Annotated in this window: 46 protein-coding genes, 1 tRNA gene and 1 pseudogene; 29 read left to right on the top strand and 19 right to left on the bottom strand. The window is 63.9% G+C overall.

Going from position 1 to position 42,800, the window contains the following annotated elements:
* The first annotated feature begins 728 nt into the window (after positions 1-728).
* From ACLHHB_RS10230 to ACLHHB_RS10220, 3 genes are read left to right on the top strand one after another with little or no spacing between them, the layout of a single operon-like run.
* Positions 729-1,853, top strand: a complete 1,125-nt coding sequence (locus ACLHHB_RS10230; protein ID WP_410218179.1) for an ABC transporter substrate-binding protein — start codon at positions 729-731, stop codon at positions 1,851-1,853.
* Positions 1,843-2,910 (top strand): FecCD family ABC transporter permease, encoded by a 1,068-nt coding sequence (locus ACLHHB_RS10225; RefSeq protein WP_410218178.1) that lies wholly within the window; start codon positions 1,843-1,845, stop codon positions 2,908-2,910. The genes ACLHHB_RS10230 and ACLHHB_RS10225 overlap by 11 nt, the downstream gene beginning before the upstream one ends.
* Positions 2,904-3,677, top strand: coding sequence for an ABC transporter ATP-binding protein (locus ACLHHB_RS10220; protein WP_410218177.1), 774 nt, complete (start codon positions 2,904-2,906; stop codon positions 3,675-3,677). The genes ACLHHB_RS10225 and ACLHHB_RS10220 overlap by 7 nt, the downstream gene beginning before the upstream one ends.
* A gap of 13 nt (positions 3,678-3,690) precedes the next feature.
* Here ACLHHB_RS10220 and ACLHHB_RS10215 read toward each other — a convergent pair whose 3' ends face one another.
* The 7 genes from ACLHHB_RS10215 to ACLHHB_RS10185 all read right to left on the bottom strand — a co-directional run bounded on the left by ACLHHB_RS10215 (position 3,691) and on the right by ACLHHB_RS10185 (position 11,237).
* Positions 3,691-4,653 carry an NAD-dependent epimerase/dehydratase family protein gene (locus ACLHHB_RS10215; RefSeq protein ID WP_410218176.1) on the bottom strand — a complete coding sequence of 321 codons (963 nt, stop codon included), beginning with the start codon at positions 4,651-4,653 and terminating at the stop codon, positions 3,691-3,693.
* Entirely contained in the window at positions 4,650-6,092 is a 1,443-nt protein-coding gene (locus tag ACLHHB_RS10210) for a hypothetical protein (protein ID WP_410218175.1), read from the bottom strand. Before ACLHHB_RS10210 ends, ACLHHB_RS10215 begins: the two co-directional genes overlap by 4 nt.
* A gap of 699 nt (positions 6,093-6,791) precedes the next feature.
* Positions 6,792-7,511: a sulfate/molybdate ABC transporter ATP-binding protein gene (locus ACLHHB_RS10205; protein ID WP_410218174.1), complete on the bottom strand. Its 720-nt coding sequence runs from the start codon at positions 7,509-7,511 to the stop codon at positions 6,792-6,794.
* Between the two features lie 12 nt (positions 7,512-7,523).
* Entirely contained in the window at positions 7,524-8,420 is an 897-nt protein-coding gene (gene cysW, locus ACLHHB_RS10200; RefSeq protein ID WP_410218173.1) for a sulfate ABC transporter permease subunit CysW, read from the bottom strand.
* Entirely contained in the window at positions 8,413-9,261 is an 849-nt protein-coding gene (gene cysT / locus ACLHHB_RS10195; RefSeq protein WP_410218172.1) for a sulfate ABC transporter permease subunit CysT, read from the bottom strand. Before cysT ends, cysW begins: the two co-directional genes overlap by 8 nt.
* An 8-nt stretch (positions 9,262-9,269) precedes the next feature.
* Positions 9,270-10,265 carry a sulfate ABC transporter substrate-binding protein gene (locus ACLHHB_RS10190; protein ID WP_410218171.1) on the bottom strand — a complete coding sequence of 332 codons (996 nt, stop codon included), beginning with the start codon at positions 10,263-10,265 and terminating at the stop codon, positions 9,270-9,272.
* Positions 10,266-10,784: 519 nt separating this feature from the next.
* Positions 10,785-11,237 (bottom strand): RrF2 family transcriptional regulator, encoded by a 453-nt coding sequence (locus ACLHHB_RS10185; protein WP_410218170.1) that lies wholly within the window; start codon positions 11,235-11,237, stop codon positions 10,785-10,787.
* Positions 11,238-11,428: 191 nt separating this feature from the next.
* On the opposite strand from ACLHHB_RS10185, the gene ACLHHB_RS10180 reads away from it, so the two are divergent.
* From ACLHHB_RS10180 to ACLHHB_RS10145, 8 genes and pseudogenes are all read left to right on the top strand, one after another.
* On the top strand, positions 11,429-11,914 hold the full coding sequence (locus tag ACLHHB_RS10180) for an Lrp/AsnC family transcriptional regulator (RefSeq protein ID WP_410218169.1): 486 nt from the start codon (positions 11,429-11,431) through the stop codon (positions 11,912-11,914).
* Positions 11,915-12,001: 87 nt separating this feature from the next.
* Positions 12,002-12,595 (top strand): RBBP9/YdeN family alpha/beta hydrolase, encoded by a 594-nt coding sequence (locus ACLHHB_RS10175; RefSeq protein WP_410218168.1) that lies wholly within the window; start codon positions 12,002-12,004, stop codon positions 12,593-12,595.
* A gap of 52 nt (positions 12,596-12,647) precedes the next feature.
* Positions 12,648-12,785, top strand: a complete 138-nt coding sequence (locus tag ACLHHB_RS10170; protein ID WP_410218167.1) for a hypothetical protein — start codon at positions 12,648-12,650, stop codon at positions 12,783-12,785.
* Between the two features lie 26 nt (positions 12,786-12,811).
* A pseudogene (locus ACLHHB_RS10165) lies at positions 12,812-13,807 on the top strand (terminase gpA endonuclease subunit).
* Positions 13,808-13,828: 21 nt separating this feature from the next.
* Positions 13,829-14,146 carry a phage portal protein gene (locus ACLHHB_RS10160; RefSeq protein WP_410218166.1) on the top strand — a complete coding sequence of 106 codons (318 nt, stop codon included), beginning with the start codon at positions 13,829-13,831 and terminating at the stop codon, positions 14,144-14,146.
* Positions 14,143-14,649 (top strand): phage portal protein, encoded by a 507-nt coding sequence (locus tag ACLHHB_RS10155; protein ID WP_410218165.1) that lies wholly within the window; start codon positions 14,143-14,145, stop codon positions 14,647-14,649. Before ACLHHB_RS10160 ends, ACLHHB_RS10155 begins: the two co-directional genes overlap by 4 nt.
* Positions 14,591-14,920 (top strand): phage portal protein, encoded by a 330-nt coding sequence (locus ACLHHB_RS10150; RefSeq protein ID WP_410218164.1) that lies wholly within the window; start codon positions 14,591-14,593, stop codon positions 14,918-14,920. The genes ACLHHB_RS10155 and ACLHHB_RS10150 overlap by 59 nt, the downstream gene beginning before the upstream one ends.
* A gap of 410 nt (positions 14,921-15,330) precedes the next feature.
* Positions 15,331-15,522 carry a hypothetical protein gene (locus ACLHHB_RS10145; protein WP_410218163.1) on the top strand — a complete coding sequence of 64 codons (192 nt, stop codon included), beginning with the start codon at positions 15,331-15,333 and terminating at the stop codon, positions 15,520-15,522.
* An 805-nt stretch (positions 15,523-16,327) separates the two neighbouring features.
* Here the strand turns inward: ACLHHB_RS10145 and ACLHHB_RS10140 are convergent.
* Positions 16,328-16,404, bottom strand: a tRNA-Arg gene (locus tag ACLHHB_RS10140).
* Between the two features lie 119 nt (positions 16,405-16,523).
* On the opposite strand from ACLHHB_RS10140, the gene ACLHHB_RS10135 reads away from it, so the two are divergent.
* The 12 genes from ACLHHB_RS10135 to ACLHHB_RS10080 all read left to right on the top strand — a co-directional run bounded on the left by ACLHHB_RS10135 (position 16,524) and on the right by ACLHHB_RS10080 (position 26,895).
* Entirely contained in the window at positions 16,524-17,567 is a 1,044-nt protein-coding gene (locus ACLHHB_RS10135; RefSeq protein WP_410218162.1) for a LacI family DNA-binding transcriptional regulator, read from the top strand.
* A gap of 29 nt (positions 17,568-17,596) precedes the next feature.
* Positions 17,597-18,403 carry a S49 family peptidase gene (locus tag ACLHHB_RS10130; protein WP_410218182.1) on the top strand — a complete coding sequence of 269 codons (807 nt, stop codon included), beginning with the start codon at positions 17,597-17,599 and terminating at the stop codon, positions 18,401-18,403.
* A gap of 105 nt (positions 18,404-18,508) precedes the next feature.
* Positions 18,509-19,432, top strand: a complete 924-nt coding sequence (locus ACLHHB_RS10125) for a calcium/sodium antiporter (RefSeq protein WP_410218161.1) — start codon at positions 18,509-18,511, stop codon at positions 19,430-19,432.
* A 44-nt stretch (positions 19,433-19,476) separates the two neighbouring features.
* A complete protein-coding gene (locus ACLHHB_RS10120; protein WP_410218181.1) occupies positions 19,477-20,211 on the top strand; it encodes an SDR family oxidoreductase in 735 nt (244 codons plus the stop codon).
* A 291-nt stretch (positions 20,212-20,502) separates the two neighbouring features.
* Entirely contained in the window at positions 20,503-22,353 is a 1,851-nt protein-coding gene (uvrC, locus tag ACLHHB_RS10115; protein WP_410218160.1) for an excinuclease ABC subunit UvrC, read from the top strand.
* Positions 22,354-22,612: 259 nt separating this feature from the next.
* Positions 22,613-22,972, top strand: coding sequence for a hypothetical protein (locus ACLHHB_RS10110; RefSeq protein WP_410218159.1), 360 nt, complete (start codon positions 22,613-22,615; stop codon positions 22,970-22,972).
* Between the two features lie 71 nt (positions 22,973-23,043).
* Positions 23,044-23,676 (top strand): CDP-diacylglycerol--glycerol-3-phosphate 3-phosphatidyltransferase, encoded by a 633-nt coding sequence (gene pgsA, locus ACLHHB_RS10105; RefSeq protein WP_410218158.1) that lies wholly within the window; start codon positions 23,044-23,046, stop codon positions 23,674-23,676.
* Positions 23,666-23,917: a MoaD/ThiS family protein gene (locus ACLHHB_RS10100; protein ID WP_410218157.1), complete on the top strand. Its 252-nt coding sequence runs from the start codon at positions 23,666-23,668 to the stop codon at positions 23,915-23,917. Before pgsA ends, ACLHHB_RS10100 begins: the two co-directional genes overlap by 11 nt.
* A 3-nt stretch (positions 23,918-23,920) precedes the next feature.
* Positions 23,921-24,355 carry a molybdenum cofactor biosynthesis protein MoaE gene (locus tag ACLHHB_RS10095; protein WP_410218156.1) on the top strand — a complete coding sequence of 145 codons (435 nt, stop codon included), beginning with the start codon at positions 23,921-23,923 and terminating at the stop codon, positions 24,353-24,355.
* A gap of 22 nt (positions 24,356-24,377) precedes the next feature.
* On the top strand, positions 24,378-24,884 hold the full coding sequence (locus ACLHHB_RS10090) for a hypothetical protein (protein ID WP_410218155.1): 507 nt from the start codon (positions 24,378-24,380) through the stop codon (positions 24,882-24,884).
* Positions 24,885-24,953: 69 nt separating this feature from the next.
* Complete coding sequence (locus tag ACLHHB_RS10085; RefSeq protein ID WP_410218154.1) at positions 24,954-26,324, top strand: glutamate--cysteine ligase; 1,371 nt, start codon at positions 24,954-24,956, stop codon at positions 26,322-26,324.
* Between the two features lie 175 nt (positions 26,325-26,499).
* Positions 26,500-26,895 carry a hypothetical protein gene (locus ACLHHB_RS10080; protein WP_410218153.1) on the top strand — a complete coding sequence of 132 codons (396 nt, stop codon included), beginning with the start codon at positions 26,500-26,502 and terminating at the stop codon, positions 26,893-26,895.
* Here the strand turns inward: ACLHHB_RS10080 and plsY are convergent.
* The 3 genes from plsY to ACLHHB_RS10065 are packed head-to-tail and all read right to left on the bottom strand — an operon-like array spanning position 26,892 to position 29,721.
* Positions 26,892-27,482, bottom strand: a complete 591-nt coding sequence (gene plsY / locus ACLHHB_RS10075) for a glycerol-3-phosphate 1-O-acyltransferase PlsY (protein WP_410218152.1) — start codon at positions 27,480-27,482, stop codon at positions 26,892-26,894. The genes ACLHHB_RS10080 and plsY overlap by 4 nt on opposite strands.
* Entirely contained in the window at positions 27,479-28,759 is a 1,281-nt protein-coding gene (pyrC, locus tag ACLHHB_RS10070; protein ID WP_410218180.1) for a dihydroorotase, read from the bottom strand. Before pyrC ends, plsY begins: the two co-directional genes overlap by 4 nt.
* Positions 28,760-28,761: 2 nt before the next feature.
* A complete protein-coding gene (locus tag ACLHHB_RS10065) occupies positions 28,762-29,721 on the bottom strand; it encodes an aspartate carbamoyltransferase catalytic subunit (protein ID WP_410218151.1) in 960 nt (319 codons plus the stop codon).
* 186 nt (positions 29,722-29,907) lie between these two features.
* Here ACLHHB_RS10065 and ACLHHB_RS10060 point away from each other — a divergent pair, with 186 nt between their 5' ends.
* Genes ACLHHB_RS10060 through ACLHHB_RS10050 form a run of 3 tightly spaced genes read left to right on the top strand, consistent with a single transcriptional unit; the run spans position 29,908 to position 32,690 of the window.
* Positions 29,908-31,284 (top strand): MATE family efflux transporter, encoded by a 1,377-nt coding sequence (locus ACLHHB_RS10060; protein ID WP_410218150.1) that lies wholly within the window; start codon positions 29,908-29,910, stop codon positions 31,282-31,284.
* Between the two features lie 26 nt (positions 31,285-31,310).
* A complete protein-coding gene (locus tag ACLHHB_RS10055; RefSeq protein WP_410218149.1) occupies positions 31,311-31,547 on the top strand; it encodes an Lrp/AsnC family transcriptional regulator in 237 nt (78 codons plus the stop codon).
* Between the two features lie 39 nt (positions 31,548-31,586).
* Entirely contained in the window at positions 31,587-32,690 is a 1,104-nt protein-coding gene (locus ACLHHB_RS10050; protein WP_410218148.1) for a pyridoxal phosphate-dependent aminotransferase, read from the top strand.
* On the opposite strand, the gene ACLHHB_RS10045 is transcribed toward ACLHHB_RS10050, so the two are convergent.
* The 6 genes from ACLHHB_RS10045 to ACLHHB_RS10020 form a co-directional block, all read right to left on the bottom strand.
* Positions 32,677-33,000 (bottom strand): DUF1992 domain-containing protein, encoded by a 324-nt coding sequence (locus ACLHHB_RS10045; protein WP_410218147.1) that lies wholly within the window; start codon positions 32,998-33,000, stop codon positions 32,677-32,679. The genes ACLHHB_RS10050 and ACLHHB_RS10045 overlap by 14 nt on opposite strands.
* A gap of 53 nt (positions 33,001-33,053) precedes the next feature.
* Entirely contained in the window at positions 33,054-36,089 is a 3,036-nt protein-coding gene (locus ACLHHB_RS10040) for a valine--tRNA ligase (RefSeq protein ID WP_410218146.1), read from the bottom strand.
* Positions 36,090-36,151: 62 nt separating this feature from the next.
* Positions 36,152-36,802 carry a glutathione S-transferase family protein gene (locus ACLHHB_RS10035; protein WP_410218145.1) on the bottom strand — a complete coding sequence of 217 codons (651 nt, stop codon included), beginning with the start codon at positions 36,800-36,802 and terminating at the stop codon, positions 36,152-36,154.
* Positions 36,799-37,143 carry a VOC family protein gene (locus tag ACLHHB_RS10030; protein WP_410218144.1) on the bottom strand — a complete coding sequence of 115 codons (345 nt, stop codon included), beginning with the start codon at positions 37,141-37,143 and terminating at the stop codon, positions 36,799-36,801. Before ACLHHB_RS10030 ends, ACLHHB_RS10035 begins: the two co-directional genes overlap by 4 nt.
* Before the next feature lie 36 nt (positions 37,144-37,179).
* Positions 37,180-37,578 carry a VOC family protein gene (locus tag ACLHHB_RS10025; RefSeq protein WP_410218143.1) on the bottom strand — a complete coding sequence of 133 codons (399 nt, stop codon included), beginning with the start codon at positions 37,576-37,578 and terminating at the stop codon, positions 37,180-37,182.
* A 9-nt stretch (positions 37,579-37,587) separates the two neighbouring features.
* Complete coding sequence (locus ACLHHB_RS10020) at positions 37,588-38,310, bottom strand: DUF1428 domain-containing protein (RefSeq protein ID WP_410218142.1); 723 nt, start codon at positions 38,308-38,310, stop codon at positions 37,588-37,590.
* 97 nt (positions 38,311-38,407) lie between these two features.
* Here ACLHHB_RS10020 and ACLHHB_RS10015 point away from each other — a divergent pair, with 97 nt between their 5' ends.
* The gene (locus ACLHHB_RS10015; RefSeq protein ID WP_410218141.1) at positions 38,408-39,037 is read left to right on the top strand and encodes a winged helix-turn-helix transcriptional regulator; all 630 of its coding nucleotides are present in this window, start codon (positions 38,408-38,410) and stop codon (positions 39,035-39,037) included.
* Here the strand turns inward: ACLHHB_RS10015 and ACLHHB_RS10010 are convergent.
* Positions 39,034-39,465 carry an Lrp/AsnC family transcriptional regulator gene (locus ACLHHB_RS10010; RefSeq protein ID WP_410218140.1) on the bottom strand — a complete coding sequence of 144 codons (432 nt, stop codon included), beginning with the start codon at positions 39,463-39,465 and terminating at the stop codon, positions 39,034-39,036. The genes ACLHHB_RS10015 and ACLHHB_RS10010 overlap by 4 nt on opposite strands.
* A 145-nt stretch (positions 39,466-39,610) precedes the next feature.
* Between ACLHHB_RS10010 and ACLHHB_RS10005 the strand changes: the two genes are divergently transcribed.
* Positions 39,611-40,762, top strand: a complete 1,152-nt coding sequence (locus ACLHHB_RS10005; protein WP_410218139.1) for a type III PLP-dependent enzyme — start codon at positions 39,611-39,613, stop codon at positions 40,760-40,762.
* Positions 40,763-40,780: 18 nt separating this feature from the next.
* Here ACLHHB_RS10005 and metF read toward each other — a convergent pair whose 3' ends face one another.
* Complete coding sequence (gene metF / locus ACLHHB_RS10000) at positions 40,781-41,671, bottom strand: methylenetetrahydrofolate reductase [NAD(P)H] (protein ID WP_410218138.1); 891 nt, start codon at positions 41,669-41,671, stop codon at positions 40,781-40,783.
* 91 nt (positions 41,672-41,762) lie between these two features.
* Between metF and ACLHHB_RS09995 the strand changes: the two genes are divergently transcribed.
* Positions 41,763-42,677: a LysR family transcriptional regulator gene (locus ACLHHB_RS09995; protein ID WP_410218137.1), complete on the top strand. Its 915-nt coding sequence runs from the start codon at positions 41,763-41,765 to the stop codon at positions 42,675-42,677.
* Positions 42,678-42,800: the final 123 nt, after the last annotated feature.

The following is a 42,800-nucleotide window of genomic DNA, read 5'->3' as shown; positions in this document are numbered from 1 at the left end:
GAACTGGCCCGCGAAATCCGGTCGTTCGAGATCGGCGGCCAGGCGACTGGCGGGGCGGGTTCTTCCTGTCCGCGCCCCGTGGCCATGGCCGAAACCGAGTTCACTCCGAAAAGGGCAGCCCAGGGACGCACCTCGGCCCGGCCGCAATTGATGGAATTCTGATCCCTCTTTAGCTTTGAGGCGTCCAAGGGCGGCCATTGGCCGCCCTTTGATCTGCCTGCCGCTCCGGTACCCTCCTGAAGTTCAATTTTCTGTATTGATGGAGTAGGTGCCACTCTCCGGAGCTTGAACGCCGTATGAATGGCTTGACCGATGAGCCTGCAACAAGTCGCCTGACCCGCAGATGATGCCAAGGCAGGTTCTCCCTGAACATGCACACTCTGGCGTCATCGCTATGCCTTGATGATTGGCCATTCGGACAGGATCTGCGCTTTGGCAAGGGACGCCCAGCCGACACTCGGCAAGATCATGCCGGTGCGGCACTCAGCCAGCATAACCGTATCTTTCCACCGTGGGCCGACCGAGGTTTTCGGTTGCTGTATCCTGTTGGTTTCCAGGCTTCTCCGATACCGTCCGACAACCAGGTGCCCAGAATGATGGATCGGATGAGTCGAGGGCAAAACAAAAACTGCATTGTCCTGCAGGACGCGGATGTCATTAAATCTTGACTTTTTTACTCCGCTAAACTTTACCGCGGCGATCTGTACTTCAGGAAATGGATCTTTCCCATGTGCGTGCGTCTTCTGACCTTGTCGGCAGCCTTTGCTGTTGTTGGCACCCTTCATGCAGCGGCCGATCCGGTCACCATCACCGACGTTGCCGGCCGTGAGGTGACGGTCGAGGCACCTGCTGAACGGATCATCCTGGGCGAAGGCCGCCAGATCTATCTGCTGGGCGTGCTCGAGCGGGACGATCCCTTTGCTCGGGTGGTCGGCTGGCGCGAGGATCTCTTGCAGGCCGATCCTGACACCTATGCAGCCTATGCCGAAAAGTTTCCCCAGTTGCGTGACCTGCCGACCTTCGGGGGCTTCAAGGACGGCACGTTTGATGTGGAACAGGCGGCCTCGCTGAAGCCCGACGTCGTGCTGATGAACCTGGAGGCACGTGCCGCGACCGAAGACGCGGGATATGACGACAAGCTGGCCAAGCTGGGCATTCCCATCGTGTATGTCGATTTCCGCGAAGACCCGATGGCCAACAGCGTCGCCTCCATGCGGATCATGGGCAAGCTGATCGGGCAGGAGGAGAAGGCCGAGGAATATATCGACTTTGTCGATGCGCAGATTGCCCGCGTTACCGACGTTCTGGAGAATGCGAAGTTCGAGCGGCCGACCGTCTTCGTTGACCGCGCTGGCGGCTATTCCGACGATTGCTGCATGACCTTCGGCGCAGGCAATTTCGGCGATTATGTCGAGATGGCCGGGGGAACGAACATCGCCAAGGACATTCTGCCCACGACCTTCGGGACGCTGAACCCCGAGCAGATCATCGCGGCCAATCCTGATCAGGTCATCGTGACAGGTGGCCAATGGGAGGCGTATGTCCCCGGCGGTGCTTGGGTGGGCGTCGGCCCGGGTTCGGACATGGAGGCTGCGCGCGCCAAGCTGGAGGCGCTGACCCACCGGACCGCCATGACGGGGATCGAGGCTGTCAAGACAGGCCAGTTCCATGCCATCTGGCACCAGTTCTATGATAATCCCTACTATTTCGTCGCCGTGCAGCGGCTGGCCAAGTGGCTCCACCCCGACCTGTTCCCCGACCTGGACCCTGAGGCGACGCTGATCGACCTGCACGAGCGTTTCCTGCCGGTGGCTTATCAGCCGGGCTACTGGGTTTCGCTAGATGAGCAGTGATCCCGCCGCGCTTGCGCCGACACGGGCGTGCGATTTCTACCGCACGCTTGTCCTGCGGCGGCAGCTGACCCTGCTGGCGCTGGCGGCGGCGCTGGTGCTGAGCCTGTGCACGGATCTGGCCTTGGGGCCTGCACGCTACAGCCTGGGTCAGGTGGTCGAGGCGCTGCTGTGGCCTGGCCGGGTGGACGAACAGGTGCGCGTCATCCTGTGGGACATCCGGATGCCGGTCGCCCTGATGGCGCTGGTGGTCGGCGCCAGCCTGTCGGTGGCGGGCATGCAGATGCAGACCATCCTGAACAACCCCTTGGCCAGCCCCTTCACGCTTGGCATCTCGGCCGGGGCAGGGTTCGGTGCGGCGCTGGCGCTGGCCTTCGGGGTCGCACTGTTCCCCTTTGCCGTCGAATATGTCATTCCGATCAACGCCTTTCTGATGGCCATGCTGACCTCGCTGGCGATCTATGGGCTCAGCCTGCGCCGGGGCGTCAACAACGAGACGATCATTCTTCTGGGCATCGCGCTGGTCTTCATCTTCAACGCGCTGATGTCGCTGATACAGTTCTTTGCCAGCCAGCAGGCCGTGGCGGCGGTCGTGTTCTGGACCATGGGCAGCCTGACCAAGGCGACCTGGCCCAAGTTGTGGATTTCCGTCGCGGTGCTGGCGGTGGCGATGCCCCTGCTGCTGCGGCGCGGATGGGCGCTGACCGCGATGCGGCTGGGCGATGCCAAGGCCGAAAGCATGGGCGTCAGCCTGCGCGGCCTGCGGCTGGAGGTGCTGATGATCGTCAGCCTTCTGGCGTCGATCTCGGTGTCCTTCGTGGGCACGATCGGGTTCATCGGGCTGGTGGGACCGCATATCGCGCGGATGCTTCTGGGCGAGGATCAGCGTTTCCTGCTGCCCGGCGCGGCCTTGTCGGGGGCGCTGATCCTGTCGATCGGCTCGGTCCTGTCCAAGATGATCATTCCGGGAACGGTGATTCCCATCGGCATCGTCACGTCGATCGCGGGCATTCCGTTCTTTCTGTACCTGATCCTGAGCCGGAGGGCCGCCTCATGGTAAGCCTGCAACTGGAAGGCGTCAGCGCCATCTGCGGCGGGCGCCAGATCCTGTCGGACATCACGACGCCTCCCCTGCAGGGCGGGCAACTGGTCGCCCTGCTGGGGCCAAACGCCGCCGGCAAGTCGACGCTGTTCCGGCGCATCTTTGGCCTGATTCGCGGTCAGGGGGAGGTGCGCATTTCGGATGCCACCGTTGCGCGGCCGTTGGCCTACATGCCCCAGGACAGCGGCGCACGGCCTGTTCTGTCGGTCTATGAGTCGATCCTTCTGGCGCGGATGCAGGGGCGCCGCCTGAAGGTCCTGCCCGAGGATCACGCGCAGGTCGACCATGTGCTGCGGATGCTGGGCATCCTGCATCTGCGCGGGCGCGACATCGGCGATCTCAGTGGAGGACAGCGCCAGATGGTCAGTGCCGCGCAGGCTCTGGCGCAGCGGCCGCAGATCCTGCTGATGGACGAGCCCACCTCCGCCCTCGATCTCAGCCGGCAGATCGACCTTCTGGCGCTGCTGCACCGGCTGACGCGGGAACAAGGGCTGCTGATCATCGTGGCGATCCATGACTTGGGTCACGCATTGCGCTTTGCCGACATGGCCATGGTCATCGACCAGGGCAGGCTGGTCGACTGCGGCCCGACGTCTCAGGTCGTGGTGCCGTCCTTGCTGCGGCGGGTCTTCGACGTCGAGGCTCGGATCGAGACCTGCTCGAAGGGAATGCCGCAGTTGATCGTGGACGGCCGGTCGCCCGCAAGACCTGCGGCCGTGGCCTGAGGCGCACGCGATTTCATGCGGGGTTGCGGGCGCCTTGATGCGGCAGGGTGGCGAACAGGGTCGCCAGCCCTTGGGACAGAGGCAGCGTCCTGTTGTGGCCGAACAGGCGTTTCATGCGCGCGTCGTCTCCGCGCGACAGGCGGATGTCACCTTTGCGCGCAGGCAGAAAGCGGATGTCGCGGTCGCTGCCGGGAATGATCCGGCCCAGTTCGGCAGTCAGGTCCAGAAGGCTGGTCGCACTGTTCGAACAAACATTCGACACCAGAGCCTGCGGTTGCAGGAACAGCAGGTCCAGTGACCGGATCAGAATGGCAACCACGTCCGACACGTGAACGAAGTCGCGCGTCTGCAGGCCATCGCCAAAGATCGCATGGGGCTGACCCGACCGCGCGTTCTCGCAGAATCGTGCAATCACGCCGGCATAGGGCGAGGTGATGCTCTGGCCCGGCCCGTAAACGTTGAAGAACCGCAGGCCCATCGACGGGAGGCCGTGGACATGCCAGAAGGCGCTGGCATGATGTTCGCAGGCCAGCTTGTCGGCGCCATAAGGCGACAACGGGGCGGGCCGGTCATCCTCGTGGCACAGGTCCTTTGTCTGGTCCCCATAGACGGCAGCCGAGGACGCATAAATGACCGGGATGTTTCCCTGCATCCGGGAGGCCTGCATCACGTTGATGGTGCCGCCGATGTTCACGCGATGGCCCCCGGTCCAATCGCTGATGCATTCGGGAACTGAGACCAGCGCCGCCAGGTGAAAGATGGCATCGCAGTCCGTGGCTGCCGCCGCGACTGCGGCCGCATCGGTAACGCTGGCCTGCACGAATTGTGCGGAAGGTGGCACATTGCCGGAAAATCCCGAGCTGAGGTCATCCAGGATGACGACTTGGTGGCCCTCTGCCAGCAGGGCATTGGACAGGTGGCTGCCGATAAAGCCGGCCCCGCCCGTGACCAGCAGCTTTTGCGGACTTTCCGTCATGACAAGTCTCCCCCGGCATCGGCCGGATGCATCCAGACCGTGAGATGTTTCGAAATGGCGCTGCGCAACATCTTGCTGCGTCCGGCCAGCTCCACGTTCAGCGACAGGATGTTCCTGTCGAGCAGGAATCCCGCGAAATCCTGAAGCGCCTTTTGGCCCCGTTCGGTTGTGGGCCGGTTGAACTGCGCCTTGAACAGGGCACGTCCCTCGTCGTCCAGCGATGCCCAGGCCAGTTCGGCCGCCATGCGTTTTTCGGTTTCCGGTTGCGCCGCGATGGCGAGATGGACGGCCCTGACCGAAAGATCCACGACGCTCTTCTCGGTAACCGGAAGGCCCAGCGCCTGCATTTCGTGCAGCGCAGTTTCAAGCGCATGAGCCATCAAGGCCGCCTCATCGGCCTGCACCTTGGCCAGCCCGTGCAGCTTCATGGCAGTGATCCTGTTCCGGGATGCGGCAGCACGAAGATGATCGAAAGTGATACTTTCTGCGTTTCCTGCAGCCATGGCCACGAATTCATCCAGCAGGACATCGGGGGACAGGACTTCCTTCTGCTCGGGGATCGGCTCGTCCGGGGTCAGGTTGCGGATCAGCCTGCCCATCGGGGCAAGATCAGGTGTTTCATCCGCAAAGAAATCGTCCTTCAGCGCGCGGGAGGCAATAAGGGACAGATAACCGACATGCGTCTGCAGGCGGGGCACGTGACGGTTGCGGCGGCGCAGCTCTTCCGCTTCGGCCAGAGCGCCGTCCTCCGACAGGTCGAAGTAATGACCCTTCGTCTTGTGCAACAGGATGGAGGCGATCGCCATGTCGTGCCGATGATCCTCGAACTCCGGATAGGGTTCCCCCAGCTCATCGGGCTGATCGGTCAGGATGCGCGGGTCCCGTGCGTAATCCAGCCATGTCTGCAGGAAATCAAAGCTTGCGGGCGAAGGCATGAACAGGGCCGGGCAGGCGTTTATCTGCGGAGCCAGGCGCATCTCGCGGCTGTCCGCACCGGTCAGGATCAGGCAATCGCGCTTGGTGTATTGCCCTTGGATCAGCCATGGGATGCGTGTGCCCAGGATGAACCGCTTGGGGCTAAGGGCAGTCAGTTCCGCGGCCGCTTGGGGAAATGCGGGAAAAGGTGCGAATGAGCCGGTGGCATAGCGGCCGGCGTCGTTGTAGATGACAATGTCATCGGGCCCGACCTGCTTCAGCTTGTCCAAGATGACATAAGGTTTCCACAACCAGTAGCCCGCACCCCGGGGCTGTTCCAAGATGGACCTGTTTTCTTCCCAGAACGGGGTCTGGCGCAGCATGTCCTCGGTGTAATGGGTGGCGGTGTCGAAGCCGACCTTCAGGGCGCTCCGGCAGTAATGGTCCGCATTGCCGGCAAAAGGCTGGACACCGTTGCTGTAGACCAGGAAATGCGCTTTGCCGATGCGGGAATGAGGATACATCAGGTTCGTCCTGTCCTTGTGGACAAAGTGTGGTTGCCACGACATTCGCAGCATGGCGCAAGTCTTGCAGGTCAGGTGGTGACAAGGGCATGACGCCTTCTGAATCCGCACCTGTTCGACAGGACCCGTTCGCTTGTCTGGATAATCTTTTTTGTACAGAGTTGAAAGTGATCTTCATGTGCGGGACAGCAAAGGTCGGGTGCATGAAAGGCATGGTCAGCCGGGAATCACCGTCGTCCTGCGAGCCTGCAGGACCGGATTTAGATATCAAGCAGCTTTGGAAACCGTCTTAACTATCTATAAAGACAGGATGACGAAAAGGCCAAAGCCAGACATAAGAGGCTTATCGGCCGGGCAATGTGGTGTTGCTTTTTTACGAGTTCAGTTGCCCGGCTGACTGTTTCCTCCAACAGTGCCATGATCGACAGTCGTATGCGGCTTCAAGTTGGCCGGGATTGCGTCCCTGAGCGGCGGCAATGGCCGCTGGACCAACAGCGCCTGCGCACTGTCACAGTCAGCGGGGACATCAGCAGGCAAATCGGCTGATGTTTTGGCAGCGCCTGGTCGGCATGTGGCTGGTCAGCCTGCATGCCGACCCGCCACATTCCAAAGGGTCGCAAAAGTCGGTCAGGGTGCTGCACCTTCAAGATGTCGCCTGTCTCTTGGGCAGGCGCACAAGCGGGCCACCAGAATCCTGTTTCAGGCCCCGATGAACTCGCGCACGAATGCGGTCGCGGGTCTGGTGCGGATGTCCTGCGGCTTTCCGATCTGCTCGATCCGGCCCATGGACATGACAACGACCAGGTCGGCAAGCTCCATCGCCTCCTCCTGGTCGTGGGTCACGAAGACCGAGGTCAGGCCGGTCTCGTCATGAATGTCGCGAAGGCCCTGCCGCAACTCCTTGCGCACCTTGGCGTCCAGCGCGCCGAAGGGTTCGTCCAGCAGCAGCATGCGGGGCTCAATGGCCAAGGCGCGGGCCAGGGCGACCCGCTGGCGCTGGCCACCCGACAGTTGCGCGGGATAACGGTCGGCGATCTGGGGCAGCTGGATCAGGTCCAACAGCTTCAGCACCCGCCGGTCGATCTCGGCCTTGTTGGGGCGGGTGGCCCGCTGGCGGGCACGCAGGCCATAGGCGATGTTCTCGAACACCGTCATGTGGCGGAACAGGGCATAGCTTTGGAACACGAAGCCTGCGCGGCGGTCCTGCACGGACATGCCTGTGGCATCCTGCCCGTTGAACAGCACCCGCCCGGAGGACGGAAACTCCAGCCCGCCCAGGATGCGCAGCAAGGTTGTCTTGCCGGACCCTGATGGGCCCAGCAAGGCCACCAGCGCGCCTGACGGAATGGCCAGCGATACCGGGTACAAGGCGGTGGTGGCACCAAAGCTCTTGGCGATCTCGTCGATTTCGATATGCATGGACCGGCCCTTTCAGTGGCGGCGGGTGGCGGAAAGCTGGTCGGCGTGACGCAGTTCCAGCGCGGTTTTCAGCATCAGGGTCAGCAGGGCAAAGCTTGTCAGCAGGGCCGCCATCGAGAAGGCCGCGACCGACAGGTATTCGTTGTAGAACATCTCGATGGTGATCGGCATGGTTGCGGTCTGGCCGCGGATCTTGCCGGACACGACCGCGACCGCCCCGAACTCGCCCATGGCTCGTGCGGTGCACAGAAGCGTGCCGTACAGCAGCGCCCAGCGGATGTTGGGCAGGGTCACGGTGCAAAAGGTCCGCCAGCCCGACGCGCCAAGGGTCAGCGCGGCCTCCTCCTCGGCGCGGCCCTGCTCGATCATCACCGGGATCAGTTCGCGCGCCACGAAGGGAAAGGTCACGAACACTGTGGCCAGAACGATGCCGGGCACGGCAAAGACGACGGGATAACCGTGCGCGACCAGCCAGCCGCCCAAGGTCGAGTTGGCGCCGAACAGCAGGACGATGCACAGGCCGGCCACAACCGGACTGACGCTGAAGGGGAGGTCGATCAGCGTGATCAGGAAGGCCTTGCCGCGAAAGTCGAACTTGGTGATGAACCAGGCGGCCGCGATACCGAAAACCGCGTTCAGCGGTGCCGCGATGGCGGTGATCAGCAATGTCAGCCGGATGGCCGACATTGCGTCGTGGCTTTGCAGGCTGGCTGCGGCCGCGGACCATCCTTGAGCCAGCGCTTCGGCAAAGACCGCGGCGAGGGGGGCGCCTACCAGCAAGGCCAGGCCGCCCGCAGCCAGCAGGATCAGGATCAGGCGCGTGGCTGGCGTTTCGCTCGTGGCGCTGCGGAAGGGGCGCCCGCGCGCCGAAATTGGGGCGGGCCTGTCGGCAAGGGTCATTTCAGACATCGCCTGTTCTCCTGCGGGACCAGATCTGGATGAGGTTGATGGTCAGCAGCATGGCAAAGCTGATGACAAGCATGGCGATGCCGATGGCCGCGGCTGCGTCATAATTGAATTCTTCCAGCTGGATGACGATCAGCAACGGCGCGATCTCGGTTCGCAACGGGATGTTGCCCGCAATGAAGATGACCGACCCGTATTCGCCGACAGCCCGCGCCAGTGACAGAGCAAAGCCCGTCAGTGTTGCCGGCATCAGCATGGGCAGGATCACGTGCCGCAATGTGTGGATGCGGGAGGCACCCAGAGTGGCCGACGCTTCTTCGACTTCGCTCTCGATTTCCTCGATCACCGGCTGGACGGTTCGGGTGACAAAGGGCAGGCCGACGAAAACCAGGGCCAGGAAAATACCCCATTGCGTATAGGCAATCTTCAAGCCGATCTGGCCGGCCAGACTGCCCAGCACGCCGTTGGGGGCGTAAAGCGCGGTCAATGCGATGCCGGCCACGGCAGTCGGCAGCGCGAAAGGCAGGTCCACGGCCGCGTCCATCATGCGCTTGCCGGGGAAACGATAGCGGACAAGGACCCAAGCCAGCAGCAGGCCGAAGACCAGGTTGAAGGCGGCTGCCAGAAATGACAGCCGGAAGGACAGCCACAGCGCGGCCCAGACCCGGTCGCGATTGACGACCTCCCAGACCTGCGCAGGGCCGAAGCTGGCGCCCTTCCACAGCAAGGCGCCGATGGGCAGCAGCACCACGATCGAGAGCATCGTCAGCGTGATCCCGGCGGACAGCGTCAGGCCCGGCATGGCTGTCTGCCGGATCAGGGGTGCGCGCGTACGGGCTGTCATCTGGCCGCTCATTTTGCCGTATAGATCTGATCGAAGATCCCGCCGTCGCCGAAATGCTCGGGCTGGATCTTGGCCCATCCGCCAAGGTCGCCGATGCTGACCAGTTCCAGGTCGGGGAAGCGGGCCACGTCTTCGGGGTTGGCGGCACTGTCGTCCCAAGCCCGGTAATAGTGCTTGAAGGCCAAGGCCTGACCCTCGGGGCTGTAGAGGAAATCAAGATAGGCCGTTGCCAGGTCCCGCTGTGCATCGTCGGCGATGTTGCCTTCGACCAGCGCCACCGGAGGCTCTGCCAGGATCGACAGCGAGGGCACGACGATGTCGAACTGGTCCTCGCCCAGTTCGGCCAGTGCCAGATAGGCCTCGTTCTCCCAAGCCAGCAGCACGTCGCCGATGCCGCGTTGGGCGAAGGTCGTGGTGGCGCCACGCGCGCCGGTATCGAGCACAGGCACATGGGTGAACAGTTGGCCCACGAATTCAGCGGGATCGCGGTCGTTCTTTTCGGCCCAGGCCCAAGCGGCAAGATAGTTCCAGCGTGCGCCGCCACTGGTCTTGGGATTGGGCGTGATGACCTCGATGCCATCCTTCACCAGATCATCCCAATCCTGAATCTCCTTGGGATTGCCGTCCCGGACCAGGAACACGATGGTCGACGTGTAAGGGCTGGAATTGTGCGGCAGCTTCGACTGCCAGTCGGCGGGCAGCTTGCCGGTCGCCTCGGCGATGCGGTCGATGTCACCGGCCAGTGCCAGCGTGACCACCTGCGCGTTCAGCCCGTCGATCACGGCGCGCGCCTGCGCACCCGAGCCGCCGTGGCTGGTTTCGATCTGTGGTTCATCCTGGCCTTGAGCAGCCCGGTGTGCGGCAAATACCTCATTGAACTCGCGGTAGAATTCGCGCGTCGGGTCATAGCTGACGTTCAAGAGGCTTTGCGCTTGTGCGGGCAGGGCCAGAAGACCCAGCAAAAGCGGCGCGGCATGCCGCAAGGAGGCAAGGCGAAAGGTCATGGCAGATCCTCGTGCGAGGCCGGAGCGAGACTGTTGCAATCCGGCGAAATCAATGAAGGCAGACGAAGTCAAAGACCGGTCGGGGTCAGGCGCGCCTGGGCAAACCCGCGCGCGGCGGCTGCGTGCCATGCCGGGGCCTGGTTGCCTTGCCTGCTGCACTGCGCCTCGGAGGCAGGATGTGGAAAGGTTCTGTATCCATGGTCGACATGCGGTGCGCGTTCGGAGAACGCTGTGCAGACAGTCCTTGCCGACATGATGCCTGCCACCCGCCGGGACGTTTTGCTGGCATCATGGCTGCGATCACGGTGACGGTCGAAGAGCGAGATCGCCCAAAGGGGCAGAGCCGGGATCAAGGTGCTCATCATGGTTCTCTCCTGTCAGCAAGCGTATGCCGTTCGGTAATACCCAAATAACGACAGGAGTGGTCGTGTTAATCAAGAGAAAGGAATGTTCTACTTTCGATGACTCAGGAGAAATATTTTCTCCGCTTGACTTGATGGAGGGCCGGGCAGCGTGGCGTCAGGTGCCAGTCAGTTGCGCCGCCACCTCGTCCGAACCCAGCATGTCCGCCAGGCTGAGAGAGTCGATCAGGATCAGATAGGACCAGAAGACCTCGGCAAAGACCCGGCGCAGGCGGCAGCTGGCTTCGTCGGTACAGTCATCACAACGCTGATAAGCGCGTCGTGACAAGCATGGCAGCGGTGCGATCGGGCCGTCGATCAGACGCAGCAGTTCGGAAATCGAGATGTCTTCGGGGCGCTTGATCAGCATATAGCCACCCGAGCGTCCCCGAATCGATGCCACGATGCCGGCATTGCGAATCTCGAGCAGGATCTGTTCCAAGAAGCGCTTCGGGGTGCCAGAGCGCTTGGCGATTTCCTCGATGGTCAATGCCTCGGGACTCTCGCGCTTGGCCTCATCCCCCAGAGCAAGCAGGGCCTTCAGGGCGTATTTCATCTTTTGCGTGATCATGGGCCCCCCAAGGCAGTGGCGATGGTACCAGCAGGGTATAGGGAGGAATGCCGACCCAGACCAGAAAAGACGACTCGATCCCGTGGTTTTTCCTGAAAACAGATACTGAAAAGCGCTGCAAGGTTAAAAGACGATAATAAATCTAGACATTGTATGGATTCGCGGCATTCTGATGGCGAAAGGAGTCGCCCATGTCACATGTCATTCCTCCCCTTGACCTGATCGACCGGAAGATCGTCGCAGCACTGATGGATGATGCCACCATCCCCATTTCGCAGATTGCGGACCGGGTCGGTCTTTCTCAGACCCCCTGCTGGAAGCGGATCCAGAAGCTGGAAGCGTCGGGTGTGCTGAGACGCCGGGTCGCGCTGGCCGATCCGGCACTGCTGGGTTTTGGGCTGACTGTCTTTGTGGGCATCGAGGCAGCCGATCACGGCAGCGAATGGCGCAGCACCTTCGCCCGCACCTTGGACAAGCTGCCCGAAGTCATGGAAGCTTGGCGGATGGCGGGCGACATCGACTATCTGCTCCGCGTTGCAGTGCCCGACATGGCCGCCTTTGACCGTTTTTACAAGGCGCTGACCGACTCCGTGGCAATTCGGAATGTGACATCGCATTTTGCGATGGAGCAACTGCACCACACCACCGCCTATCCTGTGAACACCCGCGACCGATAGAACACGCTTCCCTTTGGGAGGCGATCTTTGGAACCAAAATACACGACTTACATTGTAGTCTTATAGGTGATTCTCAAGGAGGTTCACATGACCAAGACGCTGATCGTGCCCGGACTGGATGGCTCGCCCGCACCGCATTGGCAGGAGTGGTGGGCCCGTACCGATCCCGATGCCATGATGCTGGACATGGGTGACATGACCCGCCCCGTCCGCGAAGTCTGGGAGGCTACTCTGGCCGTCCATGTGATGACCCATCCCGGCAGCATCTTGGTTGGACATTCGCTTGGTGCCGTCACGATTGCGCATCTGCTGGCCCGCTGGCCGGGGCTGCGCGTCCGCGCCGCCTTGCTGGTCGCGCCTGCCGATCCCCAGATTTCGGAACGGACACGCCGCTTTGGCAGCCTGCCGCGCGAACGTTTCGATGTGCCGACTTTGGTCGTGGCCAGCCGTAACGATCCCTGGATGAGTTTCGAGACAAGCCAACAGCTGGCTCTTTCCTGGGGTGCGACCCTGCATGATCTGGGTCATGCGGGTCATATCAACGCGGCATCGGGCTTTGGTCCTTGGCCTGCGGCCAAGGCTATGCGTGACGCATTGCTGACTCAAACGCAGCGCCCTTCGATCCTGCGCCGCATGATCGGCACATGGGCGCAGCCGGCCAGGGCCCGGCTGCCCGCCTGACCATATTGCCGGAACAAGACCCGCCTCAACACCTGTCAGAACGGAGGTTCCCATGTTCGACATCCAGACCGAAGCCTATCTTCGCCGCACCCATTCCCGAGACGACAGCGACAGGATCACACCGATGATCCTCGCCGCAATCGGGGCCAGCCTTGCGCTGTGGACGATCGTGCTGATCGCCTCAATCTGACCCTGCCGGCGTTCTGACAAGGAGGGATTCGTGAACATCGATATGCATCCTGTCATGCCTGCCCATCGCGTGGCGCCTCGGCTGCATGTCATCATCAGCACGATGACCTGACCAGCGCCGTCGCCAGATCCGTTGCAGATGAGCCCGCTCTGATCTTGTGCCTGCTTCCGACTGAAATCGGCTGTCAGGATTACATAGTCAGCGACATCGAGCCAATCTTCTCAGCTTCGCCGGCCGTTGCAGCCGCACTGTCCAATGAGCGCGACGAAGCTGGGCAGAATACGTTGCTGTCGCGCCGCATCCCTGGCGGCTTCCTTAAAGTCGTTGCGGCCAAAGCACCGCGCAACCTGCGTCGCCACAACGTCCGCATCCTGTTCATCAACGAGGCCGATGGGATGGAGGCCACGGCAGAAGGTTCGCCAATCATGCTGGCAGAGCGCCACCCGCTGTCATTCCCGGGCCGCAGGACCGTCATGAGCAGCATGCCAGTGCAGGATGACACAAGCCATGTCTTGCGAGCGTATGCGCAGTCGGGTGCACGCATATTTGAGGTTCCGTGCCCGGCTTGCGGAGCAATGACGAAAATCCGGTGGACGGACATGGCTTGGGACGAGGGCGCATCCGACAGGGCCCGCTTCCGCTGCCCCATTGTGGAGTGGAAACCAGAAAGCGGCACAAGCCGGTCATGGTCGCAAAGGGGCACTGGCGGGCGACCCGTCCCGAAGTGCGGGGACATGCGAGTTTTTGACTCAACGCCCTCGTCTACGCTGCACGCCAACGTCGCTCGGGGAAAGCTGGCTGCCGAGTTCGCCGTCGCGAAGGACGATCCTACAACACTGCAGACCTTCGACAACACGATCTTGGGGCAAGGCTGGCGGAGCAAGGGCGACGAACTGGCAGAGGACGAGCTTGCCGCCCGTGCAGCGCCCTTCGGCTAATCACAAGTCCCGGTCGAAGCCTTGGCGCTAACGGTGGACATCGATGTGCAGCACGATCGGCTTGAGGCCACCTTTGTCGGCTGAACGGAGGAGGGCACTGCGCTGGTGCCAGGGCATCGAGCGCGAGGCCCTGCCAAGGCGCGCGCGGCGGCGCTGTCGGTCAATAACCCAGTCGCGGCCCGCGCCGTGGAAGCTTGGACGGCGGCGCTGGTGGGCAAGGGCTGGCAGGTTCAATCCCAGCACCCGGACCGGCAGCTTGCCCACGTCCTGAACAGCGAGCTTGAGACAATTGTGTGGCCGCAGATGCCCCTGATCGCCCGCGCCATTGTCTGCGACGGTGAAGCCTTTGTACGCATCCTGTGCGGGCCGAACGGGTTTCGATTGTCCATCCTGCCCGCTGACCAGATCGACGACCCGCCATGACCCGCGACCTGGGCAGCGGCGCGCGTATCGTGGCCGGGGTAAAGTTTGACGCTTCCGAGCAGGTGGTGGCCTATCACGTCCTGCCTGACGCCCCCGGCACGGCCTTTGCCACCTTTGGCGAAACGCTGCGCATCCCGGCTTTGGAGATCCTGCATATCTTCGACCCGATCTTTCCGGGGCAGGTTCGGGGCGTCACCTGGCTGGCCCCGGTGCTCTTGAAGCTGGCAGACTATGATGCCGCATCAGACGCCATGCTCATGAACCTGAAAACGCAAAGCCTGTTTGCAGGCTTCATCACCGACATCAAAGGCGGCGCGGCAGGCTTTGAAGGCATGGCGCAAGCGGGCGTGACCAATGTCAGCCTCGAGCTTGGCGCCATGCACATCCTGCCGCCGGGCTCTGACGTGGAAATTTGCTCAGCCGTCCGCCGGGCTGTCGCAGCAAGTGGACTTCATCAAGTCGCAGCTGCACGAGATCGCTGCTGGGCTGGAGCTGATGTATGAACAGCTGTCCGGCGATTTGTCACAAACCAACTATTCAAGCACCTGCTTCGGCCTGCTGGAATTCCGCCGCCGTGCCGAAATGCTGCAACGCACCCGGATTGAAGGCCAGCTTCTGGCCCCGCGGTGGCGGCGCTGGATCGACTGGAAGGCCTTGGCAGGCGACATCACCCCTAACGAGGCCAACACCTCGGATTACCGCAGCGTGCGCTTCGTGCGGCCCGCGCGTGCCTGCTCCGTAGCGGTCTCTCGACATGCGGCATGGCTATGGTAACGCTCATTACCCGCGCCCTTCATACAACGGCAGACTTCCCGCTGATCTTGGGCGATGCCGTAAACCGCGAGCTGCGCCGCTCCTATCAGGTCCTGGTGTCTGGTGCCCGCCTTCTGGCGCGCCAGACCACGGCTCGCGACTTACGCGCCAACCGCCGCGTGGTCCTGGGCGAAGCGCCCAGCTGGAAAAGGTTCTTGAGGGCGCGAAATTCAGCACGGCACCATCAACGAAGCAGGCAAAACGTACGCTGTGACCACTTTCGGCAAGATCATCGCCATCAGTCTTCAGGCGCTGGTGAATGACGATCTGGGGGCCTTCAGCACCATTCCCGCCACGGCCGCCTTGAACTTCGAAGCCTCCCGCTTGGTGGCCAAGATCGAAGCCAACCGGTCATGTCGGACGGGATGGCGATGTTTGACGCGGCCCGTCATGGCAACGCCGCTGCCGTTGCCGTGACTGTCACGGCTGATCTGAACACGACCTGCGTCGCCATGCGCCGCAACACCGGCCTGAGCGGCGCGCCCATCGAAGTGGCCCCGCGCTTCGTCTTGGTGCCGCCGGAATTGGAAACAGCCATGCAGCGGGCGCTTGCGGATATTTAGGCCAGCACAACAGGCTCCTTCAACCCGTTCTCGAACCTGACCCTTGTGGTGGAACTGCGCCTGACCTCTCAAGCGAAATGGTATGTCGTGGCTGATCCGCACACCGTGGACGGGCTGGAACATGTCTACCTCCAGGGCGCGCCTAGTCCGCAGATCGAAACCCGTGCGGGCTTTGAGGTGCACGGAAGAGCGACGGCCATATTTCATGGATTAACGAACAAATCATGGCTTTCCGCCAATGCTGGCCCTTGGGGTCTATGGAGCAATTGGCGGTCGAACTGATGTTCTGGACAGGTGCTAGCATCTCTGACGCAATTAGGCTTGGGCGAGGCAACGTCACCAAAGGCGGGTGGCTGTCCTAATAACCAACGAAAACAGGGGCCGAGGTGGAGGTGCCATTCCAGCGACAATTGTCCGACCTCGCATTAGCCTTTGCTGATGATCTTGCGACCCTTCATCACGCTATCAACAAGCGGCATGAAAAACATATCACGTTTCTTCATACAGCTCGAGGTGCATCACGCTCGGCTAAAGCAGTTCACAGCGGTTTTCTACCAAAGTGCGCGCTGCCGACATTGAAGAGCGAACAGAGCACGGTCTGCTCAAAGGCCGCGCGGAGAAGCTGTTTGAGGCCGGTGCGACGACGGGCCAAGCGCAGGCGTGGACAGTGCATCACGACCCGCGAAGGCTGATGCACTATGCGAAGAAGTTCGATAGAAGCCGGGCGCTGTCTTGGACGGGTGGGGAGCAACAAGTTCCAAAACGGAGGGAATTAGCTTGCCCTATCAACGGCAAAATAGTGCATTGGTGACCCCGACAGGACTTGAACCTGTAACCTGCCCCTTAGGAGGGGGCTGCTCTATCCAGTTGAGCCACGGGGCCATCTTGTGACCTTTAACGAATTTGGGAGCGCCTTGGCAAGGAAGAGGTGAGCAGGAGCGGTTGCCCGGCCTGATGTCCTTCGCTAACATCGCCAGACCCTGTTCGAAAGCCGGACCGACATGATCCCCACGCGCCCTCGCCGTCCGCTGACACTTCGTGATGTTTCCGAGGCCTCGGGCGTGTCGGAAATGACCGTCAGCCGCGTGTTGCGCAACAGGGGCGACGTTTCCGCCGCCACGCGCGAAAAGGTGCTGACGGCTGCCAAGACCTTGGGTTATGTGCCCAACAAGATCGCAGGCGGACTGGCCAGCCAGCGCGTGAACCTTATCGCCGTCGTGATTCCGTCATTGTCTAATCTGGTCTTTCCCGACGTGCTGGGCGGCATTTCGGCCGAACTGGACGATACCGGGCTGCAGCCAGTTATCGGCGTCACCAACTATTCCCCCGCGCGCGAAGAGATGGTGCTGTACGACATGCTGTCCTGGCGTCCGTCAGGGGTGATCCTGGCCGGGCTGGAACACAGCAAGGCCTCGCGGGCCATGCTGCAGAATTCCGGCATACCGGTGGTCGAGATCATGGATGTCGATGGCGAGGGCATCGACACGCTGGTCGGAATCTCCCACATGCGGGCGGGACGCGAGATGGCGGCCCGCATTCTGAAGGCAGGCTATCGCCGCATCGGCTTTGTCGGCACCCACATGCCCGAAGACCACCGCGCGCGCAAACGCCTGCTGGGCTTCGAAGAGGGGCTGACCCAGGCGGGCGTTCCCTTGGAGGCGCGTGAATATTACCAGGGCGGCTCATCGCTGCTGAAAGGGCGCGAACTGACCAAGCGGATCCTGGACCGGGCCCCTGACTTGGATTTCCTGTATTTCTCGAACGACATGATCGGGGCAGGGGGGCTGCTGCACTGCATCGACCAGGGATATGACATCCCGGGCCGCATCGGCCTTGCGGGGTTCAACGGCGTCGATCTGCTGGACGGACTGCCGGTGCGGCTGGCCACCACGGATGCGCGCCGTGTGGATGTGGGGCGCCGCGCCGCGCGTCTCGTGGCGGGCAAGGATGCGCCGCCGGAAGGCCGCATCATCGCCCTGACGCCGACCTTCATCCCTGGTGACACGATCCGTGCCGTGCCAACGGAGGATGAAGCGCGCTTGTGACCCGCAGGGCCAGCGCTTATCTGTTCGGGATGCGCATTCCATTCCTTGGCAGATACCTGTCCCGCAAGCGCCGCATCGCGGTCATTCGTTTGTCTGGCACCATTGGCGGTGCAGGCCGGGGTGGGGGGCTGAACGATGCCGCCCTGGCCCCGATGATCCAGCGCGCCTTTCGCCGCAAGCCTGTTGCCGTGGCGCTCGTGATCAATTCACCTGGCGGCTCGCCCGTGCAGTCGTCGCTGATCGCCGCCCGTATTCGGCGTCTGGCGGATGAGCACGGGACCGAGGTTCATGCCTTTGTCGAGGATGTGGCTGCATCCGGTGGTTACTGGCTGGCATGCTCGGCCGATCGGATCTGGGCCGATGACAGCTCGATCCTGGGCTCCATCGGCGTGATCTCGGCGGGCTTCGGCTTTCACCAGTTGATCGATCGGTGGGGGATCGAGCGTCGGGTCCATACGGCAGGCCGGTCGAAATCCACGCTGGACCCGTTTCGCCCCCAGAAACCCGAGGATGTGGAGCGTCTGCACGCCATTCTCGAGCCCATCCACGAGGCCTTCAAGGATCATGTCCGCCAGCGCCGCGGCTCGCGCCTGGCCGAAGGACGCGACCTGTTTACCGGGGAATTCTGGGCCGGGCGCGAGGCCGTGCGGCTGGGTCTTGCGGACGGCATCGCCCATCTGGTGCCCCAGATGAAGGCGCTCTATGGCAAGGACGTGCGCTTCGAGGTGCACGGCATGCGCCGACCCCTCCTGCGCCGGATCGGCCTGTCGGCCGACGCCTTGCTGGATGCGGCCGAAGACCGCGCCGCCTTTCAGCGCTTTGGAACACGCGGATGAGCCTGCGCATCGTCCTGCTGTTCCTGCTGGTGATGGTCATCATGGCCCTGGTCAAGGGGCCGGCCTTCCGGCGAACAATTAGAAACATCCTGGGGATCGGAAGACGTGATCGTTGAAATACTGCTGGTCCTGGGCGGACTGGTCCTGCTGGTTCTTGGGGGCGATCTGCTGGTCAAGGGGGCCGTCAACCTCGCCCTCAAGCTGGGGATGACCCCGCTGGTCGTGGGTCTGACCGTTGTGGCCTTCGGCACCTCGGCACCCGAACTGCTTGTGTCGCTCTCGGCGGCGGTCAAGGGCTCCAGCGGCATCGCGATGGGCAATGTCGTCGGATCGAACATCGCCAACGTGCTGGTGATCCTGGGACTGACCGCGCTGGTGTCGGTCATCGTCACCAAGGGACATGATCTTCGCGAAAGCTGGGGAATGATGATCGGCGCCTCCGTGCTGCTGATCGCCCTGTCGATGACCGGAGAGATCGGACGCATCGAGGGCGTGATCCTGCTGCTGGCGCTGGCCGCCGTGCTGTGGCGTCAACTGACGACCGGCCGCGTCGATCCGAACGAGATCGAGGGCGCGGCCCTTGGCGCGGGCTGGGGCAAGATCATCCTCTGGCTGGCCCTGGGCCTGATCATGCTGCCGATCGGCGCCAACCTGCTCGTCAACGGCGCAACCGAGATCGCGCTGGCCTTCGGCATCAGCGAAACCGTGATCGGCCTGACACTGGTCGCGATCGGCACGTCGCTGCCCGAACTGGCGGCCTCGGTGGCCTCGGCCTTGCGGGGCCGGGCGGATATGGCGCTGGGCAATGTGGTCGGCTCCAACATCTTCAACATCCTGGCGATCCTGGGTATCACGTCGATCGTGGCGCCGCTGCCGATCCCGCCCGAAATGCTGCGCCTCGACCTGTGGGTCCTGCTGGCCACGTCATTGTTGCTGGCGCCATTCCTGTTCCGCTTCATCAGCATCGGACGCATGACGGGGGCGGTGATGCTGGCGCTTTATGGAACCTATGCCTGGATCCTGCTGTGAGTGTCGCGCTGGTGACGGGCGCGGCCCGCAGGCTTGGCCGTGCCATGGCCCTGCACCTGGCCTCGCGCGGCTTCGACATGGCGATCCATTATTCCGGCTCGGAGGAGGCCGCGCGCCAGACGGCAGCCGACGCCGAAGGCATGGGTGTCCGCGCCCGGCTGTTCCAGGCCGACCTTCTGGACGCCGAGGCAACGGCCGGCCTTGTTCCCCGGATCGCACAGGCGATGGGCCCGCTGACGGTGCTGGTCAACAACGCCTCGATCTTCGACTATGACAACATCCACAACGCCACGATGGAAGGGTGGGACCGGCATCTGGGTTCCAATCTGCGGGCGCCCTTTCAGCTGGTCCAGGCCTTTGCCGCGCAGGCGCCAAAGGCACGGCCGGACGAGAACGACGAGCCACAGGCGCAGGCCCTTGTGGTCAACATGGTCGATCAGCGTGTCCTGAAGCCCACGCCCGAGTTCATGACCTATTCCATCGCCAAGGCGGGCCTCTGGTCGCTGACGAAAACAGCCGCGCAAGCTTTGGCACCAAATGTCCGGGTGAACGCCATCGGCCCCGGCCCGACCATGATCGGTGCGCGGCAGTCGGCCGCACATTTCGCCGCTCAACGGGCAGGGACAATTCTCGGGCGCGGAGCGGATGCCGACGGAATCGTTCAGGCTCTGGATTATTTCTTGGATGCGCGCGGCGTCACCGGACAGCTGATCTGCGTCGACGGCGGCCAGCACCTGGGGTGGAAAACGCCGGATGTGGTTGGCAGTTCCGTCCGGTAATTCCACCTGTCCGCGTGTTTGTCCCCGCTTGTCTTCGATCCTGTTCTATGTCTTGGATTATTCATGCTTTCCCGGATGCTGTTGTGGGGAACTTATTTTTTTCAAACAAATCAAAGGCCTTGAAAAATGCCTAGATAATGGGCAACTTCATGGAAGTGTAACGATTGCTGGTTGGCCAAACCCATCCTCACGGCTCTTGCACAGAATTATCCACAGATTCCGTGGAAAGCTTCCACCTTGCACTCGGGGGCGGGAACTTGCAGCGGGCGCAAGAATCACTTTCTTAGACAGATGACCCAGAAAACCGGACACGCCCTTATTCAGGATTACCTTCGTACCCTCGACGGCAGCCCCGGCGTTTACCGGATGCTGGATGCCCAGGGGGCGGTACTTTACGTCGGCAAGGCCCGCGATCTGAAGGCGCGGGTGTCGAACTATGCGCGCCCCTCGGGACACTCGGCGCGCATCGCGCGGATGATCCGCGAAACTGCCAGCATGATGTTCCTGACCACGAACACCGAAACCGAGGCGCTGCTGCTCGAGCAGAACCTGATCAAGCAGTTGAAGCCGCGCTACAACGTGCTTCTGCGCGACGACAAGTCCTTTCCCAACATCCTGGTAGCCAAGTCGCACGGCTATCCGCAGATCAAGAAGCACCGCGGCGCAAAGTCCGAAAAGGGCGATTATTATGGCCCCTTTGCCAGCGCGGGCGCGGTCAACCGCACGCTGACGCAGCTGCAGCGGGTCTTCCTGCTGCGCAATTGCACCGACAGCACCTTTGAATCCCGGACGCGCCCCTGCCTGCTGTTCCAGATCAAGCGCTGTAGCGCTCCCTGCGTGGGCCGGATTGGTCAGGACGACTACAACGCCTTGGTCACCGATGCCGAACGCTTCCTGCAGGGCAAGACCACGACCATTCAGGCGGATCTGGCAAAGGAAATGGCGGTCGCGGCCGAGCAGATGGAATATGAGCGCGCTGCCGCGCTGCGGGACCGCATCAAGGCGCTGACGGCGGTCCAGTCGGTGCAGGCCATCAACCCGAAGGGCGTAGCCGAAGCCGACATCGTGGCGCTGCACATGGAGGGCGGACAGGCCTGCGTGCAGGTGTTCTTCATCCGCGGCAACCAGAGCTGGGGCAACCGCGACTTTTATCCCCGCCTCGGAGGCGCCGAAAGCGCGGACGAGGTCATGCAGGCCTTCCTGCTGCAGTTTTATGATGACAAGCCGCCGCCCCGGCAGATCCTCCTGTCCCATCCGCCCGAGGACCCGGACCTGACGGCCGAGGTCCTGTCCGGACGCGCCCACCGCAAGATCGAGGTGACGGTGCCCCAACGTGGCGAAAAATCGGACCTGGTCACCAACGCCCTGCGGAACGCACGCGAAAGCCTGGCCCGCCGCATGTCCGAGAGCGCCACGCAATTGCGCCTGCTGGAAGGGCTGGCCGAGGCGTTCGAGTTGCCGGCCTCTCCGCGTCGGATCGAGGTTTACGACAACAGCCACATCATGGGCACCAATGCCGTGGGCGGCATGATCGTCGCGGGAGCCGAAGGCTTCATCAAGAGCCAGTACCGCAAGTTCAACATCAAGGGGACCGAGATTACACCCGGCGACGACTTCGGCATGATGAAGGAGGTTCTGACCCGCCGCTTCCAGCGCCTGCTGAAGGAAGATCCGGACCGCCAGACCGAGGCCTGGCCGGACCTGCTGCTGATCGACGGCGGCGCAGGTCAGGTCAGCGCGGTGGAAAGCATCATGGCGGAACTGGGGGTGGAGGATATCCCCATGATAGGGGTCGCCAAGGGCCAGGACCGCGATCACGGAAAGGAAGAGTTCCACCGGCCCGGCCAGCGTCCCTTTGCGCTGCGCATGAACGACCCGGTCCTGTACTTCGTCCAGCGCCTTCGCGACGAGGCGCACCGTTGGGCGATCGGCACGCACCGCGCCAAGCGGGCCAAGGCGGTCATGGCCAATCCCCTGGACGAGATCGCAGGCGTGGGCTCGGCACGCAAACGTGCGCTCTTGACCCATTTCGGCAGCGCCAAGGCCGTCAGTCGGGCAGGGCTTGCCGATCTTCAGGCGGTTGACGGAATCTCGGCCGCGATGGCGCAAAAGGTTTATGACCACTTTCACGCGAAAGGGTGATTCGCGGCTGTCGATGGCCGCGGTGATGCCAGAACCGCCTTCTGCCAGAAAAATCTGACAGGAAATCACGGCAGGTTTCTGCAGCTGCACAGGCTGAAATAGCCTTGCCGATCAAGCTGCGTGCTGGTCTGGCGGGGCCTCTCGGTCGGCAGAATACCGCATGGCAGCAAGACTGCGGTATCATGATGCCGCTACGTCAAGCAGATGTCGCGCTATGGTTGCAGCTTCCTCCATGACTGCTCATGATCAAGGAACGGCCATGACCCATGAACACATCGCTGGACAGCCCTTGCCGGATCCCGCTTTCCAAGGCGCGATCTGGCAGGATTTCAAGGACTCCTCCACCCAGCTGGTGGGCGTCATCACCGATGTCAACGTTTCCGGCAGTGACCCCACGCTGCAGGTGCGCGGACCCGACGGCAGGAACTGGACCGTGGAACTCGCTGATCGCGCACGAAACGCCAGCCTTGGGCTGACCCGGTCGGCCCTTTTGCCGGGAGAGCCGGTGCGCGTCATTGGCCGACGCACGCAACGCTTCGGAGAGCGGCGCATCAAGGCGCTGCGCCTGACGGTCGAGGATCGCCGCTTCGACCTGTTCCCCGAGGCGATTTCGGCTTGAATGTCACGCCGGGGCAGGGTGTTGCTGCCTTGCCCCTTTCCAACCGCTTCGGCAGGGACTAGCTTGCCGGCATGCGCTGGACCCTTCCCAACATCCTGACCCTCCTTCGGCTTGTGGCGGCGCCTGCCGTCCCGCTGATGTTTCTGTATTTCCAGCGCCCTTGGGCGGACTGGGCGGCCTTGACGCTGTTCCTGCTGGCCGCGGTCACCGATTGGTTCGACGGCTACCTAGCGCGCGCCTGGAAGCAGGAAAGCCGCTTTGGCGCGGCCATGGACCCCATTGCCGACAAGGCGATGGTGGTCATCGCGCTGGTGGTGATCACCGGCTATTCGGGAATGAACCCTTGGCTGATCCTGCCCGCGACGGTGATCCTGTTCCGCGAGGTCTTCGTGTCGGGCCTGCGGGAGTTCCTGGGCGACCAGTCCCGCACCCTTGCCGTCACCAATCTGGCCAAGTGGAAGACAACGCTGCAGATGGTCGCCATCGCGGTGCTGTTCCTGGGGACCGGTCTCGCCTTCGTGGAAAATGGCCGCCCTCCTCGCGTGGGTGAAACGGGCCTTGTGTGGTCGGTCAGCCTTGCCGCCCTCGCCACCCATGCGGGCCTTGTTCTGATCTGGATCGCGGCGCTCCTGACGGCCTGGACGGGGTGGGACTATTTTGTGAAGGCATTGCCCTTCCTGAGGGAGACGCGCCGTGACCCTTGACGTGCTGTATTTCGCCTGGCTGCGGGAACGCGTGGGCCATCCGCGCGAAACGGTGACAACGGACGCCGCCACCCCGCGCCAACTGGTTGCCGAACTCATCGTCCGGTCCGAGGGACATGCGGCCGCCTTTGCCGACCTTGCTGCCCTGCGCTGCGCCATCGACCAGAAACTGGCCGATCTGGACACGCCCTTGGCCGATGCGCGCGAGGTTGCGTTCTTTCCCCCCATGACGGGCGGTTGAACCATGTCCGCTCGTGTCCAGCCCGAGCCCTTTGATCTGGCAACCGAGCTGGCGGGCTTTGGCACCGGAGCCGGGGCGGTCGTGACCTTCACGGGCATCGTGAGGGACGACACCGGCGCCATGCAGGCGCTGGAGATCGAACATTATCCTGGCATGACCGAACGGGCGCTGCAGGACTATGGCACCGAAGCTGCGGGCCGGTTCGCCCTGACGGACTGGCGCATCGTGCATCGTCACGGCCGGATCGAGGTCGGCGGGCCCATCATGATGGTCGCGACCGCCGCGCGTCACCGCGCCGCGGCCTTTCAGGCGGCGGATTACCTGATGGACTGGCTCAAGTCCCGCGCCCCCTTCTGGAAGCGCGAAATCGCCCGCGACGGCACCATGGCCTGGGTCGAGGCGAAGAACAGCGACGAGGATGCGCTGAACCGATGGTAGGTCCCTCTTCGGGCTGCTGTCCGTGATCCGCCCGGACCTGCGCCGACGCCTTGGCGAAAATGCCGAACTGATCGTCTTTTCCGTTTTGGCGGGCCTTGGTCTCTGGGTCGCATTCCGGGGCGGCTGGTTCTTTGCACTGGTTGGCGGACTGATGATGGTTGTGGCGGTGCCGCTGGCCATCGGGGCCCTCCGCCGCAGTCCGTTCCGCCGCCCCGTCACGGCGCCCGGGGTGGTCGAGATCGTGGAAGGCGCCATCCGCTATTACGGCGCCACCGAACTGGGCGGAGAGATTGCGCTTCGCGACCTGACCGAGATCCGCCTGCTGCGCCTCGAGGGCCGGGCTCATTGGCGCTTGCGCAGCCAGGCGGGCGAAGCCTTGCTGGTTCCCTGCGATGCGGCGGGGGCCGCGGCACTGGCCGATGCCTTTACCGCCCTGCCGGGGCTGGACATGGGCGCGGTCTCTGCCGCTCTGGCACAGGTGGCGCATCAGCGCGATGCGATCCGCACCGTTTGGCGGAGGCCTGTCTGACGCCGCTTGACTTGGCCCGGCGCGCTTGCCACCTGTGACCGACTGGAAACCGTGAAAGGCCTCGACCCCATGTCCATTCCCCAGCAGGGCGGAGGCCCCATCGAACACCGCGACCAGCTGGCCGCTTATATTGCCAGCGGCGAGAAGCCCAAGGCCGACTGGCGCATCGGAACCGAACACGAAAAGTTCGGTTATGACCTGGCTGGCAAGATGCCCTTGCCCTACGAGGGCCCGGTTTCGATAACGGCCATGCTGGAGGGTCTGCGCGACCGCTTCAACTGGACCCCGGTGCTGGAAGCCGGCAAGCTGATCGGGCTGGAACGTGATGGCGCCAATGTCAGCCTGGAGCCGGGCGGCCAGCTGGAACTGTCAGGGGCGCCGCTGGAAACGATCCACCAGACCTGCGACGAGGTGAACAGCCACCTGGCCGAGGTCGAGGCCGTGGCCCGTGACATCGGCGCTGGTTTCATCGGGCTGGGTGCAGCGCCCCTCTGGGGGCAGGATGACATGCCGATGATGCCCAAGGGGCGTTACCGGCTGATGACCGACTACATGGGCCGTGTGGGTACGCTTGGCACCCAGATGATGTACCGGACCTGCACGGTTCAGGTGAACCTCGACTTCGCTTCCGAAGCCGACATGGTGCAGAAGATGCGCGTGGCCTTGGCCCTTCAGCCGGTGGCAACGGCGTTGTTCGCCAATTCGCCCTTTCTCGACGGCAAGCCCAATGGGATGAAGTCCTGGCGTGCCCATATCTGGCAGAACCTCGACGGCGCACGCACCGGCATGCTGCCCTTCGTCTTCGAGGACGGCTTCGGCTACGAAGCCTGGGTGGATTACGTGCTGAACGTGCCCATGTATTTCGTGTACCGCGACGGCAAGTACATCGATGCGCTGGGGCAAAGCTTCAAGGACTTCCTGAAAGGCCAGTTGCCGGCCCTGCCGGGCGAGGTGCCGACGCTTTCGGACTGGGCCGACCACATGACGACCGTCTTTCCCGAAGCCCGGGTCAAGAAATACATCGAGATGCGCGGCGCCGATGGCGGATCATGGCGCAGGCTGTGTGCGCTGCCGGCTCTTTGGGTGGGCCTCACCTATGACCAGGAGGCGCTGGACGCTGCTTGGGACCTGGTCAAGGGCTGGGACGCGGAAACCCGTGAAGCCTTGCGGGTGGCGGCAGGCCGCGACGGATTGCAGGCCGAGGCCAATGGCGTGCGCATGCATGATCTGGCGCGGGATGTACTGCGCATCGCCGAAACCGGCCTGAAGAACCGCGCCAAGCCCGGAAACGGCGGTCTGGTTCCTGACGAAACGCATTTCCTCAACACGGTTCGGGAAAGCGTGGACACCGGCAAGGTGCCCGCCGACGAGCTGCTGGACCAGTATCGCGGCGCATGGGCCGGCGACCTGAGCCGGATCTATGACGAGTACTCTTACTGATTGAATTTCGCGACAACGGGGGGATCCTGCATCCCCCCGCACCCCTTGCAGGATGATCCGTCACAGCCCGACCGCCCACGGGAAAATGAGCGGCCGATGCGCAGGCCCCGCTTGAACTGTGGCAGTCTTGGTGGCACCCCGCGGGAAACGGCGACAAAAGGATGCGGGGCAAATCATGCGTGGCGATATGATGCGGTGGATCGGACGGCTTGTCGCGGTTGTCTTCGGGCTCGGCCTCGTGGCATTGCTGGCCATGGTCGTGGTTCTCGTCCGGCGTGCCGAGGGTGTGCCCCCGATGCCGATCTTCATGGGGCTGCTGGGGGCGGTTGTTCTGATCCTGGTGTCAGGGGCCTGCCTGGCCCTGATCTCGATCGCGGTTTCCGCCCGCCGGGGAATCGTGGCGCTGGAGCAGATCGCCGCGGGCACTCCTGCCGGAACAATGGTCCAGCCGGAAGAAGAGCCGGAGCCTGAGATGCAAGGCCCGTTCAGCCCCACCGGATTGCACAACGGCATGGTGGCTCCGCAGCGGCCACTGCGGGCCGCAGGACGCAGGCTGGTGGTCGAACGCTAGTTCGGCTGCTTCCGGCCGATGCGCGGCTCGGTTCCATTCAGCAGGCGCGTGATGTTGGCGTGATGACGCAGCGCGATCAGGATCGCCATGAACCCCGCCACCGCCCCGAGGTCCATGCGCCCCATGCCCCAGGCAAAGACCGGCGCCAAGGCTGCCGCCAGCAAGGCGCTGAGGCTGCTGATGCGGCTGATCAGTGCCGTCACGGCCCAGATGGCGCAGGCGATCAGTCCCAGCGGCCAGTGCAGGGCCAGCAGCGTTCCCAGAAAGGTTGCGACCCCCTTGCCGCCCTTGAAGCGCAGCCAGACGGGGAAGCAATGACCCAGAAAGGCCGCGCCGCCCGCCAGCAGGGCCGCCGTCTCGCCGCCAAGGTGACGGGCCAGCAGGACGGCGATGGCGCCCTTGCCCGAATCCAGCAGCAGCGTTGCCAGCGCGGCCGGCTTGTTGCCCGTGCGCAGCACATTGGTGGCGCCGATATTGCCCGAGCCGATCTGGCGCAGGTCGCCCAGACCCAGAGCCCGCGTGATCACCAGCCCGAACGGAACCGAGCCCAGAAGATAGCCGAAGACGGCCCAAAGGATCAGTGTCATGCAGCATCTCCAAAAACGCGACGGCCACCAACCCATGTGCCCAAGACGCGACCTTGCATCCGAGCGCCGTCAAAGGGCGTGTTCTTCGATTTCGACAGCAGCGCGAAACGGTCCAGAACAAAAGGGGCGTCGGGATCGAAAAGAACAAGGTCGGCAGGGGCGCCCCCGGCCAGCCGGCCAGCGGTCAGGTTCAGACGCCGGGCCGGGTTCAGCGACAGCGCGCGCCACAGTTGCGGCAGGCTGATCCCGCCCTGATGATACAGCCGCAGCGCCGCGGGCAGCAGCGTTTGCAGGCCGACCGCGCCGGGGGCCGCGGCCTCGAACGGAAGGCGCTTGGACTCCTCGTCCTGAGGCGTGTGAAAGCTGGCGATCGTGTCGATCAGTCCGTCCGCCACCGCCTGGACCATCGCCTGGCGGTCCTCCTCGGACCGCAAGGGCGGGGTGAAGCGGAAAAAGGTCCGGTAATCGCCCACGTCGAACTCGTTCAGGGTCAGGTGGTGGATCGAGATCCCGGCACTGACATCCAACCCTGCCTGCCGGGCGCGTGCCAGGGCGGGCAGGGCGGCGGCCGTGGTGATCTGGTCGGCGTGCCACCGGCAACGGGTCATCGCGACAAGCGCCAGGTCACGGTCCAGCCCCATCACCTCGGCCATGGGCGAGACGGCAGGCACACCATAAAGCGAGGCGAACTTGCCGCTGGTCGCCGCCGCGCCCTGTGACAGGCCCGGGTCCTGCGGATGTCCGATGATCAGGGCGTCCAGGCCGCGCGCATAGGTCATGCAGCGCGACAAGAGTTTGGTGTCGCGCACCACGCGCACGCCGTCGGTGAAGGCCACCGCCCCCAGATCGGTCAGGAACCCGATCTCGACCATTTCCTGACCTTCGCGCGCCTTTGTCAGGGCGGCCATGTGGCGGATGTTCACCGGCGCATCGGTGGCGCGACGAGTGACGAATTCCAGCGCCTCGGGCGTGTCGATGGGCGGCAGCGTATCGGGGCGGGCCACCATCGTGGTCACTCCGCCCGCCGCGGCGGCCAGACCGGCGCTGCGAAAGCTTTCCTTGTGACGTTCGCCGGGTTCTCCGATCTTGACGCCCCAGTCGATCAGGCCGGGGGCCAATGCGCGGCCGCGGCAGTCGATGACAGTGGCCCCTTCGGGCGCAGCCTCCTCCGCCGCACCCTGACCCGCGATGCGGCCGTCGGTGACGCGCAGGCTGCCCAAGGCATCGGTCTGCGCCTGCGGGTCGATCAGGCGGGCGTTCCGGAAGATCAGGTCCATCATCATGCCTCCCCTGCGGCGGCGCGGCCGCGTTCGGCGCGCAGGTTGCGGGCCAGCAGGTCCAATGCGGCCATGCGGACGGCCACGCCCATCTCGACCTGGTCCTGGATGACGCTGCGGTTGATGTCGTCCGCGATGGTGCCGTCGATCTCGACTCCGCGGTTCATGGGGCCGGGGTGCATGACGATCGCGTCGTCCGCCGCCAGTGCCAGCTTTTCGGCATCGAGGCCCCAGCGGTGATAATATTCCCGTTGCGAGGGGATGAAGCCGCCGTCCATGCGTTCCTTCTGCAGGCGCAGCATCATCACGACATCGGCGCCCTTCAGGCCTTCGCGCATGTTCTCGTAAAGTTCGACCCCCATCTCGGCCGCGCCGGCGGGCATCAAGGTCGCCGGGCCGATCAGCCTGATGCGGTTTTCCATCTTGCCCAGCAGGATCAGGTTCGAACGGGCGACGCGGCTGTGCGCGATGTCGCCGCAGATGGCGATGGTCAGCCGATGCAGCCGCCCCTTGGCGCGGCGGATGGTCAAGGCATCCAGCAATGCCTGCGTAGGATGTTCATGTCGCCCGTCGCCCGCGTTGATGACGGCGCAGTTCACCTTTTCGGCCAGCAGGTTTACCGCCCCTGAATGGGGATGGCGCACGACCAGCAGGTCTGGCTGCATCGCGTTCAGCGTCAGCGCGGTGTCGATCAGGGTTTCACCCTTTTTCACGGAGGACTGGCTGACCGCCATGTTCATCACGTCCGCGCCCAGCCGCTTGCCCGCCAGTTCAAAGCTGGCCTGGGTGCGGGTCGAGTTCTCGAAGAACATGTTGATCTGGGTCATGCCTTCCAGCGCGTCGGAATGCTTGACCGTGCGACGGTTCAGCGAAACATAATCCTCGGCCAGATCCAGAAGCGAGACGATCTCGTCGGGCTTGAGGTGGTCGATGCCCAGAAGGTGACGGGCGCGAAAGCTCATGGGCGGCCTCTTGGCTCGGGGGTCCGGCGTTCTATCGCAGATGGCGGAGAATCCGGCAAGCGGGGAGCCTGACCCCGTGGCCTGCGAAGGCGCGGATCGGCATGGAAGATGCAGGCCGCGCGAATTCTTGCAGGATGTGCAGTGCGGCCTCTTGCCCGGTGCGGGGGCGCGAGATATGGCGGCTTCATGCAGATGACCCGCTATCGCCCCCATATCCTTGCGACATTGTCGTTGGGTCTGCCGCTGATCGGCAGCCATCTGGCACGCATGGCCATCGGCGTGGGCGACACGGTCATGATCGGCTGGTACGGGGTCGAGCCGCTGGCGGCCCTGGTCATCGCGACCTCCTTCTTTCATATCCTGTTCTTCCTGGGCATGGGTTTCGGCACCGGCGTGATGGGGCTGATCGCCAGCCACGTCGCTTCGGGCAACGAGACCGAGGTACGGCGCGGCGCGCGCATGGCCCTGTGGCTGTCCTCGGCCTTTGCGCTGGCGGTGATGCCGCTGTTGTGGTGGTCAGAGCCGATCCTGCTGGGTCTGGGCCAGACGGCCACCGTTGCATCGCTGGCGCAGGATTACCTGCGCATCGCGGGCTGGGGGCTGGCGGTCGTGCTGGGACAGCTGACCCTTGCCTCGTATCTGGCCGCGCTGGAGCGGACGCAGGTGGTGATGTGGGTCACGCTGGCCGGGCTGCCGTTGAACCTGTTCCTGAACTGGGTCCTGATCTTCGGTAACCTGGGGGCGCCCGAACTGGGCGTGCAGGGCGCGGCCATCGCCAGCGTCACGGTGCAGGTTGTCCAGTTGCTGCTGCTGGTGGCTTATGCGGCCTGGTTGCCCATGGCGCGGCAGTACAACCTGTTCCAACGCTTCTGGCGGCCCGACTGGCAGGCGATGCGGCAGGTGGCGCGGATCGGCTGGCCCATCGGCCTGACTATGGTCGCCGAAGGCGGTTTGTTCGTCGCCTCGAACATCATGATGGGCTGGATCGGCACGCCGCAGCTGGCAGCGCATGGGATCGCGCTGCAGATCACCTCGATCACCTTCATGGCGCATCTGGGCCTGTCGAACGCGGCCACCGTGCGGGTGGGGCAGGCCAAGGGCCGGGGCGACCGCCCTTGGATGCGCGACGCGGCCGTGACCGTCATCTGGATGTCCCTGGTCTTTGCCGCCATCGCCATCGCGATCTATCTGCTGTTCTCCGAACAACTGGTGCGGTTGTATCTGGATCCCGACAATCCGCAGGCGCCGGCCATCGTAGCGTTGGGGTCGACGCTGCTGATGTACGCGGCGCTGTTCCAGTTGACGGATGCCTTCCAAGTCATCGCGCTGGGCTTCCTGCGTGGGGTGCAGGACACGCGGGTGCCGATGTGGATCGCGGGCTTCAGCTATTGGGCGGTCGGCATGCCAGTCGCCTGGGCGCTGGCTTTCCCCTTGGGCTATGGGCCGGCCGGGTTGTGGCTGGGTCTGTGCGTGGGCCTGACCTTCGCGGCGATCCTTCTGATGCGCCGCTTCTGGGGTGGTCATGCGCGCGGGGACTGGACCCGGTCCGCGGCCGCGGTCTAACCTGTCGCGCAAAGAGGGAGGTCCCCATGCGTGCAGTCTTTGTCCAGTTCCGATGCGAGCCCGGCCGGACCTATCAGGTCGCCGAGGCCATCTATGACCGCGAGGTCGTCAGCGAACTGTTCTCGACCTCAGGTGACTTCGACCTGATCGCCAAGGTCTACATTCCCGAGGAAGAGGATGTCGGGCGTTTCCTGTCCGAGCGTTTGTTCGACATCCCCCATATCAGCCGCACCCTGACGACCATGACCTTTCGGGCCTTTTGATCCCTTGCAGGGCGGACGCGGTCGGGGCAGTCTGCGCCCATGACACGATTTGCCCCGCTGCCCGCCAGCCTGCCCACCACCGTCCCGTTCATCGGCGCCGAAACCCTGGAGCGTCGGCGGGGCACGCCCTTTGCCGCCCGTCTCGGCGCGAATGAAAGCGCGTTCGGCCCCAGCCCCCTGGCCGCGCGCGCCATGCGCGAAGCCGTGGGGCAGATCTGGAAATACGGCGACGGTCCCAGCCACGACCTGACCCATGCCCTGGCGGCGCATCTGTCGGTCGAACCGCAGCACATTCTGGTGGGTGAAGGAATCGACGGGCTGTTGGGCAACCTTGTGCGGCTGATGGTGGCCCCGGGCGATGCGATCGTGACCTCCGAAGGTGCCTATCCCACCTTCAACTATCACGTGGCGGGCTTTGGCGGCGTCCTGCACAAGGTTCCGTATCGCGACGACGCCGAGGACCTGCAGGCCTTGCTGGACTGCGCCCATCAGGTTGGCGCGCGTCTGGTTTACCTGTCCAACCCCGACAACCCCATGGGCAGCTGGCACAAGGGCACGGAAATCCGGGCGATGCTGGATGATCTGCCACCCGACTGTTCGCTGGTTTTGGACGAGGCTTATGCCGAATTCGCGCCGCAGGACGCGATCCCCGACATTCCTGCCGATGATCCGCGCGTGATCCGCATGCGGACCTTTTCCAAGGCCTATGGACTGGCCGGAGCGCGCATCGGCTATGCCATCGGGGCGCCGGAGCTGATCGCGGGCTTTGACCGGATCCGCAACCATTTCGGCGTGAACCGCATCGCGCAGGCGGGGGCGCTGGCGGCGCTGGCCGATCAGGGATGGCTGGCCCATGTCGTGGCCGAGGTTCATGCCGCCCGCGACCGGATCGCAGAAATCGGCGCGGCGAACGGTCTGACGCCTTTGCCCTCCGCAGCCAATTTCGTGGCGCTGGACACCGGCCGCGACGGCACCCATGCCCGCGCCCTTGTGGCGGCGCTCGAGGCCGAGGGCGTCTTTGTCCGCATGCCGGGAGTCGCGCCGCTGGACCGTTGCATCCGGATCAGCTGCGGTCCGGTAACCCAGATGGAAACGCTGGCCGAGGCATTGCCCCGCGCACTGGCCCGCCTCAATCCCGCATGAAGCGGCGGCGTGCCTCTTCGGCAATCGACTGACGCATCTGCAGCCGCGCAATTTCGGCCAGCAGCGCCTGACGATCCGGCCCTTCGGGCAGATGGGCAAGGCGCTGCTGCGCCGCGATCACCTGCTTTTTAAGGACGATCTCTTCCGGCAGGACGCCCGCCTCGGCCATGATCCGGAATCCGACGGCTTGCCCCGCATCGCCTGCCGGGCGGTGGGGCAGGGGCTTGCCCTCGCCCTTCAGGCCCGACAGCTTTCCCTCGGCTCGCGCCTTCAGCATCATCCGTTCGGCGATCCGCTCCAGCCAGGTCATGGTGTTCCCTGCATCCTGCCGAAGGCGCCCGACCTGGCACCCTCGGTCCGTGGTTACATGGCGGCCAGCTGATCCAGCGCGGCCCGCAGACGGGCGATGTCGTCGTCCAGCACTGCCAGCTTGTCCCGCGTTTCCTCGATCACCTCGGCTTCGGCATTCTCGACGAACCGGGGATTCGACAGGCGCTTGCGGAGGCCATCGGCGTCCTTCTCGACCTTTCCCTGCGCCTTGGTCAGACGGGTGGTTTCGGCCGCCACGTCAATCACCGCGCCAATGGGCAACGCAAAGCTGGCGCCGGAAACCGACACGGCAATCATGCCCTTGCCGACGTTGCCGTCCATGGGCGGATTGACCCGCGCCAGACGCTCGATCAGCGGCGCATTGGCGGCCAGTGCCGCGCGGGCGGCGTCGTCAGCCTCGGTCACGATCAGGTCCAGCTTGGCCCCAGCCGGCACGCCCATCTGCGCGCGGGCCGAGCGTACGGCCTCGATCAGGGCGATGACCCAGTTCATCTGCCGGTCGGCGGTCGCGTCGATCAGATCGGAACCCAGTTGCGGCCAGTCGCCGTGAACCAGCATCCTGGGACGATCCGCCGTCAGCGACCACAGTTCTTCGGTCACGAAGGGCATGATCGGGTGCAGCATCAGATAGCACTGGTCCAGCACCCAGCCCATTGTGGCGCGGGTTTCCTCGGCATGTTCGCCATCGAACAGCGGCTTGGCGAACTCTACATACCAGTCGCAGACCTTGCCCCAGACAAAGGCATACAGGCCCGTCGCCGCATCGTTGAAGCGGTAGGATTCCAGCGCCTCGTCAGCGGCCATCAGGACGCGTGCCGTTTCGCCGATGATCCAGCGGTTCACGGTGTGCCGGGGCTCTGGCCGTTCGCCGCCGCCGCGCACGCCGTTCATCTCCGCAAAACGGGCGGCGTTCCAGATCTTGGTGACGAAATTGCGGTTCACCTCGACATGCTTGGGTCCCAGCTTGGGGTCGCGCCCCATCGCCGCCATCGAGGTCAGGGTAAAGCGCAGCGCGTCCGCCCCGTATTCGTCCACCAGCGTCAGCGGGTCGATGACGTTGCCCTTGGACTTGGACATCTTCGCGCCCTTCTCGTCGCGCACCAGCCCGTGGACATAGACGGTGTGGAAGGGAACGTCGTTCACGACCTCCAGCTGCATCATCATCATCCGGGCGACCCAGAAGAAGATGATGTCGAAGCCCGTGACCAGCACGTCCGTCGGGAAATACTTCTGCAGCTCCTCGGTCGGCTCGGGCCAGCCCAGCGTTCCGATGGGCCAAAGGCCGCTGCTGAACCAGGTGTCCAGCACGTCGGGGTCGCGGGATATGCGGACATGTGAAGGGGAAATCGGCCCATCACCCCAACCGGCTCCACTCGACATAGGCATGGATGCTGCCCGCGCACCCTCGATGCCCTCGTCGATCAGGGGCATCTCCTCGACTTTTACTGACCTGCCAAATTGCTGCGAATAGACTTCCTCTGCTTGAGCAATCGCCGCTGCCGCGTTTTCCGCACAGAATTTACGTCCGCGTATGTCAGTTACGTTACCAACGTCATCATATTCCGGCCCGTACCAGACCGGGATCTGGTGGCCCCACCACAGCTGGCGGCTGATGGTCCAAGGCTCGATGTTTTCCAGCCAGTTGAAGTAAACCTTGCGGTGCTGCTCGGGCAGGATCTGGGTGCGGCCCGTCCGGACGGCGTCCAGCGCGGGGCCGACGATGCGCTGCGTGTCGACGAACCACTGGTCGGTCAGCATAGGCTCGATGACAACGCCCGAGCGGTCGCCGAAGGGCTGCATGATGGGCTTCTGATCGACAACGGGACGACGCTCCAGATGCTCGGCGCCGGTTTCCTTGTCGATTTCCTTGTGCAGATAGGTGACGGCCAGGCCCTCGGCGGTGATTGCCTCGATCACGCGCTTGCGAGCCTCCATGCGGTCGAGGCCGCGCAGGTCGTCGGGAACCAGATTCACCGCCGACACGTCGCCCACATCCTCGCCCCGCGCCGCGCGGGTGGCGATGGCGGCGCTTTCGGCATAGGACAGCCCGTCGCTGCGCATTGCGCCCTTGGTGTCCATCAGCGCGTAAAGCGGGATGTTGTTCCGCATCGCGACGCCATAATCGTTGAAGTCATGCGCGCCGGTGATCTTGACCGCGCCCGAGCCAAAGTCGGGGTCCGGATATTCGTCGGTGATGATCGGGATCAGGCGGCGGTGTTCCTTGGGGCCGACCGGGATCTCGACCAGCTTGCCGATGATGGGGGCATAGCGGGCATCATCCGGATGCACAGCCACGGCACCATCGCCCAGCATCGTCTCGGGCCGGGTCGTCGCGATCGAGATATAATCGCGCGTCTCGCGCAGGGTGACGCGGCCGTCTTCGTCACGCTCGATGTATTCATAAGTCTCGCCGCCGGCCAGCGGGTACTTGAAGTGCCACATATGGCCGGGCGTTTCCCGGTTCTCGACCTCCAGGTCGCTGATGGCGGTCTCGAAATGTGGGTCCCAGTTCACCAGTCGCTTGCCGCGATAGATGATGCCCTTGTTGTACAGGTCCACGAAGACCCGGATCACCGCATCGTGGAAGTTACCTTCCTCGCCCGCAGGCGCGCCGGGGGCGCCGGACATGGTGAAGGCGTTCCGGGACCAGTCGCAGGAGGCGCCGAGGCGCTTCAACTGGTTGATGATCGTGTCGCCCGATTCCTGCTTCCAAGCCCAGATCTTCTCGACAAAGGCGTCGCGGCCGATCTCGCGGCGGCCGGGTTCCTGGCGCTGGGCCATCTGGCGTTCCACGACCATCTGGGTGGCGATGCCGGCATGATCCTGACCGGGCTGCCACAGCGTGTCGAAGCCGCGCATCCGGTGCCAGCGGACCAGGATGTCCTGCAGCGTGTTGTTGAAGGCATGGCCGATATGCAGGCTGCCCGTGACGTTGGGCGGCGGGATCATGACCGTGAAGGTTTCCGTGCGCGAAGCATTGGCCCCGGCCGCGAAGGCCTTCGCCTGTTCCCATCCGGCGCTGATCCGGGCCTCGGCGGCCTTGGCGTCAAAGCTCTTGTCCATCGTCATCGCATATCCCCTTGCCTGGGGCATGGATTAGCGAATGCGCGGGAAAAGGCCAAGGGATGCCGTCAATGGGGCGCTGCTTGCGGCTGGGCCGCGTCGGCTGCCCTCCAATGGGCCATGTGGTCATCGCGCGCCTTTTGAAAGGCAGGACGCGACGTCGCGCGGGCCAGATAGGCGGAAAGCAGGGGCAGGTCGTCCAGAAGCCCCTGCTGCGCCGGGACGCGCAGGACATCGGCCATCAGCAGGTCGGCCACGGTGAAGTCGCCCCCGTCCAGCCAGTCGCGGTCGGCCATCCCTGCCTGAAGCTGGGTCAGGCGCTGGCGCAGCAGCGGCTCTCGTTTGGCGGCCGCCGCCTCGTCGCGGTCAAAGACCTTGGCCAGGATCCACGCCATGCTGAACGGCTCGACGCTGTTCAGCGCCGCCATCACCCATTGCACCGCCTGCCAGTACCGGTCCTTCGGCAGAAGAAGCGTGTCCTTGGCCAGATAGAGCAGGATTGCCCCCGTTTCGAACAGTTCAACTTCGCCGTCGCGCAGCAAGGGCACTTGATGAAAGGGCTGGCGGGCCAGATGGGTCGCCGTCTTGTCCCTCAGGGGAACGGTGGCGATGCGGTAAGGGCGGTGCAATTCCTCCAGCACCCAGCGGATGCGGAGGTCGCGTACATAGCCGCGGGGGAATTCGGGCACCCAGTCATAGGTCGTCAGGACAACGGTCATGGCGTCACCTTCATCGGGCCGACAATGGCGAACGTCGCATGCTGCGGGTCCCGGACGATCGCGATATGGGCGCCACCCGGGACCTCTTGCGGGCCATGCATCACGGTGCCGCCTGCTTCGGTAATGCGGTCGATGGCGGCGCGTACGCCGTTTGTGCCGAAATACGGCAACCAGCAGGGCCGCGGTGCATTTCCCAGTTCCATCATGCCGCCGATCTGCTGGCCACGCCAGGAGAACAGCTGATAGGTGCCCATCGGCCCCATGTTCAGGGCGTGGTCGCGGGACCAGCCCAGCAGGGTTTCGTAAAAGCCGCAGCCGGCTTGGGGATCGGTGCTCATCAACTCGATCCAGTTGCCATGTCCGTCCTTGCGCTGGTTTCAAGCACCCTGGTCTTCAGCAGGCTGCGAATCCATGGGTGCGGGTTCGAGCAGGCCGAAAACCGCCCCCTGCGGATCGGCCGCAACGGCAAAGCGTCCCGTGCCGGGGATCTGATCCGGGCCGTGATGAACCTGACCGCCACTTGCGTGGATGCGTGACAAGGCGTCGTCAATGTCATCGACGTCGAAATAGACCAGCCAGTATGGCGGCAGGTCGTCAGCCGTTTCCATCAATCCCGCGACCCTGTCGGTCCCGTGCGCGGCAAGGTGATAGGTGAAGCCTTCCATTCCCGCGTCGGCTATCTGCCAGCCGAGAACGCGGGAATAAAAGGCGCCTGCGGCTTTGAGCTGGCCCGCAGACGTGGTCAATTCGAACCATCCGGGTTTGCCGTGATCCATGACAGCCCCTCAAGACAGATCGACAACGGGGACGAAGCCGCCCCAGAACATGCGGCGGCCGTCAAAAGGCATGTCGGGAAAATCCTGTCCGGCCATGTCGGCCTCCATCTGACGAGCGGCGGCGTCGCACGTTGCGCGGTCAGGCCATTCGATCCAGCTGAAGACGGGAACTTCGTCCGGTTCGGCCAACGTGGCGCGATAAAAATCGGTCTGCGTCCCGTGGGGAACATCCACGCCCCAGCATTCCGCCTGAAAGGTGGCTCCCAAGTCGCGGAACATGCCGGTTGCGCCAAGAGCCATGTCGACATAGGCCTGCCGCCCTGACTGCGGCACGGCCAAGACAAAGCCCTGAACATAACGGCCTGGCTGACTCTGGCCAATCTCGACGATCGGCTCGAACCCGCCCCATATCATCCGCCTTCCGTCAAAAGGCATCTGGCCCATGTCCTGCATCTCGGGTTCCGTGCCAGCGGCCATTCTGGCGTTGGCCGCATCGGCGGTGGCACGGTCAGGCCATTCAATGCGGGAAAAGACCGGCGTTTCGTCTTCTTGCGCCTGAGTGGCTCGGAAATAATCGGTCTGCTTGCCGCGCGGCACGTCCTCGGCCCAGGCTTCGACCAGCCGCCGCGCGCCGAGGCGCTGGAACATGGGCCAGCTGGCATGCGCGTGGTCGATGAAAGCCTGCCTGTTGGCGGTCGGCACGGCCAGAACAACCCCTTGGACATAGGTCATCGTCATTCCTCCCTGATGCGGTGCGGGAAACTTCTCCTGATTCCCTGACGGAAGTGTTCCCGTTGCAGTATGAAAAAGCAACTGTTAGTATGAAAAGATGACCGGACCGAATTCGAAAATGCGTTATGACGAAGGCTGCCTTGCGGCCCATGCCCTCAATGTGGTGGGGGACCGCTGGGCCCTGCTGGTCGTGCGCGAACTGATGCTGGCCCCCAAACGTTTCCAGATGATCCGGGCGGGAATTCCCGGCATCACTGCTGCCGTGCTCAGCCAGCGCCTGACGCAATTGCAGACAGGAGGCGTGGTGGTTCATGACGAGGCCATGGGTCTTTATGCGCTGACACGATCAGGACAGGGACTGATGCCGGTCCTGCAGGCGATGTGCCGGTGGGGAGCGCTGCATCCGGGGCATGATCCGACACGGTTCATCAGCGCTTCCGCCCTGATGATCTCGATGACGGCAATGATCGGGCCCGCGGGGGGCCAGAAGATCACTGCCGGGTTCCGTATCGGCCCCGAGGGTTTTGTCCAGCGCCTGACCGGCGATGGCATTCTGCACGTCGCCACGGGCAGCGATCCTGCCGTTGATTTCGTGATGGAGGGCAGCGGGAATGCCCTGGCGCGGGCGGTCTATGGCCCGCAGCCACTGGCAGAGCTTTCCGACATCGCCCTTTGGGGAGATGCGCGCCTGGCGCAGCGTTTCGTGGATCTGTTCCGGCTGCGCTAGACTGCGCGGTCCAGCTTGGTCGACAGGTGGATCAGGCTTTCCGACGACCGCACGCCCTCGGTTCCACCGATCCGATCCAGCGTGTCATCCAGTTCGGTCGTGGTGCCCGCCGCCAACTGGACCAGCAGGTCGATGCGTCCGCTGGTCGTGTGGATGCGCTCGACCTGGGGGATGACCTTTAGCCGCGCCAGGATGGCGGGCAGGCTGCGCGGCTCGATCCCCAACAGGACGGTGGCGCGGATGCGGGTCGTCCGGGCAGCCTCTCCCAGACGCAGGGTATAGCCTGCGATGGCGCCGGTACCCTCGAGCCGCTCGAGGCGCGCCTGAACGGTCGACCGCGCCACCCGCAGGCGGCGCGCCAGCACCGCCACCGACATGCGCGCGTCCCCTGACAACTGCGCCAGAATGTTACGGTCCAGATCGTCCAAGAACCCCGCCCGCCTGTTTCGTCAGAATGCCATGAAGTTTGGCATAGTAACTGCCAGATCATGCAAATCCACCCTTTTGAGCGGCGAAACCGGAACAACGAAGCGCCATGCTGAACGGAATCCTCCAGCAGCGAAGGGAAACGTCATGGGACAGCACAAGACCGTTTGGGACAATCCGGCCGAGGTCATTCGCCATCTCTCTCCGGAGCAACCGGTCATGGCGTTTGCGCCGACGGTGCTGCAGGAACGGGCACGGCAGTTCCTCGACGGATTTCCCGGCCTGGTGACCTATGCGGTCAAGGCAAATCCCGAAGAAGCCGTGATCCAGAACCTTGTTGCCGCAGGACTGGGGGGGTTCGACGTGGCCTCGCCCTTCGAGATCGACCTGATCGGCCGCGTGGCGCCGGGCACGGCGCGTCATTACCACAATCCCGTCCGCGCGCGCTCCGAAATTGCCCATGCGGTTGCGCAGGGGATCCGCGCCTGGTCGGTGGACAGTCGATCCAAGTTGGACAAGCTGTTCGAACAGGTGCCGTCCGAGATGGATGGCGTCGGGGTCGAGATCTCGCCGCGTTTCAAGCTGCCAGTGCCGGGGGCGGCCTATGACTTTGGATCGAAGTTCGGGGCGACGCCCGAGCGGGCGGCGGAACTGTTGGCCGAGGTGGCGCGGCGCGGCTATGTCGCCTCGCTGACCTTCCATCCGGGAACGCAATGCGCCGATCCCGTGGCCTGGGAACGCTATATCCGGGCGGCCCGCGCCATCTGCGACATGGCAGGGGTGCGTCCCCGGCGCCTGAACGTCGGCGGCGGCTTTCCCTTGCATCGTGCCATCGGGGCCGAGCCTGACCTGAAAGCGATCTTTGCCCGGATCGCGGATACCACCGCGGCGATGTTCGGCAACAACGCCCCTACGTTGGTCTGCGAGCCGGGCCGTGGCATTTGCGCCGATGCCTGTGCCTTGATTACCTGCATCAAGGGCATTCGCGATGATGGTGCGGTCTTCCTGAACGATGGTGTTTACGGCGGACTGTCGGAACTGCCGATCATCGGCAACATCGACCGGATCGTGGTGTTGACCCCCCAAGGCAAGCCACGCCGAGGCGGGCCGATCGGCCGCGTGATCTTTGGCCCCACCTGCGATTCGGTCGATCGCCTGCCGGGCGAGCTGGGCCTGCCTGCCGATGCGGTCGAAGGGGATTATGTGATCTTTCACGGCGCTGGTGCCTATTCGACGGTCACGAATACGCGCTTCAACGGTTTCGGCGCCCTGACCCATGCCACCGTGATGAACCTGTAAGGACGGGGCCGCCTGTCTTCAGGCGACGGCCTCCATCCCGGCCTTGGGGTGGACGCCAAGGGCGGCACAGACATCACGGGTCAGTTCCGGCCGGTTCAGCGTATAGAAGTGCAGGCGGTCCACGCCGCCTTCGATCAGCTTCTGGCACAGGTCCACGCAAAGGCGGGTGGCCAATCCACGCTGAGCCTCCGGACCGTCGAGGGCTGCCTGCTGGAACGCCGCCTCGGCCCAGGCCGGCACGGTCGTGTTGCAGGTCGCGGCAAAGCGCTTGGTGCCCGCCCAGCTTTGCACCGGCAGGATCCCCGGGATGATCGGCGCATCAATGCCGGCTGCCGCGCATTTGTCGCGAAAGCGGAAAAAGGTTTCGGGCTCGAAGAAGAACTGCGTGATGGCGCTTGAGGCTCCGGCCTCGATCTTGCGCTTCAGCCAGGCGACATCGGCGTCGCTGTGTGCGCTTTCGGGATGGGGTTCGGGATAAGCGCCCGCGCGGATCGTCATATCACCCCGCGCGGCGATTGCCTCGATCAGTTCGACCGAATTGGCAAAGCCTTCCTCATGCGGTGCGAAGCGGTCGGATCCGTGCGGCGCGTCGCCACGCAGGGCCACGATGTCGCGGATCCCGGCATCGGCATAGGACTGGACGATCTGCATCGTCTCGGCCTTGGTGGCCTCCACGCAGGTCAGGTGCGCTGCCACCTCCAGTCCGAACTGGCGGTTGATCGTGGTGACGGCCTCATGCGTCAGCTTGCGGGTCGTGCCGCCTGCACCATAAGTGACCGACACGAATTCGGGGGCCAGCGGCGCCAAGGCGCGCGCGGCCTCCCACAGCTTGAACGAGGCTTCCAGCGTCTTGGGCGGGAAGAACTCGAAGCTGACCTTGGGGCCTGTGCGCGTATCAAGGCGGGACATGGCGATTCCTTTCTGTTGACGACACTTGTGCCATGCGTCCGAGCGTGAGACAAATTCATAATCTTCAAGATCAACCTGAACACGGCTCATCATGCATCTGGAACTGCGCCATCTGCGAACTGTTCACGCCATCCATGAACAAGGAGGGCTGGCGCGAGCGGCCGAGGTGCTGAACATCACCCAGTCTGCCTTGTCCCATCAGGTCAAGGCGCTGGAGGAACAGTCTGGGGTCGAGCTGTTCGTCCGTCGCGCCAAGCCCATGCGCCTGTCTGCGGCCGGCATGCGCCTGCTGCGCCTGGCCGAGCAGGTGTTGCCGCTGGTCGCCGCCACCGAGGCCGAGTTCAAGGGCGTCGAAGCCGGCCGCATCGGGCGACTGCACATCGCCATGGAGTGTCATGCCTGCTTTGACTGGCTCTTGCCGGTGCTGGACATCTTTCGCCGTGCCTGGCCCGACGTGGACGTGGACATCCGCCAGCGGCTGGCCTTTGGCGCGCTGCCCGCGCTGGTGCGCGAGGAGGTGGACTTGGTCATTTCATCGGATCCGGAGGATCTGGCGGGCGTGACCTTCCAGCCGTTGTTCGATTACGCGCCCATGCTGGTTGTTCCCGCGGGCCACCCGCTGGTGGCCAAGGGCCATGCCGAGCCGGCCGACCTGGCGGGGGAAACGCTGATCACCTATCCGATGGACCGCGCGCGGCTGGATGTCTTCAGCCAGTTCCTGACGCCTGCGGGCATCGAGCCGCAACGTCAGCGGACGGTCGAGTTGACGGCGGTGGCGGTGATGCTGGTGGCTTCGGGACGGGGTGTGGCCGTCATGCCGGACTGGGTGCTGCGGCGCGAAGCGGCAAACCCGGAACTGGCCCTGCTGCCCTTGGGAGCCCAAGGTATCCGTCGTCGCCTTTATGCGGCCGTGCGCACGAATGATCTGTCCCAGCCCTACATGGCGCATGTCCTGCGCTTGTCCCGGACCGAGCCCCTGCGCATGCTGCGGGGTGCCGCCGCCTGACGCGCCTTTGGCTTCACATTCCGTGCCGCCTCGCCTATGACGCCCCAACCCCAGTTTCCGGAGCACCCGATGGCAAGCGCCAATCTGAACGTCATGATCAAGGCCGCCCGCAAGGCCGGGCGC

Source organism: Paracoccus sp. (in: a-proteobacteria) (genome assembly GCF_046462195.1).
Lineage (GTDB): Bacteria > Pseudomonadota > Alphaproteobacteria > Rhodobacterales > Rhodobacteraceae > Paracoccus.
This window is presented reverse-complemented; position numbering and strand designations above follow the sequence as displayed.

What these genes read in the sequence shown, in the direction of transcription:
- ACLHHB_RS10230 (WP_410218179.1), top strand. Translation starts at nt 729, where the DNA reads ATGTGCGTGCGTCTTCTGACCTTGTCGGCAGCCTTTGCTGTTGTTGGC.
- ACLHHB_RS10225 (WP_410218178.1), top strand. Translation starts at nt 1,843, where the DNA reads ATGAGCAGTGATCCCGCCGCGCTTGCGCCGACACGGGCGTGCGATTTC.
- ACLHHB_RS10220 (WP_410218177.1), top strand. Translation starts at nt 2,904, where the DNA reads ATGGTAAGCCTGCAACTGGAAGGCGTCAGCGCCATCTGCGGCGGGCGC.
- ACLHHB_RS10215 (WP_410218176.1), bottom strand. Translation starts at nt 4,653, where the DNA reads ATGACGGAAAGTCCGCAAAAGCTGCTGGTCACGGGCGGGGCCGGCTTT.
- ACLHHB_RS10210 (WP_410218175.1), bottom strand. Translation starts at nt 6,092, where the DNA reads ATGTATCCTCATTCCCGCATCGGCAAAGCGCATTTCCTGGTCTACAGC.
- ACLHHB_RS10205 (WP_410218174.1), bottom strand. Translation starts at nt 7,511, where the DNA reads ATGCATATCGAAATCGACGAGATCGCCAAGAGCTTTGGTGCCACCACC.
- cysW (WP_410218173.1), bottom strand. Translation starts at nt 8,420, where the DNA reads ATGTCTGAAATGACCCTTGCCGACAGGCCCGCCCCAATTTCGGCGCGC.
- cysT (WP_410218172.1), bottom strand. Translation starts at nt 9,261, where the DNA reads ATGACAGCCCGTACGCGCGCACCCCTGATCCGGCAGACAGCCATGCCG.
- ACLHHB_RS10190 (WP_410218171.1), bottom strand. Translation starts at nt 10,265, where the DNA reads ATGACCTTTCGCCTTGCCTCCTTGCGGCATGCCGCGCCGCTTTTGCTG.
- ACLHHB_RS10185 (WP_410218170.1), bottom strand. Translation starts at nt 11,237, where the DNA reads ATGATCACGCAAAAGATGAAATACGCCCTGAAGGCCCTGCTTGCTCTG.
- ACLHHB_RS10180 (WP_410218169.1), top strand. Translation starts at nt 11,429, where the DNA reads ATGTCACATGTCATTCCTCCCCTTGACCTGATCGACCGGAAGATCGTC.
- ACLHHB_RS10175 (WP_410218168.1), top strand. Translation starts at nt 12,002, where the DNA reads ATGACCAAGACGCTGATCGTGCCCGGACTGGATGGCTCGCCCGCACCG.
- ACLHHB_RS10170 (WP_410218167.1), top strand. Translation starts at nt 12,648, where the DNA reads ATGTTCGACATCCAGACCGAAGCCTATCTTCGCCGCACCCATTCCCGA.
- ACLHHB_RS10155 (WP_410218165.1), top strand. Translation starts at nt 14,143, where the DNA reads ATGACCCGCGACCTGGGCAGCGGCGCGCGTATCGTGGCCGGGGTAAAG.
- ACLHHB_RS10145 (WP_410218163.1), top strand. Translation starts at nt 15,331, where the DNA reads ATGTTTGACGCGGCCCGTCATGGCAACGCCGCTGCCGTTGCCGTGACT.
- ACLHHB_RS10135 (WP_410218162.1), top strand. Translation starts at nt 16,524, where the DNA reads ATGATCCCCACGCGCCCTCGCCGTCCGCTGACACTTCGTGATGTTTCC.
- ACLHHB_RS10130 (WP_410218182.1), top strand. Translation starts at nt 17,597, where the DNA reads ATGCGCATTCCATTCCTTGGCAGATACCTGTCCCGCAAGCGCCGCATC.
- ACLHHB_RS10120 (WP_410218181.1), top strand. Translation starts at nt 19,477, where the DNA reads ATGGCCCTGCACCTGGCCTCGCGCGGCTTCGACATGGCGATCCATTAT.
- uvrC (WP_410218160.1), top strand. Translation starts at nt 20,503, where the DNA reads ATGACCCAGAAAACCGGACACGCCCTTATTCAGGATTACCTTCGTACC.
- ACLHHB_RS10110 (WP_410218159.1), top strand. Translation starts at nt 22,613, where the DNA reads ATGACCCATGAACACATCGCTGGACAGCCCTTGCCGGATCCCGCTTTC.
- pgsA (WP_410218158.1), top strand. Translation starts at nt 23,044, where the DNA reads ATGCGCTGGACCCTTCCCAACATCCTGACCCTCCTTCGGCTTGTGGCG.
- ACLHHB_RS10095 (WP_410218156.1), top strand. Translation starts at nt 23,921, where the DNA reads ATGTCCGCTCGTGTCCAGCCCGAGCCCTTTGATCTGGCAACCGAGCTG.
- ACLHHB_RS10085 (WP_410218154.1), top strand. Translation starts at nt 24,954, where the DNA reads ATGTCCATTCCCCAGCAGGGCGGAGGCCCCATCGAACACCGCGACCAG.
- ACLHHB_RS10080 (WP_410218153.1), top strand. Translation starts at nt 26,500, where the DNA reads ATGCGTGGCGATATGATGCGGTGGATCGGACGGCTTGTCGCGGTTGTC.
- plsY (WP_410218152.1), bottom strand. Translation starts at nt 27,482, where the DNA reads ATGACACTGATCCTTTGGGCCGTCTTCGGCTATCTTCTGGGCTCGGTT.
- pyrC (WP_410218180.1), bottom strand. Translation starts at nt 28,759, where the DNA reads ATGGACCTGATCTTCCGGAACGCCCGCCTGATCGACCCGCAGGCGCAG.
- ACLHHB_RS10065 (WP_410218151.1), bottom strand. Translation starts at nt 29,721, where the DNA reads ATGAGCTTTCGCGCCCGTCACCTTCTGGGCATCGACCACCTCAAGCCC.
- ACLHHB_RS10060 (WP_410218150.1), top strand. Translation starts at nt 29,908, where the DNA reads ATGCAGATGACCCGCTATCGCCCCCATATCCTTGCGACATTGTCGTTG.
- ACLHHB_RS10055 (WP_410218149.1), top strand. Translation starts at nt 31,311, where the DNA reads ATGCGTGCAGTCTTTGTCCAGTTCCGATGCGAGCCCGGCCGGACCTAT.
- ACLHHB_RS10050 (WP_410218148.1), top strand. Translation starts at nt 31,587, where the DNA reads ATGACACGATTTGCCCCGCTGCCCGCCAGCCTGCCCACCACCGTCCCG.
- ACLHHB_RS10045 (WP_410218147.1), bottom strand. Translation starts at nt 33,000, where the DNA reads ATGACCTGGCTGGAGCGGATCGCCGAACGGATGATGCTGAAGGCGCGA.
- ACLHHB_RS10040 (WP_410218146.1), bottom strand. Translation starts at nt 36,089, where the DNA reads ATGACGATGGACAAGAGCTTTGACGCCAAGGCCGCCGAGGCCCGGATC.
- ACLHHB_RS10035 (WP_410218145.1), bottom strand. Translation starts at nt 36,802, where the DNA reads ATGACCGTTGTCCTGACGACCTATGACTGGGTGCCCGAATTCCCCCGC.
- ACLHHB_RS10025 (WP_410218143.1), bottom strand. Translation starts at nt 37,578, where the DNA reads ATGGATCACGGCAAACCCGGATGGTTCGAATTGACCACGTCTGCGGGC.
- ACLHHB_RS10020 (WP_410218142.1), bottom strand. Translation starts at nt 38,310, where the DNA reads ATGACCTATGTCCAAGGGGTTGTTCTGGCCGTGCCGACCGCCAACAGG.
- ACLHHB_RS10015 (WP_410218141.1), top strand. Translation starts at nt 38,408, where the DNA reads ATGACCGGACCGAATTCGAAAATGCGTTATGACGAAGGCTGCCTTGCG.
- ACLHHB_RS10005 (WP_410218139.1), top strand. Translation starts at nt 39,611, where the DNA reads ATGGGACAGCACAAGACCGTTTGGGACAATCCGGCCGAGGTCATTCGC.
- metF (WP_410218138.1), bottom strand. Translation starts at nt 41,671, where the DNA reads ATGTCCCGCCTTGATACGCGCACAGGCCCCAAGGTCAGCTTCGAGTTC.
- ACLHHB_RS09995 (WP_410218137.1), top strand. Translation starts at nt 41,763, where the DNA reads ATGCATCTGGAACTGCGCCATCTGCGAACTGTTCACGCCATCCATGAA.